We start from the raw sequence: 57,671 nt of genomic DNA on the forward strand, positions 1-57,671 counted from the left end.
TATCCATTGCATAAACACAGACAAACTATCCGTGAATCCAAAGTCAGAAGGCTTGGTTCCTCCAGGTTCGGTGTGGGCGGTGTAGAAAAGTCCGTTAGATTCAAAATCAGGGTGAAACGCAAAACTTCCCACGCCGGTAGCCCAGCCTGGCTTGCTTACCATGTCAGGGCGCTTTTCTTTAAGGTTTAGAAACAAGACAGGTTTCTGACTTTCTATCTCGTAAAGCCCGATTCTCTGGTCGTTGATGAAAAGCCTCTGGGTGCCGGGAATGGGTTCCATCTTGGTCATTTTCGCCAAAGGAGGCACAGAGTCGGAGGCAGGCAGCTGGGTGAAAAATTCCAATTCCAAACGGATCCCAGAATCCTGGACTTTCTCAGGAATCAGATTGGAAGTGGTATCTCCAACGATCTGCAAAGGGATAGTTTGGAAGGTGTGTAAAAAGGTGATAACATCCTCGATATCTTGATCGGACAAATGGGAAAAACCAGGCATTTGGGTTTTGTATTTCTCCAAAAGTTCGAGGGCCCTTGGATCTTTAGCTTCAATGGCAAGCGCAGGGTTTTTGATAAATTGTCTGATCCAATCCGTGTCGATTGTTCTGGTGATGCCACTGAGATTTGGGCCAATTGCATCTTCGTTGAAGTTGTGACAAGTAGAGCAATGCTGCTCAAAAAGTGCTTTGCCTTTGGCAATTTGCTCGGTGGCAGTAGAAATATCGGTTCCAAATTCTTGCTTCTCAGGAGAACAAGAAACTAGTAACAGGCAAACTGCAAGGGAAAAAAGAAGTACGTTTTTCATCTCTGCTAATTTGGGATTTTCCTTTTGCCAGAAAAACAGACCTTCCAATTCTTTCCAGATTTTCCTCGGAATCCTTTCCACTCGACTAAGAACCTGACTCAAATGATTATTATCATGATATTAGCTGGCGAGTCTCTAACTTTATTCCTTCGCGTTTTCAAAAAACAAAGAAATTTTCATGGAACAACTTTCAGGTTTTGATTATTTAAGTCCCGGATTGATAGGAGGGACACTTTTTGTTTTCCTTATTTTGGCTTTTGTCATTGGATTTCAATTCAGAAAATTGAGGCAGAAGAGAAATTCCTCAAACGCAAAAATAGAACTGGGGTCTATCAGTTCCACTTTGTTGGGTTTGCTGGCACTGATCCTTGCTTTCACTTTCAGTATGGCAAATTCCCGGTTTGACGTCAGAAGAGAACTGGCCATCAGTGAGGCCAATGCCATAGGCACGGTTTTCTTGAGAACTGAGTTTTTCCCAGATTCGATTCAATCAGAGCTGAAAACCACCCTGAATAATTATCTGGAAGAGCGGATTTCCATCTTTGAGGCGGGGACAAATGTGGAAAAAATTATTTTTCACCTAGCTAAGTCTGATTCAATAGGGAAAGCTCTCTGGAATCAGGTTACAGAATTTTCAAAATCTGATCCGAATCTGGTGAAGACCTCAGAAATAGTCCCGGCACTCAATGAAATGATTGATTTGAGTACCTCTCGGTTGGCTGCGGGGCAAGCTAACATTCCGCCTTCGATTCAGTTGTTTCTAATTATTTTATGCATCTCCTCAACTTTCCTGTTGGGCTATGAGCGAAAAGATGAATTTGATTGGATCTTGGTTGTAGGATTTTCACTCTTGCTTTCAATTACAGTCTTTTCCATTATCGATCTGGACAGACCACGATCGGGTTTCGTGACATTGGATGAGGCAAACTCAAAGATTATTGAATTGAGGAACCTATTTGAATAAGTGAAATTTCTGTTTCAAATGCCTGAAAGTTTACTTCCAATATGACTTTTCTCATGAATTCAAATCACAAAATATTTCACTTTTAACCCTTTGCATTTTTGAACAATGATAACCCAAGGACATCATGAAAATCATTAAGATATTTCTTTTTTTCCTGTTTGGCGGAATAGGTCATTTGGCCTTTGCTCAGGAGATTCCCACCATGCCCGACACAGCAAAAATTTCCTATAACCAGATCTCCCAAGGTTTGGATTTGTTTATTTATCCATCCAAAGGCCAAAGCAAATCCCAACAGAAAAAAGATGAGGTGGAATGCTACTATTGGGCCACAGAACAGTCGGGCATAGACCCCCTAAACCTCCCTAAAGTGGAAGCCGCCCCAGTCCAGTCTGGACCAACAGGTGGGGGAGCAAGGGGTGCTGCCAAAGGCGCGGCGGCCGGTGCGGCGATCGGTGCTATTACTGGTGATGCCGGTGAGGGCGCCGCAGTGGGAGCAGTAGTGGGAGGGCTATCGGGCAGAAGGGCCGGGAAAGCCGGTCAAGCCCAGGCCAACCAGCAAGCCGAAGCAAATGTCGCAGCACAGGAACAAAAAATGATGGATGATTTCAAAAAGGCTTTTTCAGTCTGTATCGAAGGCAAAGGCTATACCATCAAATAATCCCAAACTACAAGAAAAGAAACCTATGAAAAAGCTCGTACTACTTGCAGGATTGGGATTGATCCTTTTTTCCTGTACTCCAGCCAACGAAGACACAAAAGCAGAAGACCTTACGGTTGTCAAAAACTATGTAAATGCTGTAGAGTCTTTGGACTTTGATGCGATGAATGAATACTTGGACGACAGTTACCTAGGGCTAGGGCCATCCTACGGAGATTCGATTGATAAAAACCAAGCGGTAGAAAGTTGGAAATTCAACTCGGAAAAAATCTATAAGAAAATTGAACACACCAAAGCTCAGTATGCCTTTGTCACCATCCCTGAAGGAGACTCAAAAGGAAATTGGATCGCAACCTGGTCGGAGCTAAACATCACCTTTCAAAATGAGCAGACCATCACCATCTGGGCCAACAGTAACTACCAGGTGAATGAGGGAAAAATCGTGAAAAGCTTGACATTCTACAACGAAGCCGATGCCCTCAGACAATTGGGTTATGAATTTTGGCCTATTGAGGAGTAGCCAGAAACTGACATATTTTTTAAGGAAGGAATCAGAAAAAGGGGGCAATTATCTTACCCAAGAAGTTCCAAAAACGAAATAATAAGCCCATTGTTCTGGGCCCCTTGCCACATCAATTCCCATTCTAAGTTTGAGTTTTCGGGCGATCAAATAGCGTCCACCAGCGCCTCCCGAAACTTTCCAGGAAGCATCCCCCCAAGAGTCTCCGTCCAGCACAGCTTTTCCCGCTCCTCCAAATCCGACCACACTGAATCGCGAATTGAAATCCCAACGCCATTCAGTCTCACCTAATCCTATGGTATTCCCCTGATATCTTGCGACTGGAATTCCTCTCATGCTGATATAGGGAAGCATAAAAAACGGCGCATCTCCCCAAAGATTTTGGAATTCGGCCCTAAAGCCGGAAATCACATTATGGGAAATGGGAATCCACCAATAAGCGGCTGTATTGATCGAATTGTAGGCATAATCACTGCCCAGCCATTCTGCAGAACTTGATAAAAGTGTGTTCCAGCGAAAGCCTCTGTCAGGGGTAAAGATATTGTCCCGGCTGTCGTACTCCACCAGAATTCCAGGACGGCTGATGATACTTTCCACATCTTTGGGTTCATGGAACTCAGAATTGGTCCGCCCAAGTTCTGTTTTCAAAAACAAATAATTCAGCCCAGCATACCAGTCACTTCTCCCAAATTGCTTGATCAATTGGCCTGAAATTGGAATAGTTCGGATGTTAAATTCAAATTGCTTTTCTCCCACATTTTCAACCTCCCTGTAAAACTCAAGATTGACATCTGCATAGCCTGTGAATATCCTATAATTTGATCTCCACTTTTTTATCACTCCTCCTGCCGCCGCCCCCAAGACCCAAGTTCCATTGACAGTCATTGCACCACCGGCCCCATAGATATTGGGTTTGGCTCTGGTAATGATTTCTTTACCATCCACACTGTCCCGATAAGGCGTATTGGGATCGACGAAAATTGCAAAAAGAGCTCCCCCAAAACCACCCAATGCCGGCTCAGTGATAAAAGATGGAATTGGAATAAAACCGTTGGCTGTCAAAACCCAATCGCTCAAATCAAACTTTTGATCCAGGGAGTCCTTGAAAGACACTTTTTGCTTTTGTGCAAATGCCATTTCGCAGGAAAGTGAAATCACAAAAAAGAGAAGTATAGCTTTTCTCATCAGAAAAATCAGGAATTAAAAACTGATTCAATCTATAGAAGGGAATGAATCCAAGCAAATGATTTTATACAGAAAAAGAAAAAACCTCCGGCGTTTTCAAAACCGGAGGTTTAGGTACTCATTTTAGCTTCAGCTTAAAATGGGTATTTCCCTTGGGCGATCATATAGTCGGCAATTTGCCTTCTGAGCTCTTTGGTATTGACCAAATCAGCCTTAGTGAATCGTTTCAATCCCATCAGCATTACTTTTTGCTCATCGCCTTTGGTAAACGAAGCGATCGCCTCCTTGGCTGCTGCGTTGATTTTATCGACAGCTTCAGAGAGATAAACCTGGGACATGGCAATCTGATGAATGCAGGCATCCTGTCCTTTGAGACTTACCAGCTTCTCAGTTCTGAGAATGGCTGACTCAGCGGCATAGATTTCGGTCATCACATCGGCCAGGTTCATCATTACCTCCTGTTCATCTTCGATTTTGTCCTGAAGTGCCAATGCAGCTTTTCCACCTACCATCAGAAAGACTTTCTTCAGCTTTTTGAGGACTTCCTTTTCTGCAGCAAAAAGCTCGGAAGTATCGATTGTCTCAAAAGAAGGCACTGAGGTCAGCTCTGCCGAAACCGCCATTGCCGGTTCAAAGAGATTCACTTCGCCTTTCATCGCCCGCTTCAAGAGCATTCCGACCATCAGCATCCGGTTGATCTCATTGGTTCCTTCGTAAATCCTGGAAATCCGTGCATCACGATAAGCCCGCTCCATCGGAGCTTCGGCGGAATATCCCATTCCGCCATAGATCTGAACTCCCTGATCCACCACATAGTCCAAAACTTCGGACCCGTGGATTTTGGCAATGGCACATTCGATGGCAAAAGCTTCCACACCCTTGAGTTTGGCTTCTGAATCCATCATTCCATCCGCAATCAGGGCATTGATTCTGTCATCGATATCCTGACCAGCACGATAGCAAAGCGATTCTGAAACGTAAGTGCGAATGGCCATTTCGGCAAGCTTGGACTTAATCGCCCCAAAAGTATTGATGCTGACACCAAATTGTTTCCGCTCCGTGGAATAGGCGATGCTACGGGAAATGACTGTTCTCACTCCGCCCAAAACGCCCGCACCCAGCTTAATTCTGCCGATATTCAGGATATTTACGGCGATCTTAAACCCGTTTTGGCGTTCGGAAAGCATGTTTTCCACCGGAACAGGGCAATCATTGAAAAACACCTGGCGGGTGGATGAACCTTTGATTCCCATCTTTTTTTCTTCCTCATTCATCGTGATGCCGCCGAAGGTTTTTTCCACGATGAATGCGGTCAGGTTTTTATCCTCTTCAATCTTGGCGAAAACGATAAAAAGATCTGCAAACCCAGCATTGGAAATCCACATTTTCTGGCCGGTGATGAGGTAGTGTTTTCCATCGGCTGAAAGCGTGGCTTTGGTTTTTCCGCTATTCGCATCCGATCCCGCGTCTGGTTCGGTGAGGCAGTAGCAGGCAGCCCATTCTCCGGTGGCCAATTTGGGAAGGTACTTTTGCTTTTGCTCTTCGGTCCCGTAATACAAAATCGGTAATGTCCCGATCCCTGTGTGGGCACCGTAGGTGGTGGAAAAAGATCCTGCAGCACCGATGATATCGGCGATAAGCATCGAAGTGTTAAAGCTCATACCCAACCCTCCGTATTCCTCTGGAACTGATACTCCCAACAAACCAAGTTCTCCTGCCTTTTTGAAGATAGAAGGAACAAGATCCGGGTTTTTCATGCTGTCTATGGCCTCGACATTTGGGGTGATCTCTGTGTCGATAAAGTCCTGACAGGCCTGGGCCATCATTTTTTGCTCTTCGCTGAATTCCTCAGGTATAAAAATATCCTGCGCCAGAGTCTCCCGGATTAGGAATTCACCTCCTTGGATTGCTTTAGTAAGTGTTGCCATTATTTCTATGTTATTTAGTTTTCTTCATTATTCTTTATTCGACCTTCGTCATTCGATATTTTTAATAATGAATATTGAATGATGAACTTCGAACACAGAAGTAGTATTATTTCAACAACTCATACACCCCGGCCACTCCCTGTCCCCCGCCTACACAGGCAGTGACCAGACCATACTTTTTGTTTTGCCGGCGAAGTTCATTGAGTATTTGTACCGAAAGTTTTCCTCCAGTACATCCGAGTGGATGGCCCAACGCGACGGCTCCTCCGTTGACATTTACGATTTCTGGATTCATGTCCAGGGATTTCATCACTGCTAAACCTTGGGCTGCAAAAGCCTCATTCAGCTCGACCAAATCGATGTCTCCCAGTGTCAGGCCGGCTTGCTTCAAAGCTTTTGGCACAGCCTCTCTCGGACCGATTCCCATGATTCGAGGATCCACACCAGCAACGGAATAGGACATCAATCTTGCTATGGGATCCAGATTGAGTGATTTCATCAGGCGCTCGGACATCACTACCACAAAAGCAGCTCCGTCTGAGGTTTGAGATGAATTTCCAGCAGTAACCTGGCCTCCGTTTTTGAATGCGGGTTTTAATGCAGCCAACACTTCCAACGTAGTTCCTTCTCTTGGGCCTTCATCCGTATCGACAGTGAATTTTCGAGTCTTCTTTTTACCTTTTTCGTCCAGATAGGTTTCTTCCACTTCTACAGGGACGATTTCGTCTTTAAACTTTCCTGCTTTGATGGCTGCAATTGCCTTTTCGTGCGACCTGACCGAAAATGCATCGGCATCTTCCCTGGTAATGCTGTATTCTTTTGCCAATTCCTCAGCGGTCAAACCCATACTGATGTAGTAGGAGGGGTGCTGAGTAGCAATTTTATAATTGAGTGCTGTCTTATAGCCCATCATGGGTACCAAAGACATGGATTCTGTGCCTCCTGCAATGATGCAATCGGCCATTCCGGCTTTGATTTTTCCAACTGCCAAAGCAATTGCCTCCAATCCGGAACCGCAGTAGCGGTTGATGATGAATCCGGGATTGTCGATTCCCAAGGCCAAAAGAGAGATCATCCGACCCATCTGCATTCCTTGCTCCGCCTCAGGAACGGCATTTCCCACGATGAGGTCATCCACCATTTTGGTTTCCAGGCCCGGGGTATTTGCCACCAGATGCTTAATCACATCCGCGGCGAGGTCATCTGGTCGATAGAACCTAAAGCCTCCCTTTTTTGATTTCCCTACTGCTGATCTATATCCGTTGATTATGTATGCTTCCATTTGATGTTAGTTATTGGAAATTGGATTATTGGGTTAGAGTATCAAGTATCTGGTATCAAGTATCAAGATTTGGACTCAAGGGAGGTTTTTAATCCCATGATCATTCTTTGAACTTCTGTAAGATCTGATTCCATTTCTTTCGCAATTACGGGATCAAGAATTCCAACCCTTTCTGAAATGATCATTTGTGTTTCCAGTTCAAAACTTTCTCCAAGACTAACTTCAAGTGCATTTACAAAGGATTTAGAAGAGGATTTAGCACAACCTTCTGCGATATTTGATGGAACTGATACGCCAGCTCTTCTCATTTGAGAAACCAAACCAAATTTTTCTTCTGTGGGAAACGATTTGGTAATTGTGTAAATCTTTACTGCCAAATCAACAGCTTTTTGCCATACTTTTAATTCTTTGAAGTTGTGCATATCTATCGGATTTTAAGTCTTGATACTTATGTCTTGATACTTGCTACTTTTATTAATTCCTCAGCGGTTTTCCTTTGAACAAAATGCTGTGAATCCGCTCCAGTGTCTTTTTCTCGCCCGTTAAACTTAAGAATGCTTCGCGCTCCAAATCGAGCAAATACTGCTCAGTTACTTCTGTCGGGGATGACAAATCTCCTCCGGACATTACCCAGGCAAGTTTTCGGGCTATTTTTGCGTCGTGCTCAGAGATGTAAGCACCGTACTGCATTCCGGTAATTCCCGCCTCAAACAAAGCCAAAGAACTTTTTCCCAACACTTTGATATTCGACTGTTGAACAGGCTGAGTATAACCTGCTTCATTCAGTGACAAAACCTTTGCTTTTGCATCTGCAAATTGTCGCTTCCTGTTGAGGGAAATTCCATCACTTTTTCTCAAATATCCCAGGCCCCTGGCTTCTTCAGCTGAGGTAGAAACCTTGGCTGTGGCGATGTTCATGAAGTATTCCTGAAGCTGATTGAGCTCCACGTCACCATTGATGATTCCATTGGAAAATCTAAGTGTCATTTCCTTGGTACCACCACCAGCTGGAATCAAGCCCACTCCAACTTCCACCAAACCCATGTACAATTCGGCATGGGCCTGAATATGATCGGAGTGGAGCGAAAGTTCACATCCGCCACCCAAAGCCATATTGTGAGGGGCTACCACAACAGGAATCGAAGAATATCTGGCCCGCATCATGGTGTTTTGAAACTGGGCGATCATCAGATTCACTTCGTCAAAGTCCTGATCTCCCGCAAACATGAAAAGCATGGCGAGATTGGCTCCTGCGGTGAAATTTGCCCCTTCATTCCCAATCACAAGTCCTTTGTAGGACTTTTCAGCCATCCCGATTGCTGTATTGATGCCTTCGATGACTTCTGAACCCATAGAGTTCATCTTGGTGTGAAATTCCAGTCCGATGACATCATCTCCCATGTCATAAACGGTCGAACCGACATTTCCCCAGATTTTTTTGCCTGCAGATTTCAGCGTATCCAGAATGATAAAATCCTGTATTCCTGGGATTTCCAGGTAGGATTTGCTCGGAATGTCGTAATAGAGCTTTTTACCTCCATCTACCTTGTAGAAAGTGTCGTTGCCCGCTGCCAGCATTTCATGAACCCAAGGAGCGGCCATTTCTCCGGCTGCTTCCATTTTGGCCAGTGTTTCTTTTACCCCTAAAACATCCCAAGTCTCAAACGGTCCCAATTCCCATCCGAAACCGGCTGAAACTGCCTGATCGATGCGATATAGTTCGTCAGAAATTTCAGGAATCCGGTTGGAGCAATATTTGAACAGGTCATAGAATGAGGCACGGTAAAATTCCCCTGCACGATCCTCAAAATTGACTAAAAACTTGATACGTTTTTTGAGATCTTCGATTTCTTTGGAAGCCTCCAAGGCTTTGAATTTCGGCTTTTCGACTTCCTTGTATTCAAAGGTTTTCAGATCCAATTCCTTCAGTTCTTTCGTTCCATCCTTGTGACGGATCATTTTGAAATAACCCTGACCGGTTTTGTCACCAAACCATTTGTTGTTGTAAAGTACCTCGACAATTTTGGGGAGCTTGAATTTGTCTCTCGATTCGTCGTGAGGAAGAGCTTTGAATAAGTTATTCGCAACATTCACCGTCGTGTCAAGACCGACCACATCCATTGTTCGGAAAGTTGCCGACTTGGCCCGACCAATGATTGGCCCAGTGAGTTTGTCCACTTCAGAGACGCTGAAACCCATTTTTTCGATGGCATGCATTCCTGAAATGATGGCATAAACGCCAATTCGGTTGGCAATAAATGCCGGAGTATCCTTACAGAGAACAGTCTCTTTTCCAAGGAATTTATCCCCATATCCCATCAGGAAGTCAATGATTTCCGGTTTAGTCTTTGGCCCTGGAATGATCTCCAGTAATCTCAGGTACCTTGGAGGATTGAAAAAGTGTGTCCCCGCGAAATTCGCCTGAAAGTCTTCGCTTCTTCCTTCGCACATGAGATGCATCGGAATTCCGGAGGTATTTGATGTGATCAGCGTTCCGGGTTTTCTGAATTTTTCGACTTTTTCATAAAGCGACTGCTTGATGTCTAGTCGCTCCACGACCACTTCCATCACCCAGTCGTAATCCTTGATTTTGGGCAAATCGTCGTCAAAATTTCCGGTAGTAATCCGGTTTGCAAAGGCTTTGTCGTAAATGGCCGATGGGTTGGATTTCAGAGTGTTTTGAAGGGCGGTGTTGACAATCCTGTTGCGGACCGCAGGATTTTCCTTGGTCATCCCTTTTTTCTGCTCCTCTTCAGTGAGCTCAAAAGGAACGATATCCAATAAAAGTACCTGTACGCCGATGTTGGCAAAATGACAGGCAATGCGCGATCCCATCACACCTGAACCTAAAATGGCTACTTTTTTAATGGTTCTGTTCATTTTTTTGGGTTTTTGGTAGTCTTTCCGCCAAGCGGATTATTGGTTTATAATTCAAATATGGGCTTGTTGACTTCGTTGCCATTGACCTGGTCGATGACCATCTGGATTTTCTCAAATACCCCAAAAAAGGTATTCAGTTCTTTTTCACTGACAACTTCACGAACTTGTTCATTGAATTCCATAATGGTTTTGATCGATCTTTCTTTTTTTTCAATTCCCTCCTCGGTCAGAAAAATCCGAACAGATCGCTTATCCAGAGGGTCGGCTTTTTTGAAAATCAGGCCTTTTTCCTCCATGGTTTTAAGCATGCGGGTAAGGCTTCTGGTTTCCAAACCGATCAATGGAGCAATTTTGGTCGCTGGAGTTCCATCCTTGGAGTGGATATTGATCAGGACAAATCCGATGGCTGTGGTAAATCCCTCCTCAGCGGCTTGCTGATTGTACATTCGGGAAATGGCATGCCAGGCACTTTTGATATGATAGTCTACGGTCTCTTCTCTTTTCATCTGTTTACAATTTTTTTTAAGCGGTCAGATGGAATCTCGCAAAGCCTCTGTTCATGCCTCCTGTGTAACTTTTGATCATGCTCGATTTCATTGGAATCAAAAGCTGAATTTGAGCAGACCTAATTTAGAAACATTTTGTATGCATGCATACTATATCTGTAAAAAAGTTATGCATGCATCACAAATTTAAAACTGCGTTTCTGGTCGTTTAAAGAATAATAGTTCTTTTTGAAATATCAAATCATAACTATTCGAAATAAAAATGGTTAGAAATAGATTAAGTCAAAAAGTAATTCTGAGATTATTTTTTTATCAGGAAATCTAAAAGTTCAATAAGCCAAGGGGTTATGGCTTGTAAATTCCTTCAATTTCGGAGGAATACTTTTGAGCAATGACCTTCCGCTTCAACTTCATGGTTGGGGTCAGTTCCCCGGACTCAATTCCCCAGGGCTTGTCCAGTAATTTGAACCGCTTGATCTGTTCCCATTTTGCAAAATTCTTGTTTAGGCTATCGATTTCCGATTGGAATTTTTCAACAATTTCGGGCTGCAGGATCATGGAGGAATCCGTGCTGTAGGTGATATCTTTCCTCCTGCAATATTCCTGCAATCCATCAAAATTCGGAACAATCAGTGCTGCCGGATAATTTTTGTCTTCTCCGATCACCATCAGCTGCTCGATCAGCAAGGATTCCTTGAATTTATTCTCAATAACCTGGGGTGCAATGTACTTTCCGCCTGAAGTTTTGAACATCTCTTTTTTGCGATCCGTGATCTTGAGGTATTCCCCGTCGAGTTCCCCGATATCTCCTGTATGGAACCAGCCATTTTTAAGTACCTCTGCGGTCATTTCAGGTTGCTTGTAGTATCCTTGCATCACATTGGGTCCTTTGACGAGAATCTCGCCATCCTGAGCGATTTTCACTTGGACGTCTTTGACGATTTTTCCCACATAGCCGATTCGGATACCATCGTGCGTTCCGACTGATGCCGAAACCACCGGCGAAGTCTCTGTCAAACCGTATCCTTCACAGACTTTGATTCCCGCTGCCCAGAAAACCCTGGCAAGTCTTGGCTGAAGTGCGGAAGCACCGGAATTGATCTGCATCACATTTCCTCCCAAGGCTTCTCTCCATTTGGAGAAAATAAGCTTATTGGCAATTTTAAGCTGAAAGTTATACCAAGCTCCCAAATCCTTGGACGGATCATATTTGAGTCCCAAATCCAAAGCCCAAAAAAAGAGCTTCTTCTTTGTGCCAGTCAATTCATATCCTTTTGCCACGATTTTATCATACACTTTCTCCAAAAGCCGTGGAACCGTATTGAAAACATGAGGCTGGACTTCTTTCATGTTTTCCCCGATTTTCTCCATGCTTTCTGCATAGTAAACTGAAAAACCCATGTAAAGAAAGCAAAAAGAGCCGGTGCGTTCGTAAATGTGACAAAGCGGTAAGAAGCTGAGAACTTTGGAAACCCCTGGGGGAGGAACCATCCTGTCGACAACTGACTGTACATTTGAAAGAATATTGGAATGGGTCAACATGACGCCTTTTGGCTTTCCAGTAGTCCCAGAAGTGTAAATAATCGTAAAAAGGTCTTCATTTTTAACCTGACTTTTGCAATCCTCCAGCTTAGCGAGATCTCCTGATTCCCCCATTTCTGCCACTATGGACCAATTTTCCACTCCAGTCAGCTCATCAAATGAAAAGATCTTCCGATCTCCGGATACTTCGGCAGCTTTGGAATAAATGGCCTGGTCTCCCACAAAAATCATTTTTACCTCTGCGTGATCAAAAATGTAAGCGTAATCTTCAGAAGTGATGGTAGGATACATCGGCACCGAAATCGCACCGATTTGCTGAAGGGCAAAATCAACAAAATTCCATTCGGGACGATTTTCTGAAATAATGGCAACTTTATCCCCCGATGAAATTTTCAAAGCCAATAAACCTAGACTAAGATTGTCCACGATCCGCTTTAAATCTATGGAAGAATATGTCTTCCAAGTTCCGTTCACTTTTTGGGCAAAAGCAACTTTCTTGTCATAGGTAGCAATCTGATAAGGGATCAGATCAAAAAGCCGGCTTGGTTTCATGAATCCTTTGGGTTTATCTATTCTAATATTACCCATTACAAAATGGATTCACAAAAGCTATCCACACAATTCACAGCGTAATAACCTTATTAATTTATTTAAATAAATAAAACTATTAAGGTTATTAAGGGTGTGGATTTGTTGATAAACCAAGCTTAAAAAGTTTGCCACAATATGGAACAATAAACCTTCTCTATCCTGACAAGTTATCCACCTATTGTCAACTTTTAAAGTGGTGGATTTCTGTAGTTTGTAGAAAAAATGAAATTATTGGGGATTAGTTTGCAGAGTTAAGTGTGGTTAAGATGGATGTGGACATCTTTCAATAGGGTTGTGGACAAAGTCGTACTTTTCCCCAGAATGATTTTGATTTTGGTGAATGATCCTAATAATGTTTAAAAGTCAATAGTTATCCCGTTTTGGAGATGAAGTTATCGACATAGTTTTAAGGGTTTTCCACAGGTTTTTTTTGTTCTTTGGGTATTCCGGTGGGCTCAGAAGCAGTGATATTTTGGTCTTGAAGTGACCACCCGCTTCTGATAATTAGTGCAGGTTCCATCTCTGAATTAATGAAGTAAAAAACCCTTTCTGCCAATCGTTTTTGTGTAAAGTTGGATGGATCCCAGCTTTTGTTACCGTTTAGATCTTCAATTACTCTGATTTTGAATGTTCCGGGTTCGACGAGTTTGAATGAATAAGTTGATGTGTTTTCCAAGAATTGCTCTCGGATTAGCTCGTTTTTTGAGTTTAGCAACTGAACTATATATGGAGGTCTTCCTGCCAAAATGTTGCCTGAGATTTCATCAGCAAGGCCTTCCCGCTTTAGTTTTCGATAATTTGCGGTCAGTGGGGTTTCATTGACTTGATTTTCTATATCTGTGAAGGTAGAATCTGCTCCTTTCACTGTAATAATTTCCTGAGAAAGAGAATCAGGAATACTTAAGCGGATTCTAAGTAAATCTCTTTTTGAGGAATCCTGAAAGGACATCATTGATTCAGTGATGCTAATTCGAGATGCCGTATCGTATGCTATATAGAGTGAATCAGTGTTTATTGACTTTATCGGTTTGTTGAATTGTAACTCTGCTTCAAAGTTTCGGTAGAAGTTTTTCCCTGAGTTTGCGGTGACCAGTAATTTATCAGGTTTCCGTTCAGATTGTGGAAATTTGGCCCATATTAAAGAGTCTATAGAGAATCCTACCGAATCTTTCAGACTTATGTTAAAGGGAATACTGTCAGTTTTGGGGCTGATTGGATAGATCCTTATTCTGTTGTCAGAAAAGTTGTAGAAGAATTCAGATCCCAAATCTTCGTTACTAAGCTTGGTTTCCATTGGACCCCGATTTACAACGATATCAAAATTTTGTCCGAAAGAGGCTGTTCTTAAAATTCTGATGGGAGTTATGTCCGCTTTTGACAAATTGAACCTGATATTTTCAATGTTTTGTTCGAGGAGTAGTGTATCAATGATAAAGTCGTAATCTTCTGATTTTGATTCAGCTTTAAGAGTTCCATTGTTGTCTTTCCAGGCATATGCTAGGTATTGACCGTTCTTAACATTAGTTATGGTAAAGCTCCCTGTAGTGTCTACCTGACTGAGATAATAGGGCGGTGCTGTCAGAATGTCTGTGGTGTCGCCTAAAGGATAGATTCCCACCAAAACGTCTTTAAAATCAGGTTTTGATGGTGGAAAATAAAAATTCACCTTTCCTGATATACTTAGGCTGTCTATTGCATTTCCAGTAGAAAAGACCAATTTCAGATTTTCAGCGGGATTTTCTTCTGATATATCCACTACGGATTTCTGAAAATCGATTACGTAGGTTGTACTGTCTTCTAGCTCCTGGTTAAGTTTGATTGTGACTATGTTTTTTAAGGCAGAAAATTCAACTTCGTCCTTTTTTACTCTTGGGGTAATTACGATTCCCTTTGTTGGATTTTCGAGTTTAATGTATTCGTCAAAAGTTAAAGTGATCTCCTCTGGCTTGGTGTTTAGACTTTGAGTGGTAGGATTTGATTCTAAAAGTACCGGAGGGTCTTCATCCCTTGGTCCGCCGGTAGGAGTACTCTGCTTTGCACACGCAGCAAATAACAAAAGTGTTAGTCCGTAAATCAGTAATCTTGTCTTGCTCACTTCTTTTGGAAAACGAAAATATTGCTTGAAAATTGACCTGGTGATTTGGCTGAGCTATTTGACTTGAAACCTTTCATTAGGGCTTTCCAATAGTTGGAAAGCTTCGATGAACTTTTATCCAAGTAGCCTTCAGACAAAAGAGAAACGTAAAAACTATCGAATTTCATTGGTTTAATTTCTTTCAATTCCAGGTCAAATTCTTCTTTGAATTTTTCCATAGATGCTTGATTAAAATGGTAAAGATGTCTTGGGACATCCCATCCCGCCCAAAATTTCCCGTAATTTTTTCCATCCCAACTTTCGTGATTTGGTACTGCTAAAATTAAGTAACCATTTGATTTTAAATGGTTTAATAATTTTTTGACAGTTTTCCGTAGGTCATGGATATGTTCTAAGACATGATATAATGTGATCACATCGTATGTGTATTCATTCTTTATTTCATCGATTGATCCTTTGACTTTGTCGTTGAGTTTTCCATTGGCCTGCTTTCTTGCTTTTTCGTTCGGTTCAATTCCAGCGATTTTCCAACCCCTTTTTTTTGCTGCATTTAGGAACTCACCTGTACCGCAGCCATAATCCAACAACCTGCCTTTTTTCTTTAGTTGTTCTATGGATTTTACTTTCTTTGAAATGCTGTAATTTCTGACTTTTTGATAGATCCATTGGGTTAGATTCTTAGCCTTGTCTTCATGGGAGAAGTATTCTGGAAAATTGTAATAGGGACCGATTTTTTCCTGATTTGGTCTGGGATTAGTAAAAAGTAATTCGCAATTGGAGCATTTGCAAAGGATAAATGTTTCATTGCTTACAGCGAAATCCGTGATCTCAGAGTGGTTAAGAAAAAGCCCACTTTTGCAGAGTGGGCATTTACCAAGACGTTCTAGCATTTTACCTTCCCAAATAAACTGTTAAGATAGATAAATCAGCCGGTGAAACCCCACTGATTCTTGAAGCTTGGCCAAGTGTCTCTGGCCGGATTTTATTCAATTTTTGTTTACCCTCGTTGGATAATGCAGTGATGGATATATAATCAAATTGTGTTGGAATGCGGTAGTTTTCCATGTTTGATAACTTTTCTACCATTTGTTGCTCTTTGTCAATGTAGCTGTCGTATTTGATTTGGATTTCTGCTTGTTCAAGTACTTCTTTTGAATATTTGTTCAAATACTGATTCAAATCCTCATCCACAGCCATGAGTTCTCTTATTCCAATCTGTGGGCGTTTCAGTAGTTTCTCAGCGCTTATTTTTTCCTGAATGGACGATGTTCCAATTGTTTCCAGACCTTCATTTATTGATTCTGGACTTAGTTTCTTCTGTTTTAAGTCATTTATTAGCTTGGCTGTTCCAGACTTTTTATCGATCATCTTTTCCAACCTTACATCAGATGCAAGGCCAATTTCATGTCCCAATTGTGTTAGTCGAATATCGGCATTGTCCTGTCGGAGCAATAGCCGGAATTCTGCTCTTGAGGTAAACATCCGATATGGTTCCTCAGTGCCTTTTGTGATTAGATCATCTACCAACACGCCAATATATGCCTCTGATCTTTTCAAAATGAATGGATCTTTTTCTTGGACTTTAAGGCTCGCATTAATTCCGGCTACTAATCCTTGTGAAGCAGCTTCTTCATAGCCTGTCGTTCCGTTGATTTGGCCTGCAAAAAACAAGTTCTCCATCAGATGGGTTTCGAGCGATAATTTCAGTTGGGTTGGTGGGAAAAAATCATATTCGATTGCATAACCTGGGCGGAACATTTTAGCATTTTCAAACCCTGGGATCAGCCTTAAAGCTTTGTATTGAACATCTTCTGGAAGAGAAGTCGAAAAACCGTTGACATAGATTTCAACCGTATCCCATCCTTCCGGTTCTACGAAGATTTGATGTCTTTCCCTTTCCGCAAATCGGTTGATTTTGTCCTCAATGCTTGGACAATACCTTGGCCCTAAGCCCTGAATTCGGCCGTTAAACATCGGCGAGCGATCAAAACCGGTTTCTAACGATTGATGAACTTCTTTGTTTGTATAAGTGATCCAACAGCTTCTTTGTTTTTTTAAAGGTTGGGTTGAATCCAAATAGGAGAATTTCTCGGGATTTTCGTCCCCATATTGGACCTCCATTTTCGAATAATCGAGGCTTCGGCCATCGACTCTTGGAGGAGTTCCAGTTTTCATCCTTCCTGATTCAAAACCCAGAGAAACCAATTGTTCTGTAATTCCTTTTGCGGCGGATTCTCCTGTTCTTCCTCCGCCAAAATGTTTTTCACCTATATGGATTACGCCGTTTAAGAATGTCCCATTTGTTAAGACCACTGATTTTGAGGGAATCTCTATTCCAATACCAGTTCGAACACCGCATACCCTACCATCTTTTACCAAAAGTCCAGAAATCATCTCTTGCCAAAAATCAACGTATGGAGTTCTCTCGAGAGCCAATCTCCATTCCTCTGCAAATCTCATACGATCATTTTGAGTTCTTGGAGACCACATTGCTGGCCCTTTTGACCGGTTGAGCATTCTGAACTGAATCATTGATTTGTCAGAGATTATTCCTGACATTCCACCAAGAGCATCTATTTCTCGTACTATTTGTCCTTTTGCCACTCCGCCCATTGCAGGATTGCAGGACATTTGGGCAATGGTATTCATGTTCATAGTACAAAGAAGGACTTTTGACCCCATTGTCGCCGCAGCATGAGCTGCTTCACAGCCGGCATGCCCCGCTCCCACTACTATGACATCGTAAATTGGAAACATGTTGATTTGTTTATGATGTTTCACGTGAAACGTTTCTGGCTTATTCAGAAATTGCCCCAATTGTTTCACGTGAAACAGTTAAATATTTTGGTAAAGTTTGATGGCAAATTCTTCGAGCGATCTCATTTCTTCAGTCTGCTCTTTGGATTTGTCTTTGTATCCCATCAAATGGAAAAGCCCGTGACTAATAACCCGGCTGAGTTCGGCTTCTTCCTCTTGTTGGTGCTTTGAAGCATTGTCTTTGATCCTGTCAATACTTATGAAAATATCCCCTTCAATCGTATTCTCTTTTTCTGAATTGTCAAACGTGATGATGTCTGTATAGGTATGGTGATCCAAATAGTCAACATTGATTTGGTATAAATACTCATCGGAACAAAAGATGTAATTCAGTTCCCCGATCTTGAAGCTTTCAGATTGAGCGATCTTCTTTAACCAGTTTTTTCTCCGCAACTTGTGCTTTAGATCAAATTTGATTTCTTCTGAAAAGAAATTAATCGCCATACTCAGTCCATGTAAAAGGAAAGTACCGTCTTTTTTCCACCCTCTTCAAATTTCACTTCATCACTTAGATGCCGAATCAGAAATATTCCTCTGCCTCCGGGTTTTTCTATGTTTTCAGGAGCTGTGGGATCTTGTAGTTCCTGCAAATCAAATCCTTTCCCTTCGTCCTCTATAATGAACTTTAATTGGTCACCTTCCATTTTTAGTTCCAGGTGAACCAATTTGTTTTTATCGCTTTGATTTCCGTGAATGATCGCATTGCTGATGCATTCTGTCACGGAAATCATAATATTCCCATAGATGTCATCATTGATCTCAAAGTTTTCTTTTGCGTTATCGATAAAACTTTCGATGATCTTAATGTTCTCTATCAGAGATGGAATTGAAATTTTAATAGACTTCATCTGGGAAATATTCTAGGATTCAGTTCTAATTGATTTATTTTTATTCTATTTCTAATACAATCGGACAATGATCCGAGTGTTTTACGTCCGGCAAAATTACAGCACTTTTCAGTCTGTTTTGCAATTCATTGGTTACCATATGATAATCAATTCTCCAACCAAGATTTTTCGCTCTTGAATTTGCTCTAAAGCTCCACCAAGTATACTGATGCGGATTTGGGTTGAAATGTCGAAATGTATCAATGAACCCAGACCCGGTAAACTTGTCCATCCATGCCCGCTCTTCTGGCAAAAAACCGGATGAGTTTTTGTTTGAAACTGGGTTATGGATATCAATAGGTTTGTGGCAAATATTATAATCGCCACTCAGAATCACGGTGGTATTTTCATTTCGAAGATCCTGCATATAACCAAAGATATCGTCAAGAAATTCATATTTAAATCCCTGTCTCTCATCCCCAGTTGTGCCTGATGGAAAATAGGATGAGATGAATGAAAATCCATCAAAATCTGCCTGGAGTATTCTTCCTTCGTCATCGTATTTATTCAACCCCATTCCATATTTGAGGGATTTAGGTTTGATTTTAGAGAAAATTGCAACTCCGCTGTAGCCCTTTTTTACTGCAGGATACCAATAGAGGTTATATCCTAAATCTTGGAAAATAGTCGGGTCTATGTCCTTTTCATGAGCCTTAATTTCCTGTAACCCAATAATATCGGGGTTTTCTTCTTTTAGCCAATCTACAAATCCCTTGCTCATAGCAGATCTGATTCCGTTGACGTTGTAAGAGATTAGTTTCATATGATTATAAATGGATTTTTAAAGTCATATGCAATCTCGTATAGTTTATAATTATTGTAGTGTGTGATGTTCTTCGTCATGTTCGAATTCATTTAGATTTCGATTTGATATTCTTTTTCGAAATAATCCATTACCTGGATTTTTAGAAGTTTTTCTTGTTCAAGTAAATCAAAATGAGGCAATTCCTTTACCAATTTCCAATGTGGCCACCCATCCTGATCAACGAAATCCAATTCGTAAAACCCGGCATAGCTTAATACTTTGCATACAGCAATATGCATCAAATCTTGCTTTTGCTCTTTTGAGAAGGCTTTAGTTCCTTTTCCCAATTCCTGAACCCCTATCAAGAAGAGTACGCCATTCAGGTCGTTTGGTTTTTTTCCAACTGTATCTTTCAGTCCATCCAATAATTTGGACCAACGTTTTTCAAGATCAAGATCCCGCTTAAACATAACTTATCTTATTGAATTTCAAGTTCTTCCCAGTATTCTACGGCCCGTCTAAGGTGTGGGATGACTATGGAGCCACCAATGATCATGGCAATTGAAAACACCTCAAAAATTTCTTCCTTTTTTAAACCGGCTTCATGACTTTTTCCCAAATGATATTTAATGCAATCGTCACACCTCAATACCATGGAACAGGCAAGTCCGATCATTTCCTTTGTTTTAATATCCAACTCTCCCTGGGCATAAGTGTTGGTATCAAGGTTGAAAAATCGTTTGATCACCTTGTTATCTTCCGCCATGATTTTCTCATTCATCTTGGCTCTGTAAGCGTTGAATTCTTCTATCAGATTCATTAACTTAAGGATTAATATTTTCCAAAGGGTAAATATACTGCATATTCAACCCTATGGGCTAACAACAGAACTTTTTAGCTATGCGATTTCTTTTTTGGAATGATTTTTTGGATTTGATTTTCCCAAGAAATTGCCCTCAATGTGGAAGGGCTCTATTTGATTTTGAGCCTTGTTTATGTACAGTTTGCCAAGGATCATTACCATTGGCAAATTTCCATCTTAGGCCATTTGATAATGAGCTTTCTTCTAAAATCCGCGGGCTGACTCAAGTCAACCGGGTAATGGCATTTCTTAGGTTTTCAAAAAAAGGACAAAGCCAGAAGCTTCTCCATCAGCTCAAATACCGGAACAAGCCCGAAATCGGAGAAGAAATGGGCAGATTGTATGGTTTGTCCTTAGCTAACCACGGGTATCAAAAAGAATGGGATGTAATTGTGCCTGTGCCACTCCATCCCATGAAACAAAAACGCCGCGGCTATAATCAAAGTGAAAAATTTGGAGTCGGCCTATCAAAATCTTTGGGAATTAAACTGGAAAATTTTCTTGAGCGGAAAAAGTTCACTGAAACTCAGACGAAAAAATCCAGACTCCAGCGATTGGACAATGTAGAAGAAGTGTTTGATTTAAAGGCGAATGAAGAAATTTCGGGCCTTAGGATTTTGTTGGTAGATGACGTGATTACCACGGGCGCGACACTTTGTGCATGCGCCAATGTCCTTTTGGCCAATGGTGCAAAAACTGTAGATTTGGCAACCATAGCTGCAGGCGGCTAATTGATCTACCATGAGCATAGACATTGAATTTCTAAAATACCCCATCGGGAAGTTTAAAATGCCTGAATTGGTTTCTAATGATAATATTTTGGACGCCATTTCTATCATTAAATCATTTCCCGCGCAAATTTTTGCGGCGGTGAGCCCCCTATCAATAGCTCAGCTTGACACGCCTTACCGCCCTGGTGGATGGACGATAAGACAATTGGTACATCACTGTGCTGATAGCCACATGAATGCATTTATTCGTTTCAAATTGGCATTGACGGAGTCAAATCCAACTATTAAACCGTATGAGGAAGCCCTTTGGGCTAATCTTGCTGATGCAGCTTTGCCAATCGAATCCTCTCTGGCAATCATAAAAGCAATTCATTTGAAATGGGGAGTAATTCTGGACTCGATGAAGCCTGAGGATTTTAAGAAAACCTATTTTCATCCTGAGAAGAAGCGGAGTCAAGAATTGGAAGAAATAACACTAATGTATGCCTGGCATTCTCAGCATCATCTTGCGCATATTCAACATTTGGTACTGAGGGAGAATTGGTCCTTTGGAAAATAAACCTTCAAAATCAGATGTCTGGTAATAATGCTTTTTAACTCCATAGAATTTGCCATTTTCCTGCCAATAGTATTTGCACTCTATTGGTTATTCCAAAAAAATCATCGCATCCAACTTTGGATTTTGCTTGGAGCCAGTTATTTGTTCTATGGCTGGTGGGATTGGCGGTTTTTAGGTTTGATTGCTTTAAGCTCTTTTATAGATTTTTTTATCGGGCTTGGTTTAGGACAAACGGATGATCCCAAAAGAAGAAAACTCCTTTTGGCAGCGAGTTTGGTTGCCAACCTTGGTTTATTGGGCTTTTTCAAATACTTCAATTTCTTTACGGAAGCGTTCGTAGATGCCTTTTCTTTGTTTGGGATGAGTTTGGAAAAATCAAGACTAGACATCATTCTTCCTGTTGGGATCAGCTTTTATACTTTTCAGACACTCAGCTATACCTTTGATGTGTATAAAAAACAACTTACCCCAACTAAAGATGTTCTGGCGTTTCTGGGGTTTGTGAGTTTCTTCCCCCAATTGGTTGCTGGACCTATCGAGCGTGCCTCTCATCTGCTTGGTCAATTTTATTCACCTCGAAAATTTGAATATTCTACAGCAGTTTGTGGAGTAAGGCTCATCGTCTGGGGTTTATTTAAGAAAGTTGTCATTGCAGATAATGCTGCAATTCTTGTCGATGAGATATTTTCCAACTATCAGGATCAAAATAGCTTATCTCTAATTCTCGGATCAGTCCTGTTTGCATTGCAGATTTATGGGGATTTCAGCGGGTATTCCGATATCGCCATTGGGCTTTCCAGGATGTTTGGTTTCGATTTGATGATGAATTTTCGATTTCCTTATTTAGCTCAAAACATCAATGACTTTTGGAAAAGATGGCATATATCACTTTCAACGTGGTTTAGGGATTATGTTTATATCCCATTGGGGGGAAGTCGAGGATCAACTTTATTTTCGCTCAGAAATGTAATGGCGATATTCTTAATCAGTGGATTTTGGCATGGGGCCAACTGGAATTACCTTGTTTGGGGCGCAATTCATGGGGTGATGTATATTCCATTCTTCATTAATAAAGCCCATCAAAATCTTCATCAGGAGCCTTTTTGGATGAAATTACCAAAGATTTTTCTGACGTTTTCTGTAGTTTGTATTGCTTGGATTTTCTTCAGAGCTGATTCTTTGGGTCAGGCGCTGGATTACCTGGGGCATTTATGGTCAAATGAAGGATCTGGAAATTACATTTTCAGCCAAACCAAAAGAACTATGATATTTGGTGTGGTAGCCATTTTCAGTGGAATAATGCTGGCAGCCGAGGCGTATTTTGAAAGCAGGCAAAAATCTGAAGTCTTATTGCCCAGCAAATATTTGCTGTTGCTGGCTTTGTCGATCGTGTTTTTCGGGGCATTCAAAAACCACGAAAGCTTCATCTATTTTCAGTTTTGATGAAAAAGTTTGTTCTAAAATCAGCGCTTTACTTGGCGGTTGTCTTGCTTTTGGCTAATGGGGTAGCATTTTTAGCATCCTTTGCCTTGGAAAAAAGCCAGTTTTTTAAACCGTCTTTTTTAGTAAATGCTTTTGAACCCAAGCAAAAGTTTAAAGTCGCAGTTTTTGGATCCAGCCGAAGCCTTGCTTCCCTGGACACCAAAATTATTTCGGACCAGATGGAGGGAATCTCTGCCAACTTTTCCATGGATTACACCGCTTTGCCAACTACCAAACTTATGGTTGAGCATTTCTTTGCCCAAGGGTTCCAATCTGAATATGTGGTGATTTCAATTGATCTACCCGATCTGGATTCCTCAAAAACAGTGATTTCAGAAAACGATTATCGGTTTTTCCCTTTTAGGAAAGAGTCTTACGTGGTAGCATATTATAAGAAATATGATGAAGGAATGGTTAAGCCCTTAGCTTCATCAGCGCATTTTCCTTTTTTAGGAATTGGATATTATAATATGGAATTGTTGGGGCCTGCGCTAATTTCTGCATTTAAGCCGGAGTACAGGTACCAGTTTGATGAATTGGGCAATTTTCAATATCCGGATATTTTGGGAATGAAGGAGAGACCAGAATTTAGGTATTTTCAATCGGCTTTGGCTAACCCCATTTTAAAGGAAATTGCTGAATTGACCTCGCAAAATTCATCCAACTTGATCATATACATTGCTCCATTTCTACGTGATGACATTGAAATATTGGATTCTTGTCCATATGTGGTGATCAATCATGCCAGGATAATCAATGAACCAAAGTATTTTTCAGATTATATCCATTTGGTAAATTCTGGGAAAATATTGGCCACGGAAGCTTTTATCCAAGATTTGGAAAAGCTGGATTAAAGTCGCCTAAATTGTAAACCATGAACATCTCCCTAAAAAATCAACGGATTTTGGTCACAGGTGCCTCCCGAGGAATCGGGCGAGCCATAGCCCGGCAACTTTCGGAGTCAGGGGCAGAAGTAATCATTCATTACAATTCAAATAAACCGGAGGCGGAGAGTCTCCACAACCAGCTCAAAAATCCGGCACACATCGAAGCCTGCGACCTTTCCCAGTCTGCTGAAGTTGTTGGGTTCATTCCCAGACTGGTCGAGAAATACGGGCCTTTGACTGCTCTGATCAACAATGCCGGGATTTCAACATCTGCTCCTGATACTTTACCCACAGGAGAATGGCTGCAAATTTGGGAGAAAGTTATGGCTGTGAACTCCACTGCAGTAGGAATTCTGTCCAAGGAATTTATTGATCAGGCAAAAGCTCATGAAAACGGTAGGATCGTAATGATTTCCTCAAGGGCGGCCTTCCGGGGAGATACGCCGGATTATCTGGCTTATGCGGCTTCCAAAGGCGCCTTGGTCAGCTTGACCCGCTCTATTGCAAGGCATTATGGGAAAACAGGAATCAAGGCTTTTCTCATTGCTCCGGGTTTTACCCGAACTGATATGGCAAATGAGATTCTTGCCGAATACGGAGAAGATTTTGCTTTGAAGGACATTGCTCTCAAAGAACTTACCCTTCCCGAAGATATTGCTCCAATGGTGACTCTTCTCTGTTCTGGACTTGCTGATCACGCTACAGGTACCTCTATCGATATGAATGCGGGATCTTATGTGAGGTAATTAGGTTGGGGGAAATTCTACTCCCAAACCTTATCTCATTCCAGAAGGAGTTTTTGACAGGTTTTCATTTGAAAAAAGGAAAATGACGAAAAGAGATTCTACGTTAACTCCAGAGCTGATCAAAATCCTGAAAATCTTTATTTTTTCTTCATTGGGGTTGGTTTTGGTCCTGTCATTTTTCAATGACCATCGGGCAAATAATACTGGAGAAGACCGGACTTTTCATGTTTCAGATGCCAATCGTCTTTACTTTCTGAATGTGAGATCGATTTATTACGATCGGGAAATCAGGAGTGATGCCGGGATGACTCTATTCCGTCACGGGAAAAGATTTCAGTCTGATTTTCTCCCGACCCTGGATTTGGTTATCCTTTTGAACCCTTTGAAGGACAATGCCTTTATTTATTTCGAGTTGAAAAATGGAGATTGGCCAATTCAGATCAGGGCAAAATCTGGTGGAATTGACGAAGTTTTTGAGTTTTCAAACGGAAATAATACGGATCATTTTGACTTACTTAAAAAGCTGAAACCTGCTTTTGATCAGAATTCCGAATTTGAATTGATCGTAGACGGAAAATCCTTTCCGCTTTGGTCCGAGGAAAAGGAAAAAACAGCTTTAAAATCAGTCTTGGAAGACTATTTCAGACTTATAGACCAAACCAACTAATCATGGAATATACCTCAAATCCAGGCTTGGAGTTTTTCAAAACTCAAGTCGGAAAAAAACTGGATAACACACCTTCTGCTGCCGGCAACTGGCTAGGTGGGACCTTGCTCGAAATTGATCTTCATCATATCAAAGTCGCTTATAAAGTACGTCCGGAGATGTGCAATCCGGGAAGAATTCTGCACGGGGGAATAGCCTCTCTGATGCTGGACGATGTGATCGGAATGGGAAATTTTGTCGCTGGATCTGAATACCTGATGACTAGCATCAATCTGAATGTGGACTTTCTGTCAGCTGCGCAAATAGGAGACTCGCTCGAAGTCACTGCCAAACTGATCCGCTCCGGCTCGAACCTTAATCATTGGGAAGCTGTAATAAAAAAGGAATCAGGGAAGTTTGTTGCAAAGGCCAGCTCGAATTTGATCAAGACTCATGTGAAGCTATCTGAATTAGGGTATTGATTGGACGAAAAAAGGTTGTGTACATCTGTGGCTATCCAAAATCAAAACTGCTCCAGCTTTACCATCAAATCCCAAACTGCAATTCCCAAAGAAACAGAGATATTCAGCGAATGTTTGGTTCCCAATTGCGGAATTTCAAGTACTTTATCACAAGCTTTCAATACTTCCTCTTCCACTCCAAATACCTCGTTTCCGAAGATCAGTGCGTATTTTTTTCCTTTTTCTGGGACAAAATCATTTAATTTCACTGAGTTTTCCACCTGCTCCAGCGCGCAAAGTTGGTAATCTGCTGCTTTGAGTTTTTCGATGGCCTCTTTGGTATTCAGGCTATATTCCCATTCCACCGATTCGGTTGCGCCAAGTGCGGTTTTTTGAATGTCCCGATGCGGAGGAGTTCCGGTGATGCCGCAGAGGAAAATCTTTTCAATGCGAAAAGCATCTGCAGTTCTGAATGCCGACCCGACATTATTCAGGCTGCGGACATTGTCCAACACCAAGGTGATTGGCGACTTTTCGGTTTTCTTATATTCCCCGACCGAAAGTCGATCGAGTTCCTCCATGCTTAATTTCTTCATCTTTTTTGATCTCCTACCCTAATCGGCTATTTTCAGGCCTTATTCAGAATTTCAAAAGTACTACAATTCCCGTTTTATCCCCATGAGCAAATCTAAAGACAGAGAGGAAACTCCCCTGATGAAGCAATACAATGCTATCAAGGCCAAGCATCCCGGCGCTTTGCTGCTCTTTCGGGTTGGGGATTTTTACGAGACTTTCGGGGAAGATGCGATTGCGGCGAGCAAGATTCTCGACATCGTATTGACCAAACGTGCCAATGGGGCGGCTTCTCACATAGAACTCGCGGGGTTTCCGCATCACTCTTTGGACAACTATCTTCCCAAATTGGTCCGTGCCGGAAATCGCGTGGCCATCTGCGATCAGCTCGAAGATCCAAAATCAGTGAAGGGAATCGTCAAGCGGGGGGTGACTGAATTGGTTACTCCGGGACTTTCCTACAACGATCAAGTACTTGACACGCGCAAAAACAACTACCTCGCATCGATTCACTTCGGAAAAGAAAAGCATGGAATCGCCTTTTTGGATGTCTCTACAGGGGAATTTATGTGTGCTGAGGGAAATTCACCGTATTTGGAAAAGTTACTTCAAAGTTTTGCGCCTTCGGAAATCATCTTTTCAAAGGCTGCCAAAAAAACTGCTGCTGAAATCATCAAAAACGACTTCATCACTTTTCATTGTGAAGACTGGGTTTACCAATACGATTTCACTTACGAAAAGCTTAAAAACCATTTTGGTACTGCTAATCTGAAAGGCTTTGGCATAGAAGAACTTGAGTGTGGCACTGTGGCAGCTGGGGCGATATTGTATTATTTGGAAGAAACCGAGCACAGGGAGGTTCAGCACATTTCCTCCATTTCAAGGATTGCTGAGGAGAAATATGTTTGGTTGGATAAGTTTACCATCCGCAACCTTGAGCTGGTTTTTCCACAGCACGAGGGTGGAGTTCCTTTAATCCAGATATTGGATCAGACAGTGACGCCTATGGGCTCAAGGATGATGAAAAAGTGGATGGTGCTTCCACTGAAGGAGAAAAAACCCATTGAGGAGCGACTGAACGTCGTGGACTTTTTCTTCCAAAATTCTACCCTCATCGAAGAAATCATTGCCCAGCTTCGGCATATCGGCGATTTGGAGCGACTCATTTCCAAAGTGGTAGTTGGCCGGGCAAATCCCCGCGAAATGAACCAGATCAAGCGGGCATTGAAATCCACACTTCCGATCAAGGAAATCCTGAAAAACCAGGATAATCCTACGTTAAAACGACTTTCAGACCAGATTCACCCCTGCGAATTTTTGCTGGAAAAAATCGAACGGGAGCTCCAGGAAGACGCTCCCATGCTGATTCATCAAGGAGGTGTGATCAAAGACGGAGTAGATCCCGAGCTCGACGAATACCGGGGATTGGCAAATAAAGGCAAAGACTTTTTGGTACAAATCCAGCAAAGGGAAGTCCAGAATACTGGGATTTCTTCCTTGAAAATCTCCTACAACAAAGTCTTTGGCTACTATTTGGAAGTCACGCACATTCACAAAGACAAGGTGCCTCAGGAATGGATTCGAAAGCAGACCTTAGTCAATGCCGAGCGGTACATTACTCCGGAACTGAAGGATTATGAGGAAAAAATCCTTCATGCGGAAGATCGAATGCAGGGAATAGAGCAAAAGTATTTTATGGCATTGGTGCAGGAAGCCGCCCAGTATGTCACCCAAATCCAGCAAAATGCAAGGGTTTTGGCTACATTGGACTCTCTCCTTTCGTTTGCCAAAGTTGCATTGAGCAATGCCTATTCTCGTCCGAAAATTTCCGATACAGAAACTTTGGAAATCAAGGATGGTCGACATCCGGTGATCGAAAAGCAACTTCCTCCGGGAGAAAATTACGTTCCGAATGACATTTACCTCGATCACGACAGCCAGCAGATCATCATCATCACCGGTCCAAACATGGCTGGAAAGTCAGCGTTGCTTCGTCAAACGGCCCTGATTGTGCTGATGGCACAGATGGGAAGTTTTGTGCCGGCTTCTTTTGCCAGAATTGGAATCATTGACAAAGTTTTCACCCGGGTTGGAGCCTCAGATAATTTGTCCAAAGGGGAGTCTACTTTCATGGTCGAAATGACCGAAACGGCTAGCATTCTAAACAACCTTTCGGATCGAAGCTTGGTCTTAATGGACGAAATCGGCCGTGGAACTTCCACTTATGATGGAATTTCGATTGCATGGTCAATTGTGGAGTTTTTACACAGCCATCCCACGTTCAAAGCAAAAACACTTTTTGCCACTCACTACCACGAACTGAATCAATTGGCAAGTGATTTTCCGCGGGTAAAAAACTTCAATGTTTCGGTCAAGGAGGTTGGAAACAAAGTGATTTTTATGCGAAAACTGAAAGAAGGAGGAAGCGAACACAGCTTTGGCATTCATGTAGCCCAAATGGCCGGAATGCCAAATCCGGTGGTCCTTCGAGCCGCCGAGATCATGGGGCATTTGGAAAAAGACAAAGCCTTAAAAGAGAAAAAAGAGAACTTTAAAACCATTCCTAAAAATAATTTTCAGCTCAGTTTGTTCGAAATGGATCCAAAGTTCACGGAGGCTAAACAGCTACTAGATCAGATCGATATCAATGCAATCTCCCCAATCGAGGCCTTGCTTAAATTGCACGAAATCAAAAAGAGATTGGATTGAAATGCACTTTCACCTATATTAACTACGAACTGAATAAAACTACACAATATATTTTTGATGGATAAGGTATTACTTAAGGACCTGAAAAAGCAGGAACAGTATACCCGGTTTTTTAAGCAATGGAAAGAACAGGAGTTCCAGGGTGAAATAGACGTCCAAAAGCTCAAAGATGAATTAGCATCTTTAAGCAAAACTATTGGGATGAAGGAGGGGCTGGTTTTGGCCTGCTTTGATTACAGAAATCTAAGCTTGGCTTTTTTTACAGGAAATGTCGAAAACTTGACGGGATACCCCGAGTCTATGTTCCGCAACAAGGGGATAGAAACCACCATAGCTATGACCCATCCAGATGATCGGACTGAGCTGCTCACGTTTCAAAAGATAGTTTTCGAGGCATTCCATTCTTTGACAATTCCTGAAAGGCATACGTTTGAATTTTCCTATACCACCAGGTGGGTTCACCGAAATACAATGGAAGTGATCTGGATGACATCTAAGGTCAGGCCCTATGTCATAGATGAAGCTGGCAATTTCATCATGGATCTGCATATTATAGTGCAGCTATTTACTCCTCCCAAAACCAAAAATTACGATTGGAATTATTCATTTACCCAAGAAGATGGGTCCAAAATTTTCGTAAGTAAAAACTCACCAACTGACAAGACTGTCAAATTGACGACAAAGGAGCGGGGAATAGTGGATTTTATTCTGGAGGGGAAGGAATCCAAGGAGATAAGTGAAATTCTGAATATCTCTATAAACACTGTTGCTACTCACCGAAAGAATATCCTAAGAAAACTTGGAGCAAAAAATATAGGGGAAATGGTGAAAATTTTGGCCTCCTACAATTTTTGAAAAAGCCTGTAAATCAGGTCAATTCGAAGATTTGGTCACCTTGTCAAAAAAATTCTTCAAAGCTGGCTTGTAAAATTATATTTGAGGCTTACCTTTGCATCCACAATTCACCCGGATCACGTTTTGGGAATTGACATAAGCGAGAGTAGCTCAGCTGGTAGAGCACGACCTTGCCAAGGTCGGGGTCGCGAGTTCGAATCTCGTCTCCCGCTCAACAAAGCCCTTGCAAAAGGGCTTTGTCGTTTCAGGACATTTGTAAATTCGAATGAAACTGGAGCTCTACCCCACTGTAGAGAATGCCGGGATGGTGGAACAGGTAGACACGCAAGACTTAAAATCTTGTGAGAGCAATCTCGTACGGGTTCGATTCCCGTTCCTGGTACAGAAGCCTCGCAGCAATGCGGGGCTTTTTGTATTTTTAATCATGTTCATGGTCTACGCCATAAAAAGTCAAGTTAAAAACTACATCTATGTAGGATTGACAAGTAACCTTGAGGAATGATTGTTTAGGCATAATTCAGGTTATGAAAAAACGACCAAACCGTATTTACCTTTTGAATTGATATTTCAAATAGAAAAGCAAACAAGAATAGAAGCAAGGGCAGAGGAAAAAAGGTTAAAAACCAGTTCAGGTAAAAGGGTTTTGAGGTCATTGATAAAATAAATCTTGTGAGAGCAATCTCGTACGGGCCTGCCTGCTGCATGCAGGTTCGATTTTACCTACTTTGGGTAGGTCCCGTTCCTGGTACAGTTTGAAAAGCCTCGCCTCGATAACTATTGGGGCGGGGCTTTTTTGTTGGTGACTTTTTTGTTTTTTCCCGATGAGGATCAAAACGCAACTGACAGAGCTCTATGCCACCTTTCTTTTTTGATATCCGCCTAAAATCTGTTATCAAGATTCTTAGAAAAAATTCGGGTAATTTCATCTTGATTTTATCCCATTGGTATTTTTATCCCGCAAAGACTATGCGATCATTTTTTATAGGCTGTCTAGTGTTCCTATGTCCCCTATGTTTTGGGCAGTCAATTCAGACTTTGGATAGTCTGATCGAATCGGGAAATCCTGTAAAATCCCTTGAATTGATCAGAAATCACATTTTGGCACTTGAAAAATCCGAAAACTACTCTGAACTGTCAACCTATTTGGAAGTACTTGGAAGAGCTCATTTAGCCATTTCTGATGAAAATCAGGCCAATAAGCACGTCGAAACTCAGCTCAAGAAATGGGAGTTACAGCTTCAAAATCCAAAGGATTTAAAAGTGCTCTGGCTAGCGGCGGCCTCTTGGTACGAATACATTGGCCAATTGGAAAAAGCATACCAGGCCGAATTCAAAGCTGTAAACTTCGCAAGAAAAGAGGTGGGGATTTCTTCAAAAGAACTGGGAAAGTTGCTGGTTAACCTTGGGGCCTATTCTGTCAACCGTATGGATCTGCCTTCTGCCAAGATTCACTTGAAAGAAGCAGAGTCCTTACTTGCAAAAGATCCCGATCCTGAATCCATTTATCGGATCAATAGCTTTTTGGGGAATATGGCTTATTTCGCTTCCAGAATGGATTCCGCAGAGTACTATTATAAAAAGTGCCTGCTTGCAATTGAGACGATGGATCCATCTCCCAGAAACAGCCACTATCGTCCGGCACTCATTCTCAATAACCTATCTGGTGTTCAGTCAGCCCAGGGAAAAACCAGCGAGGCTATTCAATCTATGAATGAGACCATTGAGCATTTAAGATCTTTTCAATCCCAGGAAAAAGATCCTAGTCAACGTATGAAGGGCAAGGAATTTTACTTTCAGGCGATTGACAATCTTGGCGGGATCTACAAAGGACTTGGGAATTTTAGAAAAGCCCAGGATTTGTTGGAGTATGCTTATGAGAGAAAACGCGAAACCTTTGGGTCTGACAGCAAGGAAGTGTGGCTATCCGAAATCCTCCTGGGGCAGCTGTATTTCGAGCAAGAGGAATCCGAAAAAGCCCGAAAAATACTCAATCAAGGCCTCAATGGCTTGAAGCAAACAGCAGGAACCTATGTCCTCTACGAAGCCGACGGATGGTATGCGCTAGCACGAATAGAGGATGCATCAGCAAACGACGCTTTGGCCTTTGAAAATTACCAAAAAGCCGATTCCCTTTTTCAGCAAGGATTGGAAGGAGAATTTGATGTGATTTACCTGGGGTTCTTGAAAAACTATTCCCTCTTCCTGGCAGAAAGCGGAAGGGAAAATCAGGCTATAGCTCAGGCGCAATTAGCCTATGAATATGTCAGGCAAAACCAAGGTGAACAAAACCTGATGGCTTTTCAGCAGCAATTAAGTGTGGGCGAGGTTTTTTTTGAACTAAGACGCTACGGCGATGCACAAACTTGGAGTGAAAAAGCACTCACAACGTTGACAGGTCAATTTTTGGAAAATAGATCTCTTCTCGATTCCCTCCAGCTGGAGCGGAATAAACCACAAGCCTTACTTCTCAGTACCAAAGCCAGCTATGAATTACACGAGGAAAAGGATCCGGCTTTTTTGAAATCACTCCTCGTGAAACTGGAGTCAGGTTTAGAAGCGCTGGATCGGAGGAAAATCTTTCTCGAAAGCGAAGAGGATATCAATTTGATGATCCTTGAAAATCAGGAATATTTCAATTTTTTGGAACAACTCTATCTGGAGCTTTACCAAAAAACTAATGAAAAGGAATACCTCGCCAATCTCTTAACCATGCATGAATCCGCGCTTTATCAGCGGATACGTGCCAGGTTGGAGCAAGTAGATCAATTGCGATTTAGTGGTATCCCAAAAGAGTTCTTCAATAAGGAGACAGAGTTAAAATCGAATCTCATCGCTTCAATTCAGGATACAGAAAGTGGTGTGGAGGAATATCTGGCCGCTTCTAAAGTTTGGGAGGATTTTCTGTCTCAAACACGAAAAGATTATCCGGAATATTTTGACTTTAGATATGCTTCGATCCAGCGCGATTTTGGATTTATTACCGATCAACTTCCAGAGGAGACAGCGGTGATCCGCTACCTTTTTGTAAAGGAGGATATGTATGCTGTTGTTTTGGGAAAATCAGAACCGAAATTTTTTAAACTGGATTATAAGACTGCCGAAAAAATCCTGAAGACCTTTCAAAATGACTGGGCTGATGAGAAAAAAACATTGGCCAATCTCCATCAGCTTTACTTGTCTCTCTGGGCCCCCCTGGAGGGAGCGATCAACCAACAAAGGGTTTTGGTTGTACCTGATGGGATGCTTTTCAATTTGAATTTTGAAATACTTACTCCTCAAAAGTTAAACTCCTATTCGGGTTTGGCAACGGGCAGTTTGCTGTCCAAGCATAGTTTTTCTTACCATTACAGCACGCTGCTTTTTTCGTATCAGGCCCACAATCAGACGTATAGTTCAAATTTTACAGCGTTTGCTCCTGGATTTTTTGATGAAATGAAAGATGGTTACCTCAAAAGTGTGAGAGATAGTCTTCAGATAGATAAATCTTACCTCACCTTGATTCCCCAGCCATTTACCGATCGCTTGGTCAACAGCCTCAAGAGCCTTTTTGGGGGAGAAATTTTTACCAAGGAAGCATCTACGCTAGATCAGTTTAACCGCGAAGCTGGGCAAAATAGGATTTTGCACATTGGTACCCATGCCGAGTCGGACAACATCAGCCCTGATTTTTCCAGATTGATTTTTGCAAAAGCAAATGGCCATCCCGAGGAGGAAAACTCCCTTTTTGCCAGAGATATTTATCAGCTTGATCTGGGGTCTGAGTTGGCGGTGTTGATGGCTTGTGAAACAGGAAAACCGACCTATTCCCCAGGAGAAGGTATGATTTCCCTGGCCCATGCCTTCAATTATGCCGGAAGCAAAAGCTTATTAATGGGAATCTGGAAAATCGATGAACAGACCAGCGCTAAGATTGCCGAATCGTTTTACAAACATCTCTCAGAGGGCAAAACCAAAGACAAAGCCCTTCAGCTTGCCAAATTGGAATACCTCGCTTTGGCCGAAGGGAGATCACTTTCCCCCGAGTTTTGGGCGGGATTGATCCTGATGGGTGATGCTTCCCCTGTGGATTTTGAGCCCGTTATTGATTTGAAGTTTTGGCTTTTGATAGGACTTGGACTGGCGATTTTGGGAGTTTTTGCTGTATGGTTTTTTAAGAGTAAAAAAAATAAAAGCAATCAGGTGATGACTTTTTGAATTGAGCTCGATGTGAAAGTAGATAAACTGCTTTTTCCATGAAAACTCAAACATTCTTCTCCACCAGTCTTCGATGGCTATCTGCCTTCCTTTTGTTGATATTAATCTCATGCTCGGACTCCTCAGATCCTGATCCGACCCCTCCAGCCGATAAGCAAGAAGACATTGCCGTAATCGATGGGAAATTGGAAGCTTTTCTCACCACGCATAAAATTCCAGGTGCAACATTGGCAATCTCAAAAAACGGAAAATTGGTGTACAAAAAGCCTTATGGTCTAGCCAATGTGGAGGCTAATGAGAAAATGACCAATGAACACCGAATGCGAGTAGCCAGTGTTTCTAAAACGTTTGCCGGATTGGCCATCATGAAACTTGTCCAGGATGGAAAAATTTCTTTGGATGATAAAGTTTTTGGTCCAGGCACAATCCTGGGAACTACCTACGGAACGAAAGCTTACTCAGACCGGGTGACCAAAGTGACCGTGAGACATCTCATGCAGATGACTACAGGAGGATGGGTGGTCGCGGGCAATCGAGATGCGATCGATTACCAGACAAACTTGACAAATGATCAGTTTTTTTCTTGGATGATGGACAATGCAACGCTCACATTCGAGCCTGGATCTCAGTATTACTATGTAAATACCAATTACTTCGTAGCCTCCCGAATCGTGGAAAAAATCTCCGGAAAGTCTTATTACCAGTATATGAAAGAGAGTTTCATTGATCCGATAGGAATCCCAAGCACGGTGATGGCCAAAAATGGAATTGCGGGAAAACAGTCAGATGAGGTGACTTATTACGGTCAAGGTGGGACCAAAGGATTTGAATACAACCTGAATATTGAGCGTAGAGATGGTGATGCAGGAATAGTCATCAACGCTGTGGACTTGCTGAAATTTTCCCTTGCGATCGATGGCAACCCAAGTCGTCCGGATGTGCTGAATGCAGCCACATTTGCTCAATTTGTGCAGGGGTCCAGCGCAAACCAAGGCTTTGGTAATGGGATTGTCACCTGGAATTCTGTCCGCTATTTCTATGGGGCATTGCCAGGTACACGGTCTTCGTACATGTATCACACCTCAAACGGCATGGCTGTAGCATTGATCTTCAACGGGAACGCAGATTACACTGCCAACACTTACAACACCTTTGCAATCGCTCACCAAGACCTGCTTTTGGATCTACTCAACAACAATTTGAATGTCTACAAAGACATCGATCAGTTTTGAATTAGATCAAAATAAGTAATTGAATACCAAAGTTCTTGGGGTAAATGGCATTTAATAGTATCTTTTATGGGACTTCTTTGATCCATGCCTAAAGATACTTTTGAAACTTTCTCCCAGGAAAAACTGATAGAGGCAATCCGTCAAAATGACGAAAATGTCCTGAAGTGGATTTACCAAAAATACTATCCAAAGATTCAACAGATGGTTTTGGCTAACAGTGGGAATATGGAACAGGTTAAGGATCTCTACCAGGAAGCATTTCTTTCCTTTTGGACCAATGTAAAATCGGGCAAATTTCAACCGGAAAATGAATCTGCATTGGCAGGATATATTTACCAGATTGCAAAAAACAAATGGATGGATATGGTCAGGTCAGTGGCTTTCAAAAGGACAGTTCATCCCGATTCTTTGCCTGATTTTATCCAGGAAGAGCAGGAAGACAAAGAAGTTTACATCGTTCAAATCGAGGGTGCATTTGCCAGACTGGGAGAAAACTGCAAAGAATTATTAACAAGGTTTTATTACCAAAAGCAAAGTCTTGTCGTTTTGTCAGACTTTTTTGGTTGGACAGAAGCTACAACCAAAAACAACAAATACCGCTGTATGGAAAAGCTCCGGATCAGCCTGAAATCGGAAACAAAACAATAGAATGAATTCATCACTTTCCCTGGAAGACTTTGAACTGATCGAAGACTATATCGCAGGTTCGCTCGATTCCGCTAAATTGGAAGAAGTCCGCATGAGAACAATCTCAGATCAGGAGTTTGCAGCTCATATCGAAGAAATCAAAGGACTTCAATTCGGTGTGGAAAGAGCAGTCCTTGCTTCCAAATTGGATTCTTTCCATTCTGAATTAAGCCATTTGGATAAAAATGCTCAGCAGCGGAAGATCCGTCCTCTTTGGTTCTGGGGCGTAGCAGCTTCCCTATTTCTAATCATGTCCGCCGGAGTTTGGTGGATCATGGGGGAAAAAAGCTCCGGGGAAAAACTTTACCAAGCCTATTTCAAGACTGATCCGGGTTTGGTGACTTCCATGTCTGCCGGCTCTGGTTATGATTTTGACCGTGCCATGGTGGATTATAAATCCGGAGAATATCTCAAAGCCAAAGAAGCCTTCGAATCACTTTTGAAAAAAAGCAGCCAAAATGATACGTTGATTTATTTTTTAGCGATGTCGGAGCTAAATCTACAAAATGATCAGGCTGCTGAGAAATTGCTTTTAGCAGTAAGCGAGGATACAGCAAGCGGGTTTTCCAAAGATTCTTTTTGGTATTTGGGACTTCTCGCGCTGAAGGAAGAAGACTACGCCCTGGCAAAAAAATACGTGAACCAATCCGGTCGCCCAAAGTCAAACGAATTGATTCAAGCCCTTGAGGAAGCGTCCGGGAAATAAAGGATTTTTGTCGGAAGAAATTGATGACTAATTCGATTTTCAGCGATGAGAGGATGTAACCAAATCCTTTTTCCGATGAAACCAAGACTCCGCTCTCTACTGCTTCTACTAGCTTTTGTTTTCGCCTGCCAAACAGAAGAAGATCCACAGCCAATTCCAAAAGACCCGTTGACGGGGCTGGAAAAGACCGCCGTCCAGATCAAACTCCCTGAGGGGGTAAATATAGATTTGGCTAATACTGTCATCTATTCCCAAAATCTCGAAAAGGAAGTAACCGAAACCGGGCAGGGAGAAGTGTTGAACCTCCAAGACAATCCCGCATTTGCGTATTTGTTTGATAGGGAGGGAAATCTAATTCTAGCAGGGTTGATTGGCCCAGGCCGCACCGAATTATCCGCCGAAACCACCACCGAATTTTTGCTTTACCAGAGTTTTGGGATTCCATTTATGGAAGAGGCGTTCGCCAACCGTTTTTTTCAGGAAGTTCGGCAGTTTCCTATTTGGGATACTTCTCTGAATCTTGTGAAGAGCCAATTGGCGACGGATCCAATGATGCTTGGGAAGCAGGAGATCATGAATAAAATACTCGGGATCGTCAATCCTTTGGCTGCCAAGTTCCGCATGGCAAATCCTAACGCAAGATCCACTGCAAACGAACCCAAAGCCTCCGATCTCTTGGTGGATGGCACGATCAAAAGCGGTGTTCAGGCCTACCAGACCGGGCTCAATACCTTTGTGTTGGACAATACGGTTCGAAGGAGATCACACGCTTTCCTGTACAAAACTGAATTTATCAACCAAGCAGGCTCGACCGAAGTGATTCATACTTCTGTCGGTTCCGCAGCGAGCATCGTCCCGGACAAGGAGATTGCGATCGCAATGGTGAACGGAATCACGGGGGTGAGTAGTACCGTGTATGAATATTTGATCGGAGATACTGAGAAGTCCTTTCGAGTGACGACAGACCCAGTCCAAATTCCCCTCACCGATGCGGAAAAAGCGGCAACTTGGGAACTTAGGGTAATTGGAGTAGGCACAGAATCTATCGGCTTGAATTCTGTGGAGCGATCCAAATTGGTCAAACTCCAAATGACTACCCTGACCTTGGATTTTATAGTTCCCCTCATTGCCGATGGAATAGCCGCAAAAGGATTGGTTTCTAAAGGAAACGATGGACCGAAGGGTGAGGAATTTCTCTGGGAGGCGCTGATCACTGCAGTGGCTGGATATGTCGACAAGATGCCGGAGATCAAGACAAAGATTGACAAGTCAGAATATGACGAAGCCATAAAGGATTTTTTTACCATTGGATATAACCAGTTCGGGTCAATTTTTTTGGAAGATTTGATGAAAATCGCCGCTGAGACCATCTACAATTCGCTTCCCAAAGATGTGGCGCGGCCGAATTTAGAGACCATGAAGGGTTCGGCTTCCCGCATGTTTAAGGTCCTCGGAGCGATAGAGCTACTCATGAAAGGATCGGATTATGCGCGAAAAATTTATGATATCCAGAGTTCAAAAAGCTTGGAAATCTGGGAGATCAAGGCCAAAGAGATAGAAGTAAATCTGGAGCCCCGAGAGACTATTGTGCAGCCCGGAGGAGAAAAGGCGTTGACAGCCTTTATCAAATCTACAGTAGCCGACGGCACAGTCATCGAGTACCAATGGAGCACAGAAGGCAAGTTTGGAGAATTGAAAGATGCGATAGGGCATAAGGGAAAATCATTCACCAGTTCTTCAAAAAATGTCACCTACGTCTGCACAGCGGCTCCAGGCGCAGGAAGTGAAAACCGGCAAGACGTGGTCAAGGTGGAAATCTATATGAAGGTCGGACAGGTGAGGTACAAAATCGGGGCGGATGAAGCGATCATGAAGGTCGGAGACAAGGAGGTCTTTAACGTAGGGTGGGAGAAGAAAATAGTCTACATCGAAAAAATGGATGGGAACAAGATTGTCTATTCAATGAGCAATGGCGGATTTGCTGCAATAATCCCCGAAAAAGAAGGGGCAAAGTTTTATGATTTAGTAAATATTCGGGAGAATGGAACCCGAACTACAACTATCCGAAAAAGTCCCGCAGACCTCAAAACCCCGGAAGGGAAATTAGAATATTGGGTTAAAATCGGAGGTTTGTTCCTTTTCGAAACCTACAGCAAAGAAAAACTGCAGGAAAAAATAAATGAAGTAGAGAAGCAGCTGGACGCGGCAAAACCCAACTATGGAAGTCTGGAAGTAACTGTGATCCGGTAAGAGCGAAAAATGGCTTCCTCAAACTGAGGAAGCCATTTTTGTTATTTTTCGATAATTCCCTTCAAATCTGCAGGCGAATAACCGACAGACTTAAGCGTTTTATGGTCTCCTTCTCTGAATACCAAAAATAAATCGCCCTCCTTTTCATAGAAGCAAGGCGTTCCTTTGTCTTCGTAATGTTTGACGGTGGCTTGGGCTTCTTCTTCGGTTTTGCAGGCTTTGCTCATATTGGAGCGCTGCACTTCGTCAAAAAGGGCTTTGAATTTTTCTCCTAAGCCAAATTCCAAAATCGCTCCAGAAAGCACGTACTGGAGGTCGCATAGAGCATCGGCGATTTCGACGATGTCTTTGTTTTCAATGGCCTCTTCCAGTTCTTTCAACTCTTCTGCTAAAAGTGAAACACGAAGATTACATCTGGTTTCGGAAGGAATCGTCGGTTCGGGAAGCACTGGGTGTTTGAATGTTTCGTGGAATAGTGCTACAGAGGTAAGCGACTTGGGATCTTGCATGAAAATGGTTATTCTAATTCGAGCCTGAAATAAATAAAAAAGACCGGAAAACCGGCCTTTTTATTCTTTACTCTGTATAATTTCTTTAAGCCTTTTCGAATCGTTCACTTACAGCTTTCCAGTTCACCAAATTCCAAAATGCCGCGACATAATCCGGACGTCTGTTTTGATAATTCAGGTAATAGGCATGTTCCCAAACGTCAAGTCCAAGAATAGGAGTTCCTTTCATTTCTGCCAAATCCATTAGGGGATTGTCCTGATTTGGAGTGGAGCTTACCGCCAATTTGCCGCCGGGCTGCACAATCAGCCAGGCCCAACCAGATCCGAATCGGGTCTTTGCTGCAGTTTCAAACTGGGTAACAAAAGTCTCATAGCTTCCAAAAGAAGCGACAATGGCATCCATGAGTTTTCCTTCCGGTTTTCCTCCGGCATTTGGCCCCATCACGCTCCAGAAAAGTTCGTGATTGTAATGTCCTCCTCCATTGTTGCGCATTTTTACAGAGAATTTGGAGATGCTTGCCAGGACATTTTCCAAAGGCTTCGAAGTATCCACTCCCTCTTCTTTGGCAGCATCATTCAGGTTTGTGGCATAAGCAGCAGCATGTTTGGTGTAGTGGATTTCCATTGTTCGGGCATCGATATGAGGCTCTAGAGCAGGGTATCCGTAAGCAAGAGGGCTTTGGGTAAATCCTGTAGCATATGGAAAATCCGAAGGAATTTCCACTCCTTTTGCCAACAACTCGGCAATCGAAGTGCCGATTAGTCCGACTGTCAGCCCTGCTTTTGCGGAGTTGGAAATAAAAGTTCTACGAGTTATTGTTGATTTTTTCATTGTGTGTGTGGTTTTACTAAATCCGAACCTTTCAAAGTGCAATTTAGTTGCTCAAATTAGGCATTATCTGACGAATTTGGAATTGAGCATCAGACAATAAGTCTGTTTTTCTGACAACTTGGTTAAGTTTGCAGCTCGGTAGTGCCTTGGTTGAGTTTTTGAAATCAAGGTCAGACCTGTTGAAAATCATGGAACTTGCATTTTACAAATATCAGGGTACAGGCAATGATTTTGTCATGATCGATGATCGTGATGCGTCTTTTGACTTGGGCAATCTGGAATTAGTTAGTAAGCTTTGCGACCGCAAATTCGGAATTGGGTCCGATGGCTTGATCGCCATTCGGAATCATCAGGACTATGACTTTGAAATGATTTATTTCAATGCGGACGGGAGTCAAAGCATGTGTGGAAACGGTGCCCGCTGCGCGGTCGCTTTTTCTTCCTTCTTAGGGATTGTTAATGGAAAAACCCGCTTTCTGGCAATTGATGGCCCACATGAAGCGATCCTTACCGGAGATCAGGTAGAACTTCTGATGGGAGATGTCTATGGAATTGAAAACAAATCTGGAGATTTCTTTCTCAATACCGGCTCCCCACATCATATCCGTTTCGTCGAAAAAGCAGAAGGGTATCCTGTTTTTGAAGAAGGAAAGGCGATAAGATATGATTCGGGTTACGCCCCGGCGGGTACTAATGTCAACTTTGTACAACCCATGGCAGAAGACGAAGTGTTCGTTAGAACTTACGAAAGAGGGGTAGAAAATGAGACACTATCCTGCGGCACCGGAGTCACAGCAGCAGCCATTGTCTATGGTTCTCAACATCAGCAAAATCAGGTGAAAATCAACACCCTAGGAGGCAAATTGTCCGTTAAGTTTCATTCCAACCCTGACGGGACATTCAGCAAAATTTGGCTTATCGGGCCGGCTGAGCATGTTTTCTCAGGAAAAATCAATATTTAAGATTCCCAATTCAGGTTAATAACCTGAATCAGGACTAATTATCAATTCTAACAAAAACGGCTTATTTTTAAGCCCCCAATCGGGAATCCATAAAAAGACATGCTAGATTTTATTGCAAAAGGATTGGCCAAAATTTTCGGCACCAAATCCGACAGAGATATTAAGGAAATCCTTCCAAAGGTCGCCGAAATACATCAGGCTTTCTCAAGTCTGCAGAGTCTGAATGACGATCAGCTGAGGTTTAAAACACAGGAAATCAAGGAAGTTATCAACGGAAGGCTAAAGTCTATCGATGATAAAATCGCCGAAATCCGTGCTCAGATTGAGGCTCTTCCAGCTCAAGCCATTCATGAGAAAGACCAGCTTTTCAACGAAATCGACAAGCAGGAAAAAGACCGAGACACGGAGCTGGAGAAGGTACTTGAAGAGGTGATGCCTCAGGCTTTTGCAATAGTAAAAGAGACTGCAAGGCGTTTTAAAGAAAATGGCAAATTGGTTGTAAATGCCAGTATGGGTGACCGCGAACTGGCGGCTACCAAACCAAATGTGGAAATCGATGGTGAGCAAGCCATCTGGCACAACAAGTGGATCGCAGCTGGAACAGAAGTTGTCTGGGACATGGTTCACTATGACGTGCAGCTTATCGGGGGGATGGTCCTTCACAAAGGAAAAATCGCTGAAATGGCCACTGGTGAAGGTAAAACGTTGGTTTCCACTTTGCCTGCTTTCCTCAATGCTCTTGCGGGACGTGGCGTCCACATCGTTACGGTAAACGACTATCTGGCCAAGCGTGACTCCGAGTGGAATGCACCGCTTTTTGAATTCCATGGATTGACGGTGGATTGTATCGATAAGTATCAGCCCAACTCCAATGGACGAAAAAAAGCCTACGCTTCTGATATCGTGTATGGTACCAACAACGAGTTTGGCTTTGACTACCTGAGAGACAACATGGCTCGGGAGGCTGGGGATTTGGTTCAGGGCAAACACCATTTCGCAATGGTCGATGAAGTTGACTCCGTGTTGATTGATGATGCAAGGACACCTTTGATTATTTCAGGTCCTGTGCCAAGAGGCGATGTTCATGAATTTGACCAAATGAAGCCCCGTGTGGCTGCCTTGGTTGATGAGCAGCGCAAGTTGGTTCAGAACTTTTTGTCAACGGCCAAAAAACTGATTGCAGAAGGAAATGAAAAAGAGGGTGGATTGGCTCTTTTCAGAGCATTTCGGGGGATACCAAAATACAAGCCTACCATCAAATACCTTTCTGAGCCTGGAATCCGGGTGATTCTTCAGAAGACAGAAAATTTTTACCTCCAAGACAACAAGCGCCAAATGCCGGAAGCGGATGAACCGCTTTTGTTTACCATCGACGAGAAAACCAATGTCGTGGACTTGACCGATCGGGGTATCGAGACCATGACTACCAAAAATGAGGATCCAAGCTTTTTCATCCTTCCCGATATCGGGGTGGAAATTGCTGAATTGGAAAAAAGTACGAATCTAGACGATAAGGAAAAGCTGATTCGCAAAGAGGAAGTCATCAAAGATTATGGCGTAAAAGCTCAGCGAATCCATACGGTAAACCAATTGCTCAAAGCTTATTGCATGTTTGAGCGGGACACGGAATACATCATCGTGGATGGTAAAGTGAAGATCGTCGATGAACAGACAGGACGTGTGATGGAAGGTCGTCGTTATTCCGACGGGTTGCACCAGGCGATTGAAGCGAAAGAAAATGTAAAAGTGGAGGATGCCACGCAGACCTACGCTACGATTACGCTCCAGAATTACTTCAGAATGTACCATAAGCTGGCCGGTATGACCGGTACAGCGGAAACTGAAGCTGGAGAATTCTGGGAAATCTACAAGTTGGACGTAGTCGTCATTCCGACCAACAAACCGATCATCAGATCCGATCGAGAAGACAAAGTTTATAAAACCGTCCGTGAAAAATTCAATGCGGTAACTGACGAGATCAATGAATTGGTGGCTGCTGGAAGACCAGTCTTGGTAGGTACCACTTCCGTAGAAATCTCCGAAGTACTCAGCCGAATGCTGACTTTGAAGAAGATTCCTCACCAGGTTTTGAATGCTAAGCAGCACGCAAGAGAAGCCGAAATTGTTGCTGAAGCCGGAAAGCCGGGTACAGTAACCATTGCTACCAACATGGCTGGTCGAGGTACGGATATCAAGTTGACTGCAGAATCCAGAAAGTCAGGCGGTCTCGCCATCATTGGTACCGAGCGTCATGAATCACGTCGTGTTGACCGTCAGCTTCGTGGCCGTTCTGGTCGTCAGGGAGACGTGGGATCTTCCCAGTTTTTCGTCTCCTTGGAAGATAGTTTGATGAGGCTTTTCGGCTCAGATCGGATAGCCAAATTGATGGATCGTATGGGTCTGGAAGAAGGCGAAGTGATCCAGCACAGCATGATCACCAAGTCCATCGAGCGTGCTCAGAGAAAAGTGGAAGAAAACAACTTTGGCACTCGTAAAAGACTCTTGGAATACGATGACGTGATGAACTCCCAACGGGAGGTGGTCTACAAACGTCGAAGAAACGCCCTGAAAGGAGACCGTTTGGAATTGGATATCCTCAACATCCTGTTTGATGTCTGCGAAAGCCTGATTGACATGGGCAAATCCACCGACAATGCCGAGGACCTGAGAATGAATATTTTCACCACTTTGGGTGTGGATTACCACATTTCTGAAGGTGATCTGAAATCCAAGGATGCTCCGAAATTAACTCAGGAGCTTTACACGGTTGCTTTCGAAAATTATATCAAAAAGAACAGCCTCATAAGCCAGACCGCTCTTCCGATTTTCAAGAGAGTTCAGGAAGAAAGAGGTGCAACCGTAAAAGACATCATGGTGCCGATTTCGGACGGAATCAAACAGATCGGGGTGGTATGTAATCTGGAAAACATGGTCCATTCCGATGGTCGTGAATTGATCAGATCCATTGAGAAAAACGTCTCCCTGGCGATAATTGACCAAAATTGGAAAGAACATCTCCGTGATATGGATGATCTGAAGCAGTCGGTACAAAATGCTGTCTACGAGCAGAAGGACCCATTGTTGATCTATAAGTTTGAAGCATTTGAAATGTTCAAGCGTTTTATTGGCAAGCTGAACGAAGATATGGTCACCTTCCTTTCCAGAGCTGATTTGCCGAGGCAAGACCCGGCTCAGGTTCAGCAGGCTCAGACTCAGCGGGCTCCCGAACCAAAACTTCAGACGTCAAAAGCAGAAGTGGCAAGCTCTTTGAACCCAAATGCTAACCGCTCCGCCGCCGCAGCTGCGAACGCTGGCAGACCAGCTCCTCAGCATGTTGCTCCTAGAAAAGTCGAAAAGACTTTTGGCCGAAACGATAAGGTTTCTGTTAAATATTCTGACGGTACCACCAAAATCGATGTCAAATTTAAAAGCGTGGAGCAGGATCTTGTCGAAGGAAAGTGTGTTGTGATTGAAAACTAAGAGAAATGAGATATATCTGGGTAGTTGTTTTTTTGGTAATCCTTGGAAGCTGTAAACTTATCCAGCCTTCCACTGAGGCAGGAAGTCCTGCATATTCCACTTACCAGGAAGACCTGAGTAGTTCTTTACCAAAATACCCGGATTATAAATCAGCCACCCAGGAGGTTTCCTCTAATGTTCCTTCTGCCTCAGTTCAATCGGTCGATGGACAACTTGATGAAGTGCAGCGCCGATATACCGATAAAAACAAATCAGAGCCCTATTTCAGCGGTTATACGGTATTGGTTTTTTCAGGAATAGACCGAAATCAAGCCTTCAAAACACAAGATGATCTCAAGCTTAATTATCCAAATCTGACTCCTGAGATGCAATACCAACAACCCAGGTATTTGGTGAAATTGGGTAAATACACTTACAAAATAGAAGCTCAAAAGGCTCTGTATCAGATCAAAGGCCAATTTCCTTCTGCGCGGATTATGCAAGACAGATTTCAGCGAAAAGAATACGTCGCTCCTACCACAGACCAAAATGCTACTATCCAAAATTAAATCCCTGGCCAAGGCCTACAAAGAGGATGTAATTGCCAATCGCCGTCACATTCATGCCAATCCTGAACTCTCTTTTCAGGAATTTAAAACAGCAGAGTTTGTGGAGGAAAAGCTCAGGGAAATAGGAATCACCGAAATCGAGAAAAAGGCGACAACTGGCTGGGCCGCTTTGATCAAAGGAAAAAATCCTGACAAAAAAGTCATCGCGCTTCGGGCCGACATGGATGCTTTGCCAATCATAGAGGCGAACGATGTTTCGTATAAGTCACAAAACCCTGGAGTCATGCATGCCTGCGGCCACGATGCGCATACAGCATCACTTCTCGGGGCAGCCAAAATCCTTCATGAGGTCAAGGATCATTTTGAAGGTACAATAAAACTGATTTTCCAACCCGGAGAAGAATTGGTGCCCGGTGGAGCGTCATTGATGATCAAGGACAAAGTCCTCGAAAATCCCCGTCCAAACGTGATTTTGGGGCAGCATGTGATGCCGATGATTCCGGCCGGAAAAGTTGGTTTCCGTCCCGGATTGTACATGGCAAGTACAGACGAACTTTATGTTACCGTGAAAGGAAAAGGTGGTCATGGGGCCATGCCGGAGACTTTTATCGATCCGGTTCTGATTGCTTCCCACATGATTGTTGCTCTGCAACAGATCGTCAGTCGGGTAGCTAATCCTAAAATTCCTTCGGTCCTTTCCTTTGGTCGTGTGGAGGCTTTGGGAGCAACTAATGTGATTCCGAATGAAGTGAAAATCCAAGGTACTTTCCGCACGCTGGATGAAGCTTGGAGAGCCAAGGCCCATGAGAAAATCCTGAAAATCGCTCACGGTATCGTGGAGGGAATGGGCGGAGAATTAGACTTTGAGATTCGAAAAGGTTATCCTTTCCTTAAAAATGACCCGGAACTTACAGCCAGATCAATGGATGCTGCCCGTGATTATTTAGGTGAGGAAAATGTACTCGACCTGGATATCTGGATGGCTGCAGAGGATTTTGCTTTTTATTCCCAGGAAATCGACGGATGTTTCTATCGACTAGGTACACGAAATGAAGCCAGGGGAATTACCTCAGGAGTTCATACACCGACTTTTGATATCGAAGAAGATGCGCTGGAGATCGGATCTGGGCTGATGGCTTGGCTGGCAGTTTCAGAACTTTCCAAAGGATAATAGTACCTTAACTCATGAATTCAAGCGGAGATCTATCTTCGCTTTTTTATTTTGCACCTATGAAAAAGATCCAGATTCTGACACTTACGCTGCTTCTCAGCATGACTGTTTCGCAGTCCTTTGCATGGGGCCAATTGGGCCATTACCTGATTGGCTATATGGCAGAAAAGCAAATGAAGAAGTCTACCCGCAAAAAGGTGGATAAAGTGCTTTTACCCATCTCCCTTGGCCGCAGTGGCACTTGGATGGATGAGATTCGGTCTGATCGAGCTTATAATTATGCTGAGACTTGGCACTATCTGACCAGCAAAACCGGGGAATATGATCCTGCCATTCAAGAAAAAACCGGTGATGCCTACGAAGCAATTCAACGGATCAAAGCGGAACTAAAAGCAGGTGGCTTGGATCCTAAAATGGAGGCTGAAAAGCTGAAAATGCTCATCCACATGGTGGAAGATATCCATCAGCCGCTTCATGTCGGCACCGGTGATGACCGGGGAGGAAATGACATTAAAATCGAATATTTTGGCAGAGCGACCAATCTCCATGCCCTTTGGGACAGTGGAATGATCGATGGTCAGGGAATGAGCTACAGCGAAATTGGGGATGAACTATTTCGCCGGATCAATCCTGAACTTCAAACAAAGTATAGGTCTGCCAGTATGCAGGACTGGCTCAAAGAGGCTGTCAGCTATCGGCCAATGATTTATAATCTTCCCGAAAACAAAAAAATAAGCTATCAATATGGCTATGAAAACTACCACATTGCGGAGGAACGGATGATTGCTGCGAGTGTGAGGCTTGCGCAGATTTTGGAGGAAATTTATCCCTGATTAAAGCAGAATTTTGCCGAAACGGCTTTTGTCTTCTAGGATGACGAAAGCCGTTTTTTTATTTTCCACCCTTAACGCACTGCTCATGCCTATCAAACTTGCCATTGCCGAGGACAACAGTTTTTTGCTGAAAGCAATTATTGACAAACTCTCCTTGTTTCCGGAGCTTGAACTGAAGTATTTCGGATACAATGGTCTTGAACTTTTGGATATGCTGGAGAAAGATTCGAATGTCCATTTGATCCTGATGGACATTGAAATGCCAAAAATGAACGGAATAGTGACTGTGGAGAAAATTGCCCAAAAATATCCGCAGATCAAGATGATCATGCTGACAGTATTTGATGATGATGAGAATATCTTTCGGGCGATTCAAGCCGGAGCAAATGGATATTTTCTCAAAGAAGTCGATCCGCCGACACTCTATCAGGGAATTGTAGATACACTGGCTGGCGGTGCAGCGATGACGCCTTCAGTTGCATTAAAGACTTTGAAACTATTAAGAAACCCTCCTCACTTTGAGGCTGCTAAGGAAGAAATTTCTTTGACAACCAGAGAAATCGAAATTCTAGAACAGACCTCGAAAGGGCTTAATTACAATCAGATCGGGGAAAATCTCTTTATTTCTCCAAAAACTGTCCGCAAGCATCTGGAAAATATTTATCAAAAACTTCAGGTTCACAGTAAATTGGAAGCCGTGCAAAAGGCAGTGAAAAACCGCATTATTGAAGGGTAAAAAAGTAAAGTTGGGACGCAAAAAAAATCAAAGAATTGAACATGTTTGGAAAAATGTCGTAAATTAAAGGACAATTTTCTGAAATATGAGCGATTCTGATTTTCAAAGAATAGACTTGGTCGCCGAAGAGATGGCCACCTATGTGACGAGTCTCCCTCGATATTCGCGATATCCTACACTGAAGGGGATACCTTTGAGTAGCTTTTTTTCGAATCGGATGATGGTCGTGGATGTGATTCGTCAGGGGATTCCCACCTCACTTTTTATGTCCATCAAAGAAATTACTCCATTTTCAGACCAGGAATGGTCAGATTTCTTGGATATATCCCTGAAGTCCCTTCAGCGTTACAAAAAGGAGTCAGATTATGTTTTTCGCTCGATTCACTCCGAGAAGATCCTTGAGCTGATGGAGGTGGCTGTGGTAGGCTTGGAGGTGTTTGACACTGCAGCCGATTTTGCCGCTTGGCTCAATGCCACTAGTCATGCACTTGGCAATCGACGTCCAATCGAGTTGCTTCGGGACTCTTACGGCAAGGAATTAGTGCTCAATGAGATTCACAGGATCGATCAAGGCGTATTTGTCTGATGCGGGTTTTTCGACTGATTCGGAAAAAGTTTGGGATTGAATTATCCGGAAAAGGTGCAGCTCTTTCTGGTAACAGATGGAATTCCAAAGGTACCGAAATGAGCTACTGTGCGGACAGTCGGGCTTTGGCCATGGCAGAGGTGGCGGTTCACCTTTCTCTGGCCATCTTGCCTAGAGACTATGTGATGGTGGAGATAGAGATCCCGGCATATACCTCCATAGATTCACTTGGGATCGAAGATTTACCTCAAGGCTGGAATAATTTTCCCCACCTTTTGGATACTCAGAAAATAGGAGATGACTTTGTTTCGGAGAAAAAATCGTGTGTGTTGAAAGTTCCCTCAGCTGTTGTGCCAGGAGACTTCAACTACTTGATCAATCCGCATCATCTGGATTTTTTGGCTATCAAACTAGTGGATCAGGTGGATTTTCCCTTTGATTCGAGATTATTTGGGGGATGGTGAAATAAATTTAATTTCCAATGTCCATTAGATAACTAGATTTTGAAGCTATGACAAGTTCGAGGCAATTCTTCTATGTTTTCCTTTACTGTTTGGCTATGGGTTGTTCAAGCAAAGACGAAAGCGTATCCGAAAAGGAACCGCAGGATTCAAAATTCAGTCAACCCCAAGATTCATTCACCAAAAATTACCTATTTGATGGCCATCAGAATCTTTTAAGACTGGAAATTGATCAGCTGACCAATTTTCAAATGGATTCATTTTTAAGGCATTTGTTTGTAATGGATCAAAAATTTAGAATTGAGTTAAATGAAAACAAAATATCAGATTCGATAGATCGGGCTGAAAGGAGGAAAATTTACGGCAAAATGGATAAAGCGGATAAGATTAACTATACCCTACTTAAGCGGATTCATGGAAAATTTGGGTGGCCGAGTAATAAAGTCTTTTCTGATTCAGCGGTTGATGCGTCATTCTTTATCACACTCCATTATAGGGGACATGATTTAGATTATTTGACCCCGCTGATAGAGGAGTCCTTTTCCAAAAAAGAAATTAAGAATGACCATTATGCGATTTTGACAGATCGGGTTTTACTCAGATATGGAAAATCTCAAAAGTTTGGAACCCATTGTCGAATGACGCGTGATGGCACTGTTGATTTTACCAGTTTACCTGATACTTCAGGAATCAATCAAAATCGTCGAGAAATCGGACTGAAAGAATTGAATTGGAAGACCTGTGATTTGGTGTCCTACTAAGATTTCAATAGTTACTTCCTCATTTCAAACTCCCTATTTGCCCCATCTAAAAACTCCACAAAAGCCGCAATATCCGTATTGTACCCTCTCGGTTTCGCTAGCAATTGCTCCTGATGATCCAGAATCACATAGTACGGTTGAGCGTTGTTGTTGAATCGGGTGATTTGGAAGTCCGCGTTTTGCTTGCCGAGGGTCTTTTTCATCTTGGCGTCGTAGGAGGAAGTGTACCATTCGCTTTCCGGAAGTTCCAATCGCTCATCGATATACAATGCAACCATTACAAAATCTTCTCTGAGTCGCTTCAGGACTTGAGGATCCACCCAGACATTTTCCTCCATTTTCCGGCAATTCACACATCCGTGACCGGTAAAGTCGATCAGAAGGGGTTTGCCTTCTTTTTTTGCGGCAGCCAAGGCCTGCTCGTAGTCAAAGTAGCCTGGGATTCCATGAGGGATTTTCAGCAGATCCCCGTATTTAATCACTTCTCCAGATGTATTGGCTGATTTTACGGAGGTAATTCCCTCCTCAAGTTTGAATTGTTGTGTGGTAATCGGAGGGAGATAACCGCTAAGGATTTTGAGCGGAGCTCCCCAAAGTCCGGGAATCATGTGCACCACAAACGCAAAAGTCAATAGGGCCAACAACAAGCGAGGCACTCCAATGTAATCCAGTTTGGAATCATGGGGCAGTTTGATTTTTCCCAACAGGTAAAAACCTAAAGCCGAGAAAATCACAATCCAAATGGCCAAGAAAATATCCCGGTCCAATATGCCCCAATGGTACACCAAGTCGGCAATTGACAGAAACTTGAAAGCCAAGGCCAGTTCCAAAAAGCCCAAAACGACCTTGACCGTATTGAGCCAACCGCCGGATTTGGGCAGACGTTGCATCCATTCCGGGAAAATGGCAAAGAGGGTAAAAGGAATCGCAAAGGCCAATCCAAAGGCAAACATCCCCAAAACCGGTTTGACTAATTCACCTCCAGCAGAGGAAATCAGAATCGAACCCACAATCGGCCCGGTGCAGGAGAAAGAAACCAACACCAGAGTAAAGGCCATAAAGAATACCCCTCCCAATCCGCCTTTCTCAGCTTTTGCATCGATTTTGTTTACAAAGCTGGAAGGCAGATTCAACTCAAACATGCCCAAAAATGCTAAGGCAAAGACAATGAAAATACCGAAGAAGAACACATTGGGAATCCAGTGCGTAGCCAGCCAGTTGGCAAACTCAGGGCCCTGGATGGCGGCTACGGCTGTCCCAGCCACAGTATAGATGGAGATGATCGAAATGCCGTAAATCATCGCCTGACGGATTCCTTGTGCCCGGGATTTTGATCTACCAGTGAAAAAGCTCACTGTCATCGGAATCATCGGAAACACACATGGCGTCACCAAGGCAGCCAATCCCGCCAAAAATGCCAAGACAATAAAACCCCAAAGGGATTCAGTCTCACCTTCTGTGGTGAAGTCTTGGGGTTCGACTGGTGTTTGCTTTAATTCGTCACCTGATTGTCCTGCTTCTCCAGAAGCCGGACCATCCACTAATCCAAAGGGTGATGCTTCAGTTGCTGAATCCACCAGTTTTTCGGGGCCTTCTTCTAAGTTGGCTTTTGAGTCAGTAATGACTGCTGCTTCGGAAGTAGCGGCAGAACGACTAGACTCTTTTGCAATAAACCTTATCTCAATATCATCTTCGAAATTAGTGCAACTCACATCATTGCACATCTGATATCTAAGTGTGCCTTTAATTACTCCGGAGGTTGATTGAATGATGATAGGCTGCTCAAACCGCCCTTTTCCCATAAAATAGGTGATATCACCTTCCCAGATCTCATCAAATTTTTTCTTTGGATTGATCGCTTTGAGATTAGAGGCGATCGAAAAATCCTCAGAGTCGCTAGGAATAAATTTGGTCAACCAAGGACCCAAATCCTCGTCAAAATCATTCGAATACACATACCAGCCTATAGGAATTTGTACTTCAAAGACCAAGTTGGCCGTTTCTCCAACTTGCAATTCCTTTGGCTCAAATGTAAATGTCCATTTCGGTGGCTTCACCAATTGGGCTTGGGCAAAAGCAGAAATCAAAAGAAAAACCGGAACGAGAAAGATTCCGATTTTTTTAGAATTGAAGGTCATCTATGGATTGGATTTACTCTGGCAAACAAGGAATTAGTACTTGAGGTTCGAAAATAAGATCAATCGACTAGGCATTTGGCGACTTTGATCACTTTTCGCTTAATGCCCTGAAGTGACGGAAGAATGCTGCAATCGTCTCAATGCCTATAAAGTAATTTTTTACCCCGTAATGCTCGTTTGGTGAATGAAGCGCATCGGTATCCAAGCCAAAGCCGAATAAAATAGGATCGCTTCCTAGCTCTTTTTGGAACAAAGCCACAATCGGAATCGAACCTCCCTCGCGGGTTGGGATCGGTCTTTTGCCAAATGTTTCTTCCATCGCCGCTTCTGCCGCTTTGTAACCGATTGAAGAATCGGAAACTACTGCAGGAGCTCCACCGTGATGGGTTTTCACTTTCACTTTGACGGAATCGGGAGCAATTGATTTGAAGTGATTTTCGAAAAGAGTAGCAATTTCATGCCAGTCTTGGTCGGGAACGAGGCGCATGGAGATTTTTGCAAAAGCTTTGGAGGGAAGGACTGTTTTGGCTCCTTCTCCGGTATAGCCACCCCAGATCCCATTAACATCCAGAGTCGGTCGGATGCCCACCCGCTCGATGGTGGTATAGCCTTTTTCTCCATGGACATCGGCAATGTCCAGTTTGTCTTTGTATTCACTGAGTTCAAAGGGGGCTTCATTCAATCGCTGACGCTGCTGAGCGGTGAGTTCCTGTACTTTTTCATAAAAACCCGGGATGGTAATGTGCTCATTCTCGTCCTTCAATGAGGAGATCATTTTGCAAAGCACATTAATCGGATTGGCCACGGCACCCCCATAGGTTCCGGAGTGCAAATCCCGATTGGAGCCAGTCACTTCCACCTCCATATATGCCATGCCGCGAAGTCCCACTGTGATGGAAGGATCCTTCATGCTGATCATGTGCGTATCTGAAATCAGGATCACGTCAGCTTTTAGCCGCTCTTTGTTGGCCAATACGAATTTGTCCAGGTTGTCTGAGCCGACTTCCTCCTCGCCCTCTATCATAAATTTCACATTGCAGGGCAAATCACCGGAGCCGATCATGGCTTCCAAAGCTTTCACGTGCATGTAAAACTGCCCTTTGTCGTCAGCTGAGCCGCGGGCGAAAATAGCCCCTTCAGGATGTATTGCCGTTTTTTTGATGACAGGTTCGAAAGGTGGGGAATCCCAAAGCTCATATGGATCAGCGGGCTGCACGTCATAATGCCCGTAAACCAAGACAGTTGGCAAGGCCGGATCGATGATTTTTTCTCCGTAAACAATGGGATAGCCAGCCGTCGGGCAGATTTCGGCCACATCAGCACCTGCTTTTTCCAGGGATTCTTTGACAAACTGGGCTGCCGCAAAGACGTCGTTTTTGAATTTGGGATCGGCGCTCACGGAAGGGATTCGGAGCAATTCCAGCAGTTCGTTGAGAAATCGGTCTTTGTTTTTTTCGATAAAAGCAGCTACGGACATATTTGGGTGTTTGAAGTTTCTAAAGGCCTCAAAATTATTCCTTTCGGAAGGATTTGCCTAGGAATTTTTGATTTTAGCCACGAAGGCACTAAGACGCTAATAAAAATTTCATTTTGAAGAGTACGCCGAGGAGATAAAAAAAATTATGTATTGACGAAGCGCCGGATTCCTTTTTTGATTATCGGAACATTGAAATTGATCAAATAGCCTAAGTTCAGTTTTGAAAGTTTGAGGTGGCTGATAATTTGAGCTTCCCATACGGGATTTACCACATCAACGGCTTTGAGCTCTACTATCACCCTGTCATTGACCAGCAAATCCAACCGGAGTCCTTCATCAAACCAGATTCCATCATAGGAAATCGGAATGTTAACTTGTCTTTTAACTTCAAATCCTGCTTTTTTAAGTTCATGCTCCATACATACCTCGTAAATCCTTTCCAAAAGTCCAGGACCAAGATCTTTGTGAACGGTAAAAGCAGCATGAACTACAACTGTCCCGATTTGTTCTTCAAAATCTGTAGGTTTCGTGTGATTCATTTAAATTAAAAATTTTTGAATCTTAATTTAATAAATCCATAGCGTCTTCGTGCCTTCGTGGCAAAACACAAAATATGAAAGCACTTCTCTGTACCCAATTTGGCCTTCCTGAAACTTTAACTGTTCAAGAAATTGCTGATCCCATTCCTGCCCCAAATCAAGTCCTAATTGCCGTGGAGGCCTGTGGAGTCAATTTCCCCGATGTGCTGATTATCCAAAACAAATACCAGTTCAAGCCTGAACTTCCTTTTGCTCCGGGAGGGGAAGTAGCAGGAAAGATCATTGCCCTAGGTGATCAGGTGCAGGGATTTCAGCTCGGCCAGCCGGTTCTCGCACTGTGTGGCTGGGGAGGATTTGCGGAAAAGGTCGCCGTGGACGTAGATCGGATGTTTCCCCTTCCTCCCGGACTTTCTGCGGAGGTGGCAGCCACGACTCTTTACACCTATGGGACTTCCTACCATGCCCTAAAAGACAGGGCCAACATTCAGCCAGGAGAAACTCTCCTGGTACTCGGGGCAGCTGGGGGGGTGGGACTGGCGGCGGTAGAATTGAGCAAATTGATGGGAGCGAAAGTCATCGCGGCCGCATCTTCGGATGAGAAACTTGCTCTCTGCCGTGAAAAAGGTGCAGAACATACAATCAATTACGAAACCGAAGACCTCAAAACCCAAATCAAAGAATTGACGGGAGGTAAAGGTGTCGACGTGGTTTATGATCCGGTTGGTGGCAAATTCACCGAATCCGCTCTCCGGGGTATGGCTTGGAAAGGCCGCTACCTGATCGTGGGCTTTGCCAATGGGGAAATTCCCCAGATCCCGATGAATTTGCCCTTGCTGAAAGGCTGCTCGATTCTGGGGGTGTTTTGGGGACAATTTTCCAAAGTGGAGGCCAAGGCCAGTTTTCAGAATATACGTCAACTCGTCGCTTGGATTCAGGAAGGAAAAATCAAACAACACATTGGTAGAAAATACACTTTGCAAGAAGCGCCTGAAGCCTTGCAGGCGATTTTGGATCGGAAGATGCTGGGCAAAGGGGTGGTGGTGATTTGATTTTACCATGAAAATCGTAAATCCAATTTTCGATTTTCATGGTAAAATGATTTGATTTCATCTTTAGTCTCCCTACATTTACCATGAAATACGTAAATCAAACTTTCGATTTTCATGGTAAAAGACCGTAACATTCTACCTCTTTTGCAGGAATATCTTTCGATTTTCCCAGCTGTTGGCCTATTGGGCCCAAGGCAGGTGGGAAAGACGACCCTCGTCAAAAACCTGAAACTCGAAAAGGAAAGTCTGTACCTCGATTTGGAAAAAGCATCTGACCGAGCCAAATTGGTTGATCCCGAACTTTTCTTGAAAGCCCATACTGACAAAACGGTCATCCTCGATGAGATTCAACTGATGCCGGAGCTTTTTGCCGAACTGAGAAGTCTGATCGATGAACAGCGCGAGCCCGGACGATTTATTTTGTTGGGTTCGGCGTCTCCGGATCTCATCCGAAAGAGTGCTGATTCCTTGGCTGGCCGGATTGGCTATTTGGAGCTGACTCCTTTTTACCTTGGAGAAATTGATCCTGACGAACTCCAAAAACTCTGGATTCGGGGTGGGTTTCCCCTGTCTTTTCTAACCAAAAGCGAGCGGGAGTCACAGCTTTGGAGGCAGAACTTCATCAAAACCTATCTTGAAAGAGATCTGGCGCAGATTGGACTTAGCACAGATCCACGACTGGTGGAACGCTTTTGGATGATGCTGGCTAATGCTCAGGGGGGAATCTGGAATGCGGAGAGTTTTGCGAAAGCACTTGGAATTACCCGTCCGACGGTCAACCGATATCTTGAGTTTTTGGAAGGATCTTTTATGGTGAGGGTTTTGGCTCCTTTTCACCAAAATATCAAAAAACGACTGGTCAAATCGCCCAAAGTCTTTATTCGGGATACAGGCCTACTGCATTCCCTGACCGGCGTGGATAGCATGGATTCCCTGATCAATCAGTTGTTGGTCGGGCCAAGTTGGGAAGGATTTGTGATCGAGCAGATTATTGCCACATTGAGGGAGGAGTATGAATACTACTTCTACCGGACCCATCAGGGAGCGGAATGTGACTTGCTTTTGGTGAAAAATGGAGTCGTAAAAACCGCCATTGAAATCAAAAACACCCTTTCCCCCAAACTCAGCAAAGGCATGCAGATCTCCATGGAAGATACCGGTGCAGAAAATGGCGTAATCATCTGTCGGATTTCGGATGGCTATCCACTTTCAGAAAAAGTCAGGGCGGTAGGATTGAAGGAGTTCTTGGGTAGAAAGTAAAAAGGCTCATGATCCGATGAGAATTTTGCGCCAATTTATTACTGCCCATTTTAGAAAAAGTTAGTGTAACTTAAGGTTGTTCAAACTCAAAGTTTGTGAAGAAAAAGCATAATGAGTCAATCTGAAAAATACCAAAGGACGAGATCCGAAATCTTGACGGAGTTCAAGAGTCACGAAAAATTTGTGGTATTCTACATGAATCAAATTGTTGATGGACATTTTGATTTTTACAAACCTTTGGCCGCAAGCTTCAGAATTCTTTTCCATCATCATCGGGCAAATAAGTCGTTGTTAAATCAGCTAGAGATTACAGACAAGATAGAAATGGTTTCTACATCTAACAGATTTGATCCATCGAGTTTAGTACCATTTTTAGGGCTTCTATTTATGCGTGTAGAATCTACACAAGCCTCCTACGTCCCACATGAGATTCACTCTGAGTTCAGAACACTGTCTTTTGAAAGATGGTGGTCAGAGGAAATAGTAATTAGTGATTCACTCAGACATCAATGGACTAGAAAGGATTTAGTTGCTTTTGCGGCAGATCAGGATGGGGGAAGTCATGTTGACCCTAGGATAGATCAAAAGTATTATCAGCTCGCATATCAAAATTCAATTGGCTGGAAATTTTTTCAAGGAGGAGAATCTCACGGGAGAGATATGGACAATCCTGTTCCCGTAAGTCTTTGGCAAATTGGGATAGAGTTTTTAAAATCACTGGAACTTTCTAGAAGGAAAAATCCAACTCTGATTTAAGACTAGGTAACGTCCAAAAACTAAAGCCCAACTCGTAGAAAAATGAGTTAGGCTTATTTTTGTGGGACCTAAGGGATTCGAACCCATGACCTCTGCTCTGTCAAAGCAGCGCTCTAAACCAACTGAGCTAAGATCCCAAAATACTAAAATCAGGCTCTAAACCTCCCGATTGCTATCGCGGATGAGCTAAGATCCCGATTTGTGCTTGCGAATATAGATAACCCTCCAAGGGTTCGCAACCCTTGGAGGGTTTTAACTTAAACAAAACTCTCCCGCAAATACTTTCCCGTGAAATTCCCCTCTTCCATCGCCAAGTCTTCCGGAATTCCCGCAAAGGTCAGATGACCGCCTTTATTTCCACCCTCAGGTCCAAGGTCAATCACCCAATCTGCGGATTTTATGACTTCTGTATTGTGCTCGATGATGATCACGGAGTGTCCCTGATCGATCAGCGCATTGATGCTGTGAAGCAGTTTGCTGATGTCGTGGAAGTGGAGACCGGTGGTAGGTTCGTCGAAGATGAACAGGATGTGATCTCCGGTTTTGGTTCCGCCTTTTCCCAGGAAAGAAGCCAGTTTCACCCGCTGAGCCTCTC

At 43.0% G+C, this 57,671-nt stretch carries 52 protein-coding genes and 3 tRNA genes (2 of these 55 running past the window's edge); 31 read left to right on the plus strand and 24 right to left on the minus strand.

Annotation, left to right across the window (positions count from 1 at the left end):
* On the minus strand, window positions 1-798 hold the beginning of the coding sequence (locus B0E43_RS18505) for a PQQ-dependent sugar dehydrogenase (protein WP_077352885.1). The gene continues 876 nt to the left of window position 1, outside the view; 798 of the gene's 1,674 nt are visible here — the first part of the coding sequence; the start codon lies at window positions 796-798; its stop codon lies off the left edge, out of view.
* 178 nt (window positions 799-976) lie between these two features.
* Between B0E43_RS18505 and B0E43_RS18510 the strand changes: the two genes are divergently transcribed.
* From B0E43_RS18510 to B0E43_RS18520, 3 genes are all read left to right on the plus strand, one after another.
* Window positions 977-1,762, plus strand: coding sequence for a DUF4239 domain-containing protein (locus B0E43_RS18510; protein WP_077352527.1), 786 nt, complete (start codon window positions 977-979; stop codon window positions 1,760-1,762).
* Between the two features lie 124 nt (window positions 1,763-1,886).
* Window positions 1,887-2,420, plus strand: a complete 534-nt coding sequence (locus B0E43_RS18515; protein ID WP_254423457.1) for a glycine zipper family protein — start codon at window positions 1,887-1,889, stop codon at window positions 2,418-2,420.
* Between the two features lie 25 nt (window positions 2,421-2,445).
* Window positions 2,446-2,940 (plus strand): hypothetical protein, encoded by a 495-nt coding sequence (locus tag B0E43_RS18520; RefSeq protein ID WP_077352529.1) that lies wholly within the window; start codon window positions 2,446-2,448, stop codon window positions 2,938-2,940.
* Between the two features lie 48 nt (window positions 2,941-2,988).
* On the opposite strand, the gene B0E43_RS18525 is transcribed toward B0E43_RS18520, so the two are convergent.
* The 15 genes from B0E43_RS18525 to B0E43_RS18595 form a co-directional block, all read right to left on the minus strand.
* The gene (locus tag B0E43_RS18525; protein WP_077352531.1) at window positions 2,989-4,125 is read right to left on the minus strand and encodes a BamA/TamA family outer membrane protein; all 1,137 of its coding nucleotides are present in this window, start codon (window positions 4,123-4,125) and stop codon (window positions 2,989-2,991) included.
* Window positions 4,126-4,259: 134 nt separating this feature from the next.
* On the minus strand, window positions 4,260-6,053 hold the full coding sequence (locus B0E43_RS18530) for an acyl-CoA dehydrogenase family protein (RefSeq protein WP_077352533.1): 1,794 nt from the start codon (window positions 6,051-6,053) through the stop codon (window positions 4,260-4,262).
* Window positions 6,054-6,159: 106 nt separating this feature from the next.
* Window positions 6,160-7,335, minus strand: a complete 1,176-nt coding sequence (locus B0E43_RS18535) for an acetyl-CoA C-acyltransferase (RefSeq protein WP_077352535.1) — start codon at window positions 7,333-7,335, stop codon at window positions 6,160-6,162.
* A 62-nt stretch (window positions 7,336-7,397) separates the two neighbouring features.
* Window positions 7,398-7,757, minus strand: coding sequence for a four helix bundle protein (locus tag B0E43_RS18540; protein ID WP_077352537.1), 360 nt, complete (start codon window positions 7,755-7,757; stop codon window positions 7,398-7,400).
* A 52-nt stretch (window positions 7,758-7,809) separates the two neighbouring features.
* A complete protein-coding gene (locus tag B0E43_RS18545) occupies window positions 7,810-10,215 on the minus strand; it encodes a 3-hydroxyacyl-CoA dehydrogenase/enoyl-CoA hydratase family protein (RefSeq protein WP_077352539.1) in 2,406 nt (801 codons plus the stop codon).
* Window positions 10,216-10,259: 44 nt separating this feature from the next.
* Window positions 10,260-10,721, minus strand: a complete 462-nt coding sequence (locus tag B0E43_RS18550; protein ID WP_077352541.1) for a MarR family winged helix-turn-helix transcriptional regulator — start codon at window positions 10,719-10,721, stop codon at window positions 10,260-10,262.
* A gap of 345 nt (window positions 10,722-11,066) precedes the next feature.
* The gene (locus B0E43_RS18555; protein ID WP_077352889.1) at window positions 11,067-12,815 is read right to left on the minus strand and encodes a long-chain fatty acid--CoA ligase; all 1,749 of its coding nucleotides are present in this window, start codon (window positions 12,813-12,815) and stop codon (window positions 11,067-11,069) included.
* A gap of 445 nt (window positions 12,816-13,260) precedes the next feature.
* Window positions 13,261-14,949, minus strand: coding sequence for an Ig-like domain-containing domain (locus tag B0E43_RS18560; RefSeq protein ID WP_077352542.1), 1,689 nt, complete (start codon window positions 14,947-14,949; stop codon window positions 13,261-13,263).
* Window positions 14,946-15,839 carry a class I SAM-dependent methyltransferase gene (locus tag B0E43_RS18565; RefSeq protein ID WP_077352544.1) on the minus strand — a complete coding sequence of 298 codons (894 nt, stop codon included), beginning with the start codon at window positions 15,837-15,839 and terminating at the stop codon, window positions 14,946-14,948. Before B0E43_RS18565 ends, B0E43_RS18560 begins: the two co-directional genes overlap by 4 nt.
* Window position 15,840: 1 nt before the next feature.
* Complete coding sequence (mnmG, locus tag B0E43_RS18570) at window positions 15,841-17,706, minus strand: tRNA uridine-5-carboxymethylaminomethyl(34) synthesis enzyme MnmG (protein WP_077352546.1); 1,866 nt, start codon at window positions 17,704-17,706, stop codon at window positions 15,841-15,843.
* Window positions 17,707-17,784: 78 nt separating this feature from the next.
* On the minus strand, window positions 17,785-18,210 hold the full coding sequence (gene ybeY, locus B0E43_RS18575; protein ID WP_077352548.1) for an rRNA maturation RNase YbeY: 426 nt from the start codon (window positions 18,208-18,210) through the stop codon (window positions 17,785-17,787).
* Between the two features lie 2 nt (window positions 18,211-18,212).
* Window positions 18,213-18,614, minus strand: coding sequence for an ATP-binding protein (locus B0E43_RS18580; RefSeq protein WP_077352550.1), 402 nt, complete (start codon window positions 18,612-18,614; stop codon window positions 18,213-18,215).
* A gap of 40 nt (window positions 18,615-18,654) precedes the next feature.
* Window positions 18,655-19,416: an exodeoxyribonuclease III gene (locus B0E43_RS18585; protein WP_077352552.1), complete on the minus strand. Its 762-nt coding sequence runs from the start codon at window positions 19,414-19,416 to the stop codon at window positions 18,655-18,657.
* 92 nt (window positions 19,417-19,508) lie between these two features.
* Window positions 19,509-19,868 (minus strand): hypothetical protein, encoded by a 360-nt coding sequence (locus B0E43_RS18590; protein WP_077352554.1) that lies wholly within the window; start codon window positions 19,866-19,868, stop codon window positions 19,509-19,511.
* A gap of 8 nt (window positions 19,869-19,876) precedes the next feature.
* Window positions 19,877-20,218 (minus strand): carboxymuconolactone decarboxylase family protein, encoded by a 342-nt coding sequence (locus B0E43_RS18595; protein ID WP_077352556.1) that lies wholly within the window; start codon window positions 20,216-20,218, stop codon window positions 19,877-19,879.
* A gap of 281 nt (window positions 20,219-20,499) precedes the next feature.
* On the opposite strand from B0E43_RS18595, the gene B0E43_RS18600 reads away from it, so the two are divergent.
* From B0E43_RS18600 to B0E43_RS18630, 7 genes are all read left to right on the plus strand, one after another.
* Window positions 20,500-20,991 (plus strand): ComF family protein, encoded by a 492-nt coding sequence (locus B0E43_RS18600; RefSeq protein WP_371454719.1) that lies wholly within the window; start codon window positions 20,500-20,502, stop codon window positions 20,989-20,991.
* A gap of 10 nt (window positions 20,992-21,001) precedes the next feature.
* Window positions 21,002-21,550 carry a YfiT family bacillithiol transferase gene (locus B0E43_RS18605; RefSeq protein WP_077352560.1) on the plus strand — a complete coding sequence of 183 codons (549 nt, stop codon included), beginning with the start codon at window positions 21,002-21,004 and terminating at the stop codon, window positions 21,548-21,550.
* A gap of 27 nt (window positions 21,551-21,577) precedes the next feature.
* Window positions 21,578-22,993, plus strand: a complete 1,416-nt coding sequence (locus B0E43_RS18610) for an MBOAT family protein (RefSeq protein WP_077352562.1) — start codon at window positions 21,578-21,580, stop codon at window positions 22,991-22,993.
* Window positions 22,993-23,886: a hypothetical protein gene (locus B0E43_RS18615; protein ID WP_077352564.1), complete on the plus strand. Its 894-nt coding sequence runs from the start codon at window positions 22,993-22,995 to the stop codon at window positions 23,884-23,886. The genes B0E43_RS18610 and B0E43_RS18615 overlap by 1 nt, the downstream gene beginning before the upstream one ends.
* Window positions 23,887-23,906: 20 nt before the next feature.
* Window positions 23,907-24,665: an SDR family NAD(P)-dependent oxidoreductase gene (locus tag B0E43_RS18620; protein WP_077352566.1), complete on the plus strand. Its 759-nt coding sequence runs from the start codon at window positions 23,907-23,909 to the stop codon at window positions 24,663-24,665.
* Between the two features lie 82 nt (window positions 24,666-24,747).
* On the plus strand, window positions 24,748-25,332 hold the full coding sequence (locus tag B0E43_RS18625; protein ID WP_077352568.1) for a hypothetical protein: 585 nt from the start codon (window positions 24,748-24,750) through the stop codon (window positions 25,330-25,332).
* 2 nt (window positions 25,333-25,334) lie between these two features.
* Window positions 25,335-25,793, plus strand: a complete 459-nt coding sequence (locus B0E43_RS18630; protein WP_077352570.1) for a PaaI family thioesterase — start codon at window positions 25,335-25,337, stop codon at window positions 25,791-25,793.
* Between the two features lie 41 nt (window positions 25,794-25,834).
* On the opposite strand, the gene B0E43_RS18635 is transcribed toward B0E43_RS18630, so the two are convergent.
* The gene (locus B0E43_RS18635; protein WP_077352572.1) at window positions 25,835-26,368 is read right to left on the minus strand and encodes an RNA methyltransferase; all 534 of its coding nucleotides are present in this window, start codon (window positions 26,366-26,368) and stop codon (window positions 25,835-25,837) included.
* An 82-nt stretch (window positions 26,369-26,450) separates the two neighbouring features.
* On the opposite strand from B0E43_RS18635, the gene mutS reads away from it, so the two are divergent.
* The 9 genes from mutS (at window position 26,451) to B0E43_RS18685 (ending at window position 38,978) form a co-directional block, all read left to right on the plus strand.
* Entirely contained in the window at window positions 26,451-29,054 is a 2,604-nt protein-coding gene (gene mutS / locus B0E43_RS18640) for a DNA mismatch repair protein MutS (protein ID WP_077352574.1), read from the plus strand.
* A gap of 57 nt (window positions 29,055-29,111) precedes the next feature.
* Window positions 29,112-29,909, plus strand: a complete 798-nt coding sequence (locus tag B0E43_RS18645) for a helix-turn-helix transcriptional regulator (RefSeq protein ID WP_077352576.1) — start codon at window positions 29,112-29,114, stop codon at window positions 29,907-29,909.
* Window positions 29,910-30,048: 139 nt separating this feature from the next.
* Window positions 30,049-30,121 (plus strand) — tRNA-Gly (locus tag B0E43_RS18650).
* Window positions 30,122-30,207: 86 nt separating this feature from the next.
* Window positions 30,208-30,291 (plus strand) — tRNA-Leu (locus tag B0E43_RS18655).
* Window positions 30,292-30,944: 653 nt separating this feature from the next.
* Complete coding sequence (locus tag B0E43_RS18665) at window positions 30,945-34,103, plus strand: CHAT domain-containing tetratricopeptide repeat protein (RefSeq protein WP_168171978.1); 3,159 nt, start codon at window positions 30,945-30,947, stop codon at window positions 34,101-34,103.
* Between the two features lie 38 nt (window positions 34,104-34,141).
* Window positions 34,142-35,335: a serine hydrolase gene (locus B0E43_RS18670; RefSeq protein ID WP_077352580.1), complete on the plus strand. Its 1,194-nt coding sequence runs from the start codon at window positions 34,142-34,144 to the stop codon at window positions 35,333-35,335.
* Window positions 35,336-35,419: 84 nt separating this feature from the next.
* The gene (locus B0E43_RS18675; protein ID WP_077352582.1) at window positions 35,420-35,983 is read left to right on the plus strand and encodes an RNA polymerase sigma factor; all 564 of its coding nucleotides are present in this window, start codon (window positions 35,420-35,422) and stop codon (window positions 35,981-35,983) included.
* Between the two features lies 1 nt (window position 35,984).
* Window positions 35,985-36,728, plus strand: a complete 744-nt coding sequence (locus B0E43_RS18680; protein WP_077352584.1) for a tol-pal system YbgF family protein — start codon at window positions 35,985-35,987, stop codon at window positions 36,726-36,728.
* A 75-nt stretch (window positions 36,729-36,803) separates the two neighbouring features.
* On the plus strand, window positions 36,804-38,978 hold the full coding sequence (locus tag B0E43_RS18685) for a hypothetical protein (protein ID WP_139352822.1): 2,175 nt from the start codon (window positions 36,804-36,806) through the stop codon (window positions 38,976-38,978).
* Between the two features lie 41 nt (window positions 38,979-39,019).
* On the opposite strand, the gene B0E43_RS18690 is transcribed toward B0E43_RS18685, so the two are convergent.
* Window positions 39,020-39,487 carry a nucleoside triphosphate pyrophosphohydrolase family protein gene (locus B0E43_RS18690; protein WP_077352588.1) on the minus strand — a complete coding sequence of 156 codons (468 nt, stop codon included), beginning with the start codon at window positions 39,485-39,487 and terminating at the stop codon, window positions 39,020-39,022.
* 85 nt (window positions 39,488-39,572) lie between these two features.
* Complete coding sequence (locus B0E43_RS18695) at window positions 39,573-40,319, minus strand: superoxide dismutase (RefSeq protein ID WP_077352590.1); 747 nt, start codon at window positions 40,317-40,319, stop codon at window positions 39,573-39,575.
* Between the two features lie 188 nt (window positions 40,320-40,507).
* Here B0E43_RS18695 and dapF point away from each other — a divergent pair, with 188 nt between their 5' ends.
* From dapF to B0E43_RS18740, 9 genes are all read left to right on the plus strand, one after another.
* Entirely contained in the window at window positions 40,508-41,281 is a 774-nt protein-coding gene (dapF, locus tag B0E43_RS18700) for a diaminopimelate epimerase (protein WP_077352891.1), read from the plus strand.
* 99 nt (window positions 41,282-41,380) lie between these two features.
* The gene (gene secA / locus B0E43_RS18705; protein WP_077352592.1) at window positions 41,381-44,761 is read left to right on the plus strand and encodes a preprotein translocase subunit SecA; all 3,381 of its coding nucleotides are present in this window, start codon (window positions 41,381-41,383) and stop codon (window positions 44,759-44,761) included.
* Between the two features lie 5 nt (window positions 44,762-44,766).
* Window positions 44,767-45,309, plus strand: a complete 543-nt coding sequence (locus B0E43_RS18710) for a hypothetical protein (protein ID WP_077352594.1) — start codon at window positions 44,767-44,769, stop codon at window positions 45,307-45,309.
* Complete coding sequence (locus tag B0E43_RS18715; protein ID WP_077352596.1) at window positions 45,290-46,480, plus strand: M20 family metallopeptidase; 1,191 nt, start codon at window positions 45,290-45,292, stop codon at window positions 46,478-46,480. The genes B0E43_RS18710 and B0E43_RS18715 overlap by 20 nt, the downstream gene beginning before the upstream one ends.
* Window positions 46,481-46,539: 59 nt before the next feature.
* Window positions 46,540-47,313 carry a S1/P1 nuclease gene (locus B0E43_RS18720; protein WP_077352893.1) on the plus strand — a complete coding sequence of 258 codons (774 nt, stop codon included), beginning with the start codon at window positions 46,540-46,542 and terminating at the stop codon, window positions 47,311-47,313.
* Window positions 47,314-47,398: 85 nt separating this feature from the next.
* Window positions 47,399-48,049 carry a response regulator transcription factor gene (locus B0E43_RS18725; protein ID WP_077352895.1) on the plus strand — a complete coding sequence of 217 codons (651 nt, stop codon included), beginning with the start codon at window positions 47,399-47,401 and terminating at the stop codon, window positions 48,047-48,049.
* An 85-nt stretch (window positions 48,050-48,134) separates the two neighbouring features.
* Window positions 48,135-48,635, plus strand: a complete 501-nt coding sequence (locus B0E43_RS18730; protein WP_077352598.1) for an antitoxin Xre/MbcA/ParS toxin-binding domain-containing protein — start codon at window positions 48,135-48,137, stop codon at window positions 48,633-48,635.
* Entirely contained in the window at window positions 48,635-49,099 is a 465-nt protein-coding gene (locus B0E43_RS18735; RefSeq protein ID WP_077352600.1) for an RES family NAD+ phosphorylase, read from the plus strand. The genes B0E43_RS18730 and B0E43_RS18735 overlap by 1 nt, the downstream gene beginning before the upstream one ends.
* A 248-nt stretch (window positions 49,100-49,347) precedes the next feature.
* A complete protein-coding gene (locus tag B0E43_RS18740; protein ID WP_139352823.1) occupies window positions 49,348-49,857 on the plus strand; it encodes a DUF6624 domain-containing protein in 510 nt (169 codons plus the stop codon).
* An 11-nt stretch (window positions 49,858-49,868) separates the two neighbouring features.
* Here the strand turns inward: B0E43_RS18740 and B0E43_RS18745 are convergent, their stop codons facing one another.
* From B0E43_RS18745 to B0E43_RS18755, 3 genes are all read right to left on the minus strand, one after another.
* Window positions 49,869-51,995 (minus strand): cytochrome c biogenesis protein CcdA, encoded by a 2,127-nt coding sequence (locus tag B0E43_RS18745; protein ID WP_077352604.1) that lies wholly within the window; start codon window positions 51,993-51,995, stop codon window positions 49,869-49,871.
* A gap of 88 nt (window positions 51,996-52,083) precedes the next feature.
* Window positions 52,084-53,472, minus strand: a complete 1,389-nt coding sequence (locus B0E43_RS18750; protein WP_077352606.1) for a dipeptidase — start codon at window positions 53,470-53,472, stop codon at window positions 52,084-52,086.
* Between the two features lie 143 nt (window positions 53,473-53,615).
* Complete coding sequence (locus B0E43_RS18755; protein WP_077352608.1) at window positions 53,616-54,011, minus strand: GxxExxY protein; 396 nt, start codon at window positions 54,009-54,011, stop codon at window positions 53,616-53,618.
* 74 nt (window positions 54,012-54,085) lie between these two features.
* Between B0E43_RS18755 and B0E43_RS18760 the strand changes: the two genes are divergently transcribed.
* The 3 genes from B0E43_RS18760 to B0E43_RS18775 all read left to right on the plus strand — a co-directional run bounded on the left by B0E43_RS18760 (window position 54,086) and on the right by B0E43_RS18775 (window position 57,076).
* On the plus strand, window positions 54,086-55,060 hold the full coding sequence (locus B0E43_RS18760) for an NADPH:quinone oxidoreductase family protein (protein WP_077352610.1): 975 nt from the start codon (window positions 54,086-54,088) through the stop codon (window positions 55,058-55,060).
* Window positions 55,061-55,174: 114 nt separating this feature from the next.
* Window positions 55,175-56,320, plus strand: coding sequence for an ATP-binding protein (locus B0E43_RS18765; RefSeq protein ID WP_077352612.1), 1,146 nt, complete (start codon window positions 55,175-55,177; stop codon window positions 56,318-56,320).
* Window positions 56,321-56,515: 195 nt separating this feature from the next.
* The gene (locus B0E43_RS18775) at window positions 56,516-57,076 is read left to right on the plus strand and encodes a hypothetical protein (RefSeq protein ID WP_139352824.1); all 561 of its coding nucleotides are present in this window, start codon (window positions 56,516-56,518) and stop codon (window positions 57,074-57,076) included.
* A gap of 62 nt (window positions 57,077-57,138) precedes the next feature.
* Here the strand turns inward: B0E43_RS18775 and B0E43_RS18780 are convergent.
* Both B0E43_RS18780 and uvrA read right to left on the minus strand, forming a co-directional pair.
* A tRNA-Val gene (locus B0E43_RS18780) sits at window positions 57,139-57,213 on the minus strand.
* Between the two features lie 120 nt (window positions 57,214-57,333).
* Window positions 57,334-57,671, minus strand: the end of a protein-coding gene (gene uvrA, locus B0E43_RS18785; RefSeq protein WP_077352618.1) for an excinuclease ABC subunit UvrA. Its footprint extends 2,479 nt past the window's final position; the window shows 338 of its 2,817 coding nt (coding positions 2,480-2,817); its start codon lies off the right edge, out of view; its stop codon occupies window positions 57,334-57,336.

This window comes from Algoriphagus sp. A40 (genome assembly GCF_002002735.1).
Taxonomy (GTDB): Bacteria; Bacteroidota; Bacteroidia; order Cytophagales; family Cyclobacteriaceae; genus Algoriphagus.

Excerpts from the sequence above, each read along its gene's own strand:
- dapF (WP_077352891.1), top strand. The coding sequence starts at position 40,508 with ATGGAACTTGCATTTTACAAATATCAGGGTACAGGCAATGATTTTGTC.
- B0E43_RS18730 (WP_077352598.1), top strand. The coding sequence starts at position 48,135 with ATGAGCGATTCTGATTTTCAAAGAATAGACTTGGTCGCCGAAGAGATG.
- B0E43_RS18520 (WP_077352529.1), top strand. The coding sequence starts at position 2,446 with ATGAAAAAGCTCGTACTACTTGCAGGATTGGGATTGATCCTTTTTTCC.
- ybeY (WP_077352548.1), bottom strand. The coding sequence starts at position 18,210 with ATGGCGATTAATTTCTTTTCAGAAGAAATCAAATTTGATCTAAAGCAC.
- B0E43_RS18595 (WP_077352556.1), bottom strand. The coding sequence starts at position 20,218 with ATGAATCTGATAGAAGAATTCAACGCTTACAGAGCCAAGATGAATGAG.
- B0E43_RS18625 (WP_077352568.1), top strand. The coding sequence starts at position 24,748 with ATGACGAAAAGAGATTCTACGTTAACTCCAGAGCTGATCAAAATCCTG.
- B0E43_RS18670 (WP_077352580.1), top strand. The coding sequence starts at position 34,142 with ATGAAAACTCAAACATTCTTCTCCACCAGTCTTCGATGGCTATCTGCC.
- mnmG (WP_077352546.1), bottom strand. The coding sequence starts at position 17,706 with ATGTTTCCAATTTACGATGTCATAGTAGTGGGAGCGGGGCATGCCGGC.
- B0E43_RS18540 (WP_077352537.1), bottom strand. The coding sequence starts at position 7,757 with ATGCACAACTTCAAAGAATTAAAAGTATGGCAAAAAGCTGTTGATTTG.
- B0E43_RS18510 (WP_077352527.1), top strand. The coding sequence starts at position 977 with ATGGAACAACTTTCAGGTTTTGATTATTTAAGTCCCGGATTGATAGGA.
- B0E43_RS18610 (WP_077352562.1), top strand. The coding sequence starts at position 21,578 with ATGCTTTTTAACTCCATAGAATTTGCCATTTTCCTGCCAATAGTATTT.
- B0E43_RS18590 (WP_077352554.1), bottom strand. The coding sequence starts at position 19,868 with ATGTTTAAGCGGGATCTTGATCTTGAAAAACGTTGGTCCAAATTATTG.
- B0E43_RS18620 (WP_077352566.1), top strand. The coding sequence starts at position 23,907 with ATGAACATCTCCCTAAAAAATCAACGGATTTTGGTCACAGGTGCCTCC.
- B0E43_RS18760 (WP_077352610.1), top strand. The coding sequence starts at position 54,086 with ATGAAAGCACTTCTCTGTACCCAATTTGGCCTTCCTGAAACTTTAACT.
- B0E43_RS18580 (WP_077352550.1), bottom strand. The coding sequence starts at position 18,614 with ATGAAGTCTATTAAAATTTCAATTCCATCTCTGATAGAGAACATTAAG.
- B0E43_RS18765 (WP_077352612.1), top strand. The coding sequence starts at position 55,175 with ATGGTAAAAGACCGTAACATTCTACCTCTTTTGCAGGAATATCTTTCG.
- B0E43_RS18525 (WP_077352531.1), bottom strand. The coding sequence starts at position 4,125 with ATGAGAAAAGCTATACTTCTCTTTTTTGTGATTTCACTTTCCTGCGAA.
- B0E43_RS18615 (WP_077352564.1), top strand. The coding sequence starts at position 22,993 with ATGAAAAAGTTTGTTCTAAAATCAGCGCTTTACTTGGCGGTTGTCTTG.
- B0E43_RS18755 (WP_077352608.1), bottom strand. The coding sequence starts at position 54,011 with ATGAATCACACGAAACCTACAGATTTTGAAGAACAAATCGGGACAGTT.
- B0E43_RS18725 (WP_077352895.1), top strand. The coding sequence starts at position 47,399 with ATGCCTATCAAACTTGCCATTGCCGAGGACAACAGTTTTTTGCTGAAA.
- B0E43_RS18680 (WP_077352584.1), top strand. The coding sequence starts at position 35,985 with ATGAATTCATCACTTTCCCTGGAAGACTTTGAACTGATCGAAGACTAT.
- B0E43_RS18530 (WP_077352533.1), bottom strand. The coding sequence starts at position 6,053 with ATGGCAACACTTACTAAAGCAATCCAAGGAGGTGAATTCCTAATCCGG.
- B0E43_RS18745 (WP_077352604.1), bottom strand. The coding sequence starts at position 51,995 with ATGACCTTCAATTCTAAAAAAATCGGAATCTTTCTCGTTCCGGTTTTT.
- secA (WP_077352592.1), top strand. The coding sequence starts at position 41,381 with ATGCTAGATTTTATTGCAAAAGGATTGGCCAAAATTTTCGGCACCAAA.
- B0E43_RS18720 (WP_077352893.1), top strand. The coding sequence starts at position 46,540 with ATGAAAAAGATCCAGATTCTGACACTTACGCTGCTTCTCAGCATGACT.
- B0E43_RS18735 (WP_077352600.1), top strand. The coding sequence starts at position 48,635 with ATGCGGGTTTTTCGACTGATTCGGAAAAAGTTTGGGATTGAATTATCC.
- B0E43_RS18695 (WP_077352590.1), bottom strand. The coding sequence starts at position 40,319 with ATGAAAAAATCAACAATAACTCGTAGAACTTTTATTTCCAACTCCGCA.
- B0E43_RS18600 (WP_371454719.1), top strand. The coding sequence starts at position 20,500 with ATGGCATTTCTTAGGTTTTCAAAAAAAGGACAAAGCCAGAAGCTTCTC.
- B0E43_RS18710 (WP_077352594.1), top strand. The coding sequence starts at position 44,767 with ATGAGATATATCTGGGTAGTTGTTTTTTTGGTAATCCTTGGAAGCTGT.
- B0E43_RS18645 (WP_077352576.1), top strand. The coding sequence starts at position 29,112 with ATGGATAAGGTATTACTTAAGGACCTGAAAAAGCAGGAACAGTATACC.
- B0E43_RS18565 (WP_077352544.1), bottom strand. The coding sequence starts at position 15,839 with ATGCTAGAACGTCTTGGTAAATGCCCACTCTGCAAAAGTGGGCTTTTT.
- B0E43_RS18555 (WP_077352889.1), bottom strand. The coding sequence starts at position 12,815 with ATGAAACCAAGCCGGCTTTTTGATCTGATCCCTTATCAGATTGCTACC.
- B0E43_RS18715 (WP_077352596.1), top strand. The coding sequence starts at position 45,290 with ATGCTACTATCCAAAATTAAATCCCTGGCCAAGGCCTACAAAGAGGAT.
- B0E43_RS18515 (WP_254423457.1), top strand. The coding sequence starts at position 1,887 with ATGAAAATCATTAAGATATTTCTTTTTTTCCTGTTTGGCGGAATAGGT.
- B0E43_RS18545 (WP_077352539.1), bottom strand. The coding sequence starts at position 10,215 with ATGAACAGAACCATTAAAAAAGTAGCCATTTTAGGTTCAGGTGTGATG.
- B0E43_RS18740 (WP_139352823.1), top strand. The coding sequence starts at position 49,348 with ATGGATTCATTTTTAAGGCATTTGTTTGTAATGGATCAAAAATTTAGA.
- B0E43_RS18535 (WP_077352535.1), bottom strand. The coding sequence starts at position 7,335 with ATGGAAGCATACATAATCAACGGATATAGATCAGCAGTAGGGAAATCA.
- B0E43_RS18635 (WP_077352572.1), bottom strand. The coding sequence starts at position 26,368 with ATGAAGAAATTAAGCATGGAGGAACTCGATCGACTTTCGGTCGGGGAA.
- B0E43_RS18550 (WP_077352541.1), bottom strand. The coding sequence starts at position 10,721 with ATGAAAAGAGAAGAGACCGTAGACTATCATATCAAAAGTGCCTGGCAT.
- B0E43_RS18675 (WP_077352582.1), top strand. The coding sequence starts at position 35,420 with ATGCCTAAAGATACTTTTGAAACTTTCTCCCAGGAAAAACTGATAGAG.
- B0E43_RS18630 (WP_077352570.1), top strand. The coding sequence starts at position 25,335 with ATGGAATATACCTCAAATCCAGGCTTGGAGTTTTTCAAAACTCAAGTC.
- mutS (WP_077352574.1), top strand. The coding sequence starts at position 26,451 with ATGAGCAAATCTAAAGACAGAGAGGAAACTCCCCTGATGAAGCAATAC.
- B0E43_RS18775 (WP_139352824.1), top strand. The coding sequence starts at position 56,516 with ATGAATCAAATTGTTGATGGACATTTTGATTTTTACAAACCTTTGGCC.
- B0E43_RS18605 (WP_077352560.1), top strand. The coding sequence starts at position 21,002 with ATGAGCATAGACATTGAATTTCTAAAATACCCCATCGGGAAGTTTAAA.
- B0E43_RS18585 (WP_077352552.1), bottom strand. The coding sequence starts at position 19,416 with ATGAAACTAATCTCTTACAACGTCAACGGAATCAGATCTGCTATGAGC.
- B0E43_RS18685 (WP_139352822.1), top strand. The coding sequence starts at position 36,804 with ATGAAACCAAGACTCCGCTCTCTACTGCTTCTACTAGCTTTTGTTTTC.
- B0E43_RS18750 (WP_077352606.1), bottom strand. The coding sequence starts at position 53,472 with ATGTCCGTAGCTGCTTTTATCGAAAAAAACAAAGACCGATTTCTCAAC.
- B0E43_RS18690 (WP_077352588.1), bottom strand. The coding sequence starts at position 39,487 with ATGCAAGATCCCAAGTCGCTTACCTCTGTAGCACTATTCCACGAAACA.